The sequence below is a fragment of the Aminobacter sp. DSM 101952 genome (assembly GCF_001424795.1).
Taxonomy (GTDB): domain Bacteria; phylum Pseudomonadota; class Alphaproteobacteria; order Rhizobiales; family Rhizobiaceae; genus Aminobacter; species Aminobacter aganoensis.
Map to the genome: position 1 here is coordinate 109,803 of NZ_LMCL01000012.1, position 51,356 is coordinate 161,158.

A 51,356-nucleotide genomic window follows, 5' to 3' on the forward strand; every position below is an offset into this window, starting at 1 on the left:
GCGCCATCTCCATCCTACCTGTCCAGAACGGCGCGGATCGTCTCCATGGCGGTCACGAGCCGCCGCGAGACTTCCTTGTTGGCTTCTTCCAGCCTTTCGGCGCGGGCTTCGGAATTGTCGAGCTCCTGCGCAAGGCGGGCACGATCGGCATTCATGCGCTGGACCTCGGCTTCAGCCTCGCCGTAGTCCTGCTCGTGCTCGAGTCGAGCTGCGACCGCACTTTCGAGCGTCTCGATCGCCCTGCCAAGCCGGCCAATGACTTCCCTGAGTGTAGTATCCCCGGTCATGGCTCCCGTAGACCCTCGCCCATCACCGAATCGCGCACGTTTCAGAACGCGTTATGGGTGAAACATTAGGCACCGGTTGAAGGAGGCGTCAACAAAGCTGTTTGGCCTTTCCCCCAATAACCGCACGAGCGCGAATATCGGAAAGGCGCGCAGGCGTGACTTGGCGCCGCAATGAGGGTGCGAAAACGCACCGATTTATTGACTCAAGCCCTATGCCTGCTATGTGTCGCCCACTTTTCCGGGGCTCCCGTCGCCCCACTTTCCAAGGGTTATGGGAGGGACGATGTCCTCGCGCGAAAAACACGACCGGATGGCCAACGCGATCCGCTTTCTGTCCATCGATGCCGTAGAGAAGGCCAACTCCGGCCACCCCGGCCTGCCGATGGGTGCCGCGGACGTCGCAACCGTGCTCTACACCCGCTTCCTCAAGCATGACCCGGCCAATCCGCATTGGCACGACCGCGACCGCTTCGTGCTGTCGGCCGGCCATGGCTCGATGCTGCTCTACTCGCTGCTCTATCTCTCGGGCTACGAGGACATTACGCTCGACGAGATCAAGAATTTCCGCCAGCTCGGCTCCAAGACCGCCGGCCATCCCGAATACGGCCACGCCGCCGGCATCGAGACCACCACCGGCCCGCTCGGCCAGGGCCTCGCCAACGCCGTCGGCATGGCGCTTGCCGAACGCATCATGAATGCCCAGTTCGGCGACAAGCTGGTCGACCACTACACCTACGTGCTCGCCGGCGACGGCTGCCTCATGGAAGGCATCTCGCAGGAAGCGCTGTCCTTTGCCGGTCACCTCAAGCTCAACAAGCTGATCGTCTTCTGGGACCACAACAACATCTCGATCGACGGCCCGATTTCGCTCGCCGACTCGACCGACCAGCTGGCCCGCTTCGCCGCCTCCGGCTGGAACACGATCGCCATCGACGGCCATGACCCTGAGGCCATCGCCGGCGCCATCGAGGCCGCCAAGCGCTCGGACCGCCCGACGCTGATCGCTGCCAAGACTACCATCGGCTTCGGCTCGCCGGCCAAGGCCGGCACCAACAAGGTCCATGGCTCGCCGCTCGGCGCCGCCGAAATCGAGGCGACCCGCAAGGCGCTCGGCTGGGAATACCCGGCCTTCGAGATTCCCTCGGAAATCCTCGACGCCTGGCGCCTCGCCGGCCTCAACTCGGCCAAGAAGCGCAACGACTGGGAAAAGCGTCTCGCCGAGGCCGAAACCGAAGTGCGCGCCGAATTCGAGCGCCGCATGCGCGGCGACCTGCCCGCCAATTTCGACGCCACCATTGCCGAGTACAAGAAGAAGCTTGCCGCCGAAAAGCCGAAGGTCGCCACCCGCAAGTCGTCGGAAATGGCGCTCGAGGTCATCAACGGCGTCGTGCCCGAGACCATTGGCGGCTCGGCCGACCTGACCGGCTCCAACAACACCAAGACCAGCCAGACCAAGCCGATCTCGGCCGAGGACTACGGCCAGCGCTTCGTCCACTACGGCATCCGCGAGCACGGCATGGCGGCTGCCATGAACGGCATGGCGCTGCATGGCGGCGTCATCCCCTACTCCGGCACCTTCCTGTGCTTCTCCGACTACGCCCGCCCGGCAATGCGCCTGGCGTCGCTGATGGGCATCCGCGTCGGCTTCGTCATGACCCACGATTCGATCGGTCTCGGCGAAGACGGCCCGACGCACCAACCGGTCGAGCACTTCGCCGCCCTGCGCGCCATTCCCAACCACATCGTCTTCCGCCCGGCTGACGCGACCGAGGCCGCCGAATGCTGGCAGCTGACGCTCGAAAACCGCACCACCCCGTCGACGCTGGCGCTCACCCGCCAGAACCTGCCGGCCGTGCGCACCGAATTCGTCGAGGAAAACCTCTGCGGCTACGGCGCCTACGAACTGGCCACCGCCGAGGGCGATGCCGAAGTCACCATCTTCGCCACCGGTTCCGAAGTCGAGATCGCGCTCGGTGCCCGCAAGCTGCTGCAGGAAGCCGGCCACCCGACCCGCGTCGTTTCGGTGCCCGCCTTCGAGTTGTTCGAAAAGCAGAGCCCCGAATACCGCAAGGCGATGATCGGCAACGCCAAGGTCAAGATCGCCATCGAGGCTGGCATCCGCATGGGCTGGGACAGCTTCATCGGCACCGACGGCATCTTCATCGGCATGCACGGCTTCGGCGCCAGCGCTCCGATCGAAGACCTCTACAAGCATTTCGGCATCACCGCCGAGGCCGCCGCCCAGGCTGCCAAGGCTCGGCTTCAGGCTTAAGACGTTCCCCCAGGAGGATCAGACATGACCGTAAGAGTTGCCATCAATGGTTTCGGCCGCATCGGCCGCAACATCGTGCGTGCGATCTATGAATCGGGCCGCAAGGACATCGACGTCGTTGCCGTCAACGACCTCGGCCCGGTCGAGACCAACGCCCACCTGCTGCGCTACGACAGCGTGCATGGCCGCTTCCCGCACGAAGTGAAGGTCGAAGGCGACAGCATCAACATCGGCAGCGACAAGTTCAAGGTCACCGCGATCAAGGACCCGTCGCAGCTGCCGTGGAAGGAACTCGGCGTCGACATCGCGCTCGAATGCACCGGCATCTTCACCTCCAAGGACAAGGCCTCGGCGCATCTGGCCGCCGGCGCCAAGCGCGTCATCGTCTCGGCGCCTGCCGACGGTGCCGACCTGACCGTGGTCTACGGCGTCAACCACGACCAGATCACCAGGGACCACATCGTCATCTCGAATGCGTCCTGCACCACAAACTGCCTGGCCCCCGTCGCCATGGTCCTCAACAATGCCTTCGGCATCGAAAAGGGCTTCATGACCACGATCCACGCCTACACCGGCGACCAGCCGACGCTCGACACCATGCACAAGGACCTCTACCGCGCCCGCGCCGCGGCGATGTCGATGATCCCGACCTCGACCGGTGCAGCCAAGGCCGTCGGCCTCGTCCTGCCGGAACTCAAGGGCAAGCTCGACGGCGTTTCGATCCGCGTGCCGACCCCCAACGTCTCGTGCATCGACTTCAAGTTCGTGGCCAGGAAGAACGTCACCGTCGAAGAGGTCAACGCAGTGCTCGTCGCTGCCGCCAACGGCCCGCTCAAGGGCGTGCTCGCCTTCACCAACGAGCCGCTGGTGTCGATCGACATGAACCACAACCCGGCCTCGTCGACCTTCGCGCTCGACCAGACCAAGGTCATCGAGGGCAACCTCGTCCGCGTCATGTCCTGGTACGACAACGAGTGGGGCTTCTCCAACCGCATGGCCGACACCGCCGTCACCATGGGCAAGACCATCGCCTGACCAGGCGGCAGATCGCGATCTTCGGATCCGCTTGACGACGCCCGGCTTCGGCCGGGCGTTTTCGTTTTTGCTGCAGCGCAGAAAAATCATTGGCTCAGCCGGCAAAAATCCATTCTGGCTTGCACACGGCCTTTTCTTCGCCGCACTCTCAACCGACGCAGCTAGCAAGCGCTTCGCGGACGGGTCGGGATGGAACAGGCGGTATATCTGGTCACGCTGGTCGGCACCGCGTTGGTGGTGGCCGCGGCATTTTCGAGCCTGATCGCCTTCCGCTTCGGCGCCCCGCTGCTGCTGCTTTTCCTGGGCATCGGCCTCGGCTCCGGCGTCGACGGCCTCGGCATCGTCTTCGACAACGCCCACATCGCCTATTTCGTCGGCGCCATAGCGCTGGCCGTCATCCTGTTCGATTCCGGCTTCGGCACGCCGGTGGGCGTCCTGCGCCAGGCCGGCCTGCCGGCGCTCACGCTTGCCACCGTCGGCGTCGGCATCACGACGGTGATCTTCGGCATCGCCGCCTATTACCTCACCGGCTTCACCTGGCTCGAATCCTTCCTGCTCGGGGCGGCCGTCGCCTCCACCGACGCGGCCGCCGTGTTCTTCCTCTTGCGCGCCGGCAATATCAACCTGCGCGAGCGCGTCCGCTCGACGCTCGAAATCGAATCCGGCACCAACGACCCGATCGCCATCTTCCTGACCATCACCCTGGTCGAGATCATCGCGCTCGGCGCCAAGCCCGATGCCGATCTGCTGCTCGTCGATCTCGTCGTCGGCTTCATCGTCCAGATGATCCTGGGCGCCGCGATCGGCCTGCTCGGCGGCTTCCTGATCGTCAAGCTGGTCGAGCGGCTCAACCTCGACCGCGGCCTGCTGCCGATCTTCGTGCTCACCTTGTCGCTGCTGGTCTTCGCCGCCGCCGGCGCCGTCGGCGGCTCGGGCTTCCTCGCCGTCTATCTCGCCGGCCTCGTCGCCGGCAATTCCGACATCCGCGCCGTCTCCACCCTGAAGCGTTTCCAGGACGGCATGTCCTGGCTCGCCCAGATCATCATGTTCCTGGTGCTCGGCCTGTTCGCAACGCCGTCGCAGTTCCCGGCGATCCTGGTCTCCGCGCTGGTGCTCGGCCTGTTCCTGATGTTCGTCGCCCGCCCGGTGGCGGTCTGGCTCTGCCTCATCCCGTTCAACATCCCGCGCCAGGAGACCGCCTTCATCTCATGGGTCGGCCTGCGCGGCGCGGTCTCCATCCTGCTCGCCATCACCCCGCTGCTCGGCGGGCTGGAGAATGGCCGCGCCATCTTCAACATCGCCTTCATCATCGTGCTGACCTCGCTGGTCATCCAGGGCTGGACGGTCGGCCCGCTCGCCCGCCGCCTCGGCCTCATCGTGCCGCAGCGCTACGGCCCGCTCGACAAGGTCGAGCTCGAACTGCCCGGCTCCGCCCACCACGAGCTTCTCGCCTATCGCGTTGTGCCCGGCTCGCCCGTCGCCAGGGGCCAGCGCATCCCGCGCTGGGCCCGGCCATCGCTGGTCGTGCGCGACGGTCGCTCGATGCGCTTCCAGGACATGGGCCGCCTGCAGGCCGGCGACAACGTCTACATCTTCGTGCCCGACCGCTACCCGCGCCTGCTCGACCGGCTGTTCGCCAGCCGCGCCGAGGTCGATGCCGAGGACGAGGATTTCTTCGGCGCCTTCACCGTCGACCAGACCCATCTCGCCGGCGAGCTCGAGGCGGTCTACGGCGCCGCCATCCGCGAAGAGGAGCGCAAGCTCACCATCGCCGAGTTGATCACGCAGCGGCTGCGCGGCCATGTCGAATATGCCGACCGCGTCTCGCTCGGCCTGATCGACCTGATCGTCCGCGACGTCGACGAAAAGGGCCGCATCGTCTCGGTCGGCCTGTCGATCGAACCGGCCCCGCCGCCGCCCCCGGTTCCGGTCTTCCTCAGCGCCGGCGAAATCGGCGACCGCGTCCGGCGTTTCTTTGCCGGACGTCCGAAGAAGCCGGCGGCAAGGCAGGACGCCGCAACGACTTCTGAAGGCCTGTCCGAGGACGCCTGAGCCGAGAATCCCCCTCCCCCTTGTGGGGAGGGGCTAGGGGTGGGGGTACCCCCCGCCAAGCGGACGGACATCGCCTCTCCAACCGAACTCACCCCGTGCGGCTACTTCAGGACGACCACCGCCTCGACCTCGAACTGCATGGCGTCGACGGCAAGCTTGGGCACCGGAACCAGGGTCTGCGCCGGCAACGCCGTGCCGAACATGTCCGTCACGCTCTCCGTCAGCACGCCGAGCTTGGACATGTCGTGGTCGACCACGAAGACCGTCAGCTTGGCGACCTGGTCGGGCCTGGCGCCGATCCCTTCGAGCGCGGCGCCCAGGTTGGCATAGGCCTGCTTGACCTGGACGGCGAAGTCCGGCGACAGGCCTCCCTTGCTGTCCTGGCCGCCCTGCCCGGAGATGTAGGCCACCCGCGCTCCGGCAGGGATGATCACCGCAGTGCTGTAGCCGTTCGGCGACGGGTCGTAGAGGGTCTTCGGGTTGACGATGGCGAGCTTGAGATCGTCCTCGTTCGCCGTCGTCGCGGTGGGAACTGCCATGATGATGAGCCCTCCGATGAGCAGATGCCTGATTGTCCGTGACATGGATTTTCTCTCGAGCTCCCGGACGGCGGGCAACCTGCCCTCGCGGCCGGCCTGGTTGAACTTCACCTCTGGCGCTCCCGTCTCGTACGATATACGATTCATCTCATCGTACAGCATACGAGTCAATCGGCCAGGATCGACATTACTGACATCCCCGGCCAGGATCGACGCACGCAACAGCGAGGAAGATGGATGGCAGCCAAGCGCAGCGGTGCCCTGAAAAAGCGGTCTCCCCGCCCCGCGCAGGAACCGCGCAACGAACCGCCCCTCTCCCTGGAACGCATCGTCGCGGCCGCGGTCTACCTGCTTGACGCCGAGGGAGCCGCCGGATTGACGATGCGTCGCCTGGCCGACCGTCTCGGCGCGGGCACGATGAGCCTGTACTGGCACGTCGACAACAAGGGCGATGTCCTCGATCTGGCGCTCGACGCCGTGCTCGAATACCCCGGACCGCCGCAGCCGGTCGTGCCGGGAGACTGGCGCGCGGAAGTCGTTCATCTGCTCGAGCACTGGCGCGCCGGCATGCTGCGCCATCCCTGGTCGGCATCGCTGCTGCCGGGCCGGGCGCTCGGCCCGAACATCCTCAATCGCCTGGAGTTGCTGGGCGGGATCCTGTCGCGGGCCGGAGTGGCGGATGCGGAACTGAACGCCGCGATATGGTCGCTCTGGAACCATGTCATGGGCGCCACCGTCACCCGGGCGAGCTTCGACTTCTCCGAAGACGACAGGGCCGCCGCACAGCAGCGCCTTGCACGTCTCGGCGAACGCTACCCGACGATCGAGCGCTCCCGCCTGCTGCTGGACGACGATTGGGATGGCACCTTCAGGAAAGGCCTCGACCTCCTGCTCGATGGCCTCGCCACGAGACGGTGATGGCTTACGCCAGGGGCCGACGTCACTTCAACCGTTATGGACGACCGAGAGCTTGTTCCCGGCCGGATCGCGGACATAGGCGGAATACCAGTCCGGCCCGTAGTGGGGTCGCGCGTCCGGCTTCCCTTCATCTGTCCCGCCATGGCGCATGGCCGCCGCGTAGAAGGCATCCACTTCGGCGGCGGACTTGACCATGAAGCCGACCATCGCTCCATTGCCGGCGCTGGCTGGCTCTCCATTGAACGGCTTGCAGACCCAGAGCACGAATCCGTCCCCCTTGCCGCCCTCCGAATAGGCGTGCCATCCCGGAAACTCGGTGTGCTTGCTCCAGCCGATCGTGGCCAAAGTCGCGTCATAGAAGGCGGTCGACTTGGCGTCGTCGACCGCACCAACAGTGGCATAAGCACTCATCGAGATCGTTCTCCAGCTTTGTGGCGAACCGTATCAGCGAATATAGAACATATCAAGAACAAACAAAGTCGATCAGTGTTCGGACCCAGCAAGCGAAGCACATGGCCAGAAGACGGCGCCGCGCAATTCTCAACCGGTAACCACGGTCCCGAGCCGCGCCACCCGTCCGCCCCGCGTACCGCGCAATTCGAGAATGTGAGGCCCGCCTTCGAGCAGGCCGAGCTCGTCGTCGCGGATGATCGACTTCAACCGGGCGTCGACCTTGCTGCGCAGCCAGGGAAACTCGATCGTCGCGTCGATCTCGTCCGGGCGCGACAGCGGCAGGAAGACCACTAGCCCTAGGGTAGCGAGTGCCCTTTCGATCCTGCCGAGCAGCCTGCCGCTCGGCGTCCACTCGAACACCTCCTGCGCGCCCACCACCTCCAGATAGGCGATGAAGTCGAGCGGGCAGCGGTCGTAGACGATATCGGGCGACGACGCCGAAGCCAGGATCATCGTGCAACTCTGTTCCAGTTGCTCCTCGAGATCGGCCGACGTGGCGGCGTCCGCGAACGGCGTGCCCTGCTGTGCCAGCGCCCAATAGGGCTCCTGCTCGTGCTCATAGCCGGGATGTGCGGCGATGAAGTCGTCGATGAGGGTCGTCTTGCCGCTGCCGTGCGTGCCGGTGACCGCGATGCGCATGCTTCCCCCACGTTTCCTCGGCGATAACCGCTCGCGGCGGCAACCGGAAGAGCCAACGCATCAAAATTTCGCCCCCCGCCCCGCGCAAACCTTGCATCCGCGCTGACGCTGGGTATGGTCCGCGCGATCTCCAAAAGGGAAAGGGAAACCCCATGGCCGCCTTCAAGACCCTCGACACCATCGGCAACGTCGCCGGCAAGCGGGTTCTCGTCCGCGTCGACCTCAACGTCCCCATGGCCGACGGCAAGGTTTCCGACGCCACCCGCATCGAGCGGGTCGCTCCCACCATCACCGAGCTTTCCGGCAAGGGCGCCAGGGTCATCCTGCTCGCCCATTTCGGCCGCCCCAAGGACGGCCCCGACCCGGCCCTGTCGCTGGCGCCCATCGCCACCGCCACCGCTGAAGTCATCGGCCGCCCGGTCGGTTTCGCCGCCGACTGCATCGGCGACAAGGCAGCTAGCGCCGTTGGCGTCATGAAGGACGGCGACGTCCTGCTGCTTGAGAACACCCGCTTCTACAAGGCCGAGGAGAAGAACGATCCGGCCTTCGTCGAAAAACTCGCCGCCAATGGCGACATCTTCGTCAACGACGCCTTCTCCGCCGCCCACCGGGCGCACGCCTCGACCGAAGGCCTCGCCCACAAGCTGCCGGCCTATGCCGGCCGCACCATGCAGGCCGAGCTCGAGGCGCTGGAAAAGGGCCTCGGCAACCCGGTCAAGCCGGTCGTCGCCATCGTCGGCGGCGCCAAGGTCTCGACCAAGATCGACCTGCTGATGAACCTCGTGAAGAAGGTCGACGCGCTGGTCATCGGCGGCGGCATGGCCAACACCTTCCTGGCCGCCCGCGGCACCGATGTCGGCAAGTCGCTCGCCGAGCACGACCTCGCCACCACCGCCAAGCAGATCATGATCGAGGCGGCCCAGTCGGGCTGCGCCATCATCCTGCCGTCGGACGGCGTCATCGCGCGCGAGTTCAAGGCCGGTGCGGCCAACGAGACCGTCGCCATCGACGCCATTCCGGCCGATGCCATGATCCTGGATGTCGGCGCAAAGACAGTCGCGTCGATCAACGACTGGATCGACCGCGCCGCGACCCTGGTCTGGAACGGCCCGCTCGGCGCCTTCGAGATCGAGCCCTTCGACAAGGCGACCGTCTCGGCCGCCCGGCATGCCGCGGCGCGCACCAAGGCCGGCAAGCTCGTTTCGGTCGCCGGCGGCGGCGATACGGTCGCAGCCCTCAATCATGCCGGCGTCGCCGACGACTTCACCTATGTCTCGACCGCCGGCGGCGCCTTCCTCGAATGGATGGAAGGCAAGGACCTGCCCGGCGTCGACGTGCTCAAGGCCTGAGGCTGCAACCAGCCTTGCCGCCAAACGCCGGGGCAGGTCGAGCTTCAGGTCAGGCCGAGCCGAAAATGGTGAGGGGCGAGAACCGGAGCGGAGCGTACATTCAGGTACGTGAGCACCGGAAGCGCAGACCCTCGCCATTTGCAGGCCGGCCTCACCTGAAGCTAAACCGATTGAAATAATTTCAATCGGTTATAGGCTGGCCCCCGGCATTCCGTTCCCGGGACGCTTCTGCTATGCGCCCGGGGCATCTGTTCAGGAGGTATTTGTATGAGCGAACGTCTCGAAGACATCGCCGTCGCCATGGTGGCGGGTGGCAAGGGCATTCTGGCTGCGGACGAAAGCTCCGGCACCATCAAGAAGCGTTTCGACGTCATCGGCGTCGAGTCGACGGCCGACAGCCGCCGCGACTATCGCGAAATGATGTTCCGCACCAAGGAAGCGATGACCAGGTACATTTCGGGCGTCATCCTCTACGACGAGACCATTCGCCAGAACGCTGCCGACGGCACCCCGCTGGTCGAGCTGATCAAGGCCGCCGGCGCCATTCCCGGTATCAAGGTCGACGCCGGCGCCAAGGCGATCGTGAATTTCCCCGGCGACACCATCACCGAAGGCCTCGACGGCCTGCGCGAGCGCATGGCCGAGTACTACAAGCTTGGCGCCCGCTTCGCCAAATGGCGCGCCGTCATCGACATCGACACCGCCAGGAACGTGCCCTCGGCCTACTCGCTCTCGGCCAACACCCAGGCCCTCGCCCGCTACGCGGCGCTGTGCCAGGAAGCCGGCATCGTGCCGATCGTCGAGCCGGAAGTGCTGATGGACGGCGCCCACGACATCGACACCTGCTACGACGTCACCAAGGCAACGCTGGTCAAGCTCTATGACGAGCTCTACGCCGCCCGCGTCGTGCTCGAAGGCACCATCCTCAAGCCGAACATGGTCATCTCCGGCAAGAAGGCCGCAAGGCAGGCCGGCGCCGAGGAGATCGCCGAAAAGACCATCAAGCTGTTCCGCGAGACGGTTCCGGCAGCGGTCCCGGGCATCGCCTTCCTGTCGGGCGGCCAGTCCGACGAAGACGCCACCGCCAACCTCAACGCCATCAATGCCATCGGCCCGCATCCGTGGAAGCTGACCTTCTCCTACGGCCGCGCGCTGCAGGCAGCCCCGCAGAAGGCATGGTCGGGCAAGGCCGAGAACCTCGGCGCCGGCCAGGCCGCCTTCACCCACCGCGCCCACATGAACCACCTCGCCGCGCTCGGCCAGTGGAAGTCGGGGCTGGAGAAGGCGGCATAAGCGGGCCTTCTGGCACCAAACGAAAAGCCCCGCCTCGCGCGGGGCTTTTTTTATGCCCGGACGGCCCCGCGCCTAGTCCGTCCGCACCATGTCGCCGTCCACCGCGGCGAGCGCGACCCGGTCACGCCAGAAATAATGCAGCGCCGCTGCAAGGGCGGCCGCATATTGCGTCCCCAGGATCGCCTGCGTCGTCGTGAACGGCAGCGAAAACCTGCTCAACGTCGTCATCGTCAGCACGACCGCGAACATCCAGAAAACGGAACGCGGCCGGTAGGCGTTGAAGGTGAGGTCGCAGGCGAGCCGGGCCGCCCAGATGCCGGCGACAGCGCCGAGCACGGAACCGGCAAGCTGGATGACGTTGGGCCTGGAACCGCCGAGCAGCCAGTCGATCGCGAAGGCAAAGGTCTCGGCGGCCAGGGCGAGCACCGCGATGGCAAGGAACGAGGCAAATACGTAGACGACCAGGGCAATCACCATGGCACCTATCGTCTGTGGTCCGAACGAACCCTGTACCGCGCCACCCGTGTCCATCAACGTCCTGCCCGCCGCTTCACGGCCCCGCTTCACGGCCCCACTGCACGGCCATTGCCACACGGAAGCTCGCCTCCGTCAATCTGGCATGATCCAACGGCGGGGAAGCCGCAACAGGCAAGCGTGCACATCCCCAGTTACATGCCTCGCTTCCCCCGCCGCTTTGGCGTATGAGCAGCCATGGAAAATATCAGATTTGAAACCCCCGTCACCGTGAAGAGCGATCCGGCCGGCACCCCGCTCATCCTCCGCACCGCCAAGGAGGCGTCGGCCTTCCTGCTCAACAACTGGCCCGGCAAGCGCGGCCCCAAGCATCGCGCCGCCCTCCAGGCATGTTCGGACGCCATGTCGGGCGAAAGGCCGGTCATGGCTGCCCGGCGTGCCTTCATCGCCGCCGCGCGCGACGCAAGCGTCCTCATCACCGACAAGGACTGATCGCCCAAGTCACGGGCGAACGCCGGCACCTATCGCCGCAAATCGGAAATCTGGTCCTGGATCGCCTGGAAACAGGTATCGAGATCGCGGTGCAGCCGTTCGCTGGCCGCGGTCACCTCGTCCAGGGCCGCGTCATGGGCTTCGTCTGCCGGCTTTCCCGGGAAGGCCGCAGCAAGCAGGTTTTGCAAAAGCTCGAACATCGCGGCTTCCAGGTTTGTCTCGCCATGAGACAACACCTGAAGCGGCGGAGCGTTCCATCTGGCCCGGTCGTGTCCGGCAGGCGGTGCCTAGTTTTCCTGCACTGAAATGCCCGTTTCGTCGATGCGCAGCTCGACGCCCTTGGGCTTTGTCTCCTCGCGGAAGATGTAGACGCCAAGCGCAATCACGGCCACGGCCAGGGCACCGATGATGAGGTAGAGGGTGTTCTGCTTCATGAAGCCGTCGTACCGGCATGCCGTGGGCAAGTCCAGCACGTCACCGGCAGCGGAGACCTGGCCAGCGTCCCATTCCGGCACAGAACGCGTTGGCATGCGTCGTGCTTGGTATCCTTGGCCGGCGATGGCCGGAGCCTGGCCTTTCGAGGTCAGGTAAGGCTCGCCGGGGTTGGGATGGGGTTTTGCCCCGGCGGGCCCCCCTTGACGGTCGGTCCGTCCGGGGTTGCTCCGGGCGGCGGCGAGTACCGCCGCCGCACGCCGCCGCTGGGCTGCCAGACACCCTGGCGGGCAGTGGCTCCGAAGAAATTGTCGTTGATCCGCCTTGCGGTGGCGCGAAAGCCGTCGAGATGCGGCTTGACCGTCTCGCCCAGCCGCGCCGCGGCCTGAGCACCCAGCGCGCGTTCCAGGCTCGCCTTGTATTCCGGGATCTGCGACCAGTCGGCCACCGTCCTGTCGGTGATCTCCATGTGATACTGGAAGCCATAGGCGCGCGCTCCGACGCGCAGCGCCTGGATGGCGCAGGCGGCGTTGCCGGCCAGCACCTCGCCGCCCACGGGCAGGCCGGACACCTCCGCGCCATGCCATTGCAGCGTCTCGAGCGACGCCGCGACGCCGGCAAACAGCGGGTCGCCTTGGCCTGCCGCCGTGAGCTCCACCGATGCCAGCCCGACCTCGGGCATCTTCATCAGCCCGACCTTGCCGCCCAGCGCATCGGCCAGCAGCTGGTGCCCCAGGCAGATGCCGAGATAGGGTCGCCCAAGCTCGCGCACCCAGCGCCGGATGGCCGCCTTCTCCGGCACGAGCCAGGGGTGCTCGTCTTCCTGCCACACATCCATCGGCCCGCCCATCACGGCCAGCATGTCGAAGCCGTCGAGATCGGGGATCGTTTCACCCTCGTCCAGCTCGACGACATGCTCCTCATGTCCGGCCTCGCGCCAGAATTCGCCGAACACGCCGCTGTGCTCGACCTTCAGGTGCTGGAAAACCAGGATTTTCATGCGCTGTCCTCGACCATCTCCGATCCCGACAACAATGGCCGATCCCGCCCCCCGATCATGAGGCACAGCCGCCAAAACGTTGAGGCAGGACTAGCACGCATCAGAGTTGCCGCCGCGTGCCCCGTCTCCGATCGTCCGCTCCCCATTGTCACTGCCGCCCTGCCATTGCATCCTCGCCCGATGCCCGAGCCCTATCTTCTCCTCATCGTCATCGGTGCCATCTTCGTCCTTGCCGGGCTGGTCAAGGGCGTCGTCGGCCTCGGACTGCCGACCGTCGCCACGGGCCTGCTCGGGCTGGTGATGCTGCCGGCAGATGCGGCAGCCATCCTGCTCCTGCCCTCCTTCGTCACCAATGTCTGGCAGTTGCTCGCCGGCCCCGACGTCACCGCCCTGCTGCGTCGCCTGCGGCCGATGATGCTTGCCGTCTTCCTGGCGACGATCGCCTCCGCCGGACTGATCACCAGCAGCTACACCACCGTCGTCACGTCGGGGCTCGGCCTGATCCTGCTCGCCTATGCCGCCCTCGGCCTGCTCCGGCTGCGCATGGCCGTGCCGGCCCGGGCCGAACGCTGGGCCGGCCCGCTCGTCGGCACTGCAACCGGCATCATGACCGGCGCGACGGGCGTCTTCGTCATCCCGGCCGTGCCCTATCTCGGCGGGCTCGGCCTCGGCCGCGACGACCTCGTCCAGGCGCTCGGCCTGTCCTTCACCGTGTCCACGGTCGCCCTCGGCATCGGCCTGTGGTGGAACGGCGCCATTCCGCTCCAGTCGATGGGCCTCTCCGGCTACGCCATCGTGCCGGCGCTGGCCGGCATGTGGCTGGGCGGCTGGCTGCGCAGCCGCATCGATCCGGAAACCTTCAGGCGCTGGTTCTTTGCCGGGCTGGCTTTGCTCGGCGCGCACATTTCATGGCAGGGCCTCGCCTCGGCGCTCTAGTGCCCCAGCAGCGCGGTTATCGAGATCGCCGCCAGCGCCAGCACCGCCAGCTTCCAGAAATCGCGGCGCTGCCTCAGTCCAGGCAGGCCAAGCGGCTTGAGGATCTGGATCGCCATGATGGCCAGGATGATGAGCGACAGCGCCTTCGACATGCCGCCTTTGATCAACTTCCCGCGCCCCTGTCAAAGTGCCGCCGGCAATCTGCTATCGTGGCCCCGGCAGGCAGCAGCGCGCGCTACATCAGGCGAACACCCGGCGTGCGCAAAACCGCATCGGAATTCCGGGCCAGATCGGCTTTGCTGGCCAGCAGTTAAACCAAGGTCAAATGGACGCCGCGCGGCACAGGCGGCTACAAGACCAACCAAACGAGACGCCCTGAAGGGCCAATATCCTGGGAAGGAGACGCCATGCCATCTCGCTATCACGAGGTCTATGACGGTTGGGTCCGCAACCCCGAGGCGTTCTGGGCCGAAGCGGCGGGCGCCATCGACTGGTTCAAGCCCTGGGACAAGGTGTTCGATGCCGAAGGCGGCGTCTACGGCCAGTGGTTCTCAGGCGCCGAGTGCAACACCTGCTGGAACGCGCTCGACCGCCACGTCGAGGGCGGCCGCGCCGAGCAGGTGGCGCTGATCCACGACAGTCCCATCACCGGCACCCAGAAGAAATTCACCTATGCCGGCGTGCTCGCCGAGGTCACGGCCCTGGCCGCCGTGCTCGCCGACCAGGGCGTCGGCAAGGGCGACCGCGTCATCATCTACATGCCGATGGTCGCCGAAGCAGCCTTCGCCATGCTCGCCTGCGCCCGCCTCGGCGCCATCCATTCGGTGGTGTTCGGCGGCTTCGCCGCCAAGGAACTCGCCACCCGCATCGACGACGCCACGCCCAAGCTGATCATTTCGGCCTCCTGCGGCATCGAGCCGGGCCGCGTCATCGCCTACAAGCCGCTGCTTGACGGCGCCATCGAGCTTTCCGCCCACAAGCCGGAACGGTGCGTCGTCCTGCAGCGGCCGCAGCTGACCTGCGATCTCGTCGCCGGCCGCGACCTCGACTATGCCGAGGCCGTCAGCGCTGCCAGGGCCGCCGGCCGCAAGGTCGACTGCGTGCCGGTTCTCGCCACCGATCCGCTCTATGTGCTCTACACCTCCGGCACCACCGGCCAGCCCAAGGGCGTCGTGCGCGACAATGGCGGCCACATGGTCGCACTCAAATGGACGATGGAGAACGAATTCGGCGTCAAGCCCGGCGAGGTGTTCTGGGCCGCCTCCGACGTCGGCTGGGTCGTCGGCCATTCCTACATCGTCTATGCCCCGCTGCTGCACGGCGCCACCACCATCCTGTTCGAGGGCAAGCCGGTCGGCACGCCCGACGCCGGCACGTTCTGGCGTGTCATTTCGGAACACGGCGTCGTCGCCCTGTTCACCGCTCCCACCGCCTTCCGCGCCATCAAGAAGGAAGACCCCCAAGGCACCTTCGTGCCGCAATACGACCTGTCGAAATTCCGCACCCTGTTCCTCGCCGGCGAGCGCGCCGACCCCGAGACCATCAAATGGGCCGAGCTCAAGCTCGGCGTGCCGGTCATCGACCATTGGTGGCAGACCGAGACCGGACATCCGATCAGCCAGAACCCGGTCGGGCTCGGCCTGCTGCCGGTCAAGTACGGCTCGCCCTGCGTGCCGATGCCCGGCTACGACGTGCGCGTGCTCGACGACGCCGGCCATGAGGTGCCGCACGGCACGCTCGGCAACGTCGTGGTCAAGCTGCCGCTGCCGCCCGGCTGCCTGCCGACGCTGTGGCATGCCGACGAGCGCTTCTTCAACGCCTACCTCGCCGAGTTCCCCGGCTACTACAAGACGGCGGACGCCGGCTTCGTCGACGACGAAAACTACCTCTTCATCATGGCCCGCACCGACGACATCATCAACGTCGCCGGCCACCGCCTGTCGACAGGCGGCATGGAGGAGGTCGTGGCCGAGCATCCCGACGTCGCCGAATGCGCCGTCATCGGCATCGCCGATGCGATGAAGGGCCAGATCCCGTGCGGTTTCATCGTGCTCAACTCCGGCGTCGTCCGCGACACCGGCGCCATCGAGAAGGAGGTCGTCGGCCTGGTCCGCGACCGCATCGGCCCGGTCGTCGCCTTCAAGACGGTCGTCACCATCAAGCGCCTGCCCAAGACGCGCTCGGGCAAGATCCTGCGCGGCACCATGCAGAAGATCGCCGACCGCGAGGACTGGAAGATGCCGGCAACCATCGACGATCCCGTCATCCTCGACGAGATCACGGAGGCGCTGAAGGCCCGCGGCATCGGCGTCGACTAATACCCTCGCGATGGACCCAAAATCCCATGGTTCGACAGGCTCACCATGAGGATTTTGGGTCGGCCGCACCAAGCTCTCCGACTCTGGTGACAGCCGAAACACCACAGCCCTCATGATGAAGCGCTCCAGTAGCCTTCATGGTGAAACGCGCCAGTAACCCTCACGGTGAAGCGCGCCAGCAGCCCTCATGGTGAGGCGCGCCAGCAGCCCCTCATGGTGAGGCGCGCCAGTAACCCTCACGGTGAAGCGCGCCAGCAACCCTCACCGTGAAGCGCGCCAGCAACCCTCACCGTGAAGCGCGCCAGTAGCCCTCATGGTGAGGCGCGCCAGCAGCCCTCACGATGAGGCGCGCCAGCAGCCCTCACGGTGAGGCGCGCCAGTAGCCCTCATGGTGAGCCTGTCGAACCACGAGGGCGCTAGGCTCGACACAGCCTGTCCCGCAGATCTGGACGCTGTGCCATTGCCTGCACGCCGGGCCCGAGGCAAGTTGCCCTGACATGCATGAGGGGCACTGAAGATGCTGCGGAACTGGGTCGTCAGGTACTGGTATTCGTTTTCGACCACCGGCCTGCTGTTGGGAACGCTGTTCTTCGCGGCATCGCTGACCCCGACGCTGATCCCGCGCACCTACCTGACCCAGGGCGTGCTCTCGGGCCTTTCCGCCGCCGTCGGCTATGGCTGCGGCTTCTTCCTGCGCTGGCTGTGGCGCTACCTCGAGCTGCCTGAACTCAAGGCGCGCATCCTGGTCGGCGGCAATCTTGTTGCCGCCATCGCCTGCGGCATCGTCGGCCTGGTGTTCCTGTGGCGCGCCTCGGAATGGCAGAATTCGATTCGCGGCCTGATGCAGCTCGACCCGGTCGACACCGCCCACCCGCTGGAAGTCGGCGCCATCGCGCTCGTCACCTTCGTCGTGCTCGTGACGCTTGGCCGGCTGTTCAAGCTGACGCTGATCTTCGTCTCTGAGAAGCTGCGCCGCTTCGTGCCGACGCGCGTCTCCTATGTCATCGGCACCACCATTGCAGTGCTGCTGTTCTGGTCGGCCGCCGACGGCATCATCTTCCGCTACGGGCTGCGCGTGATGGACAGCTCGTTCCAGCGCCTCGACGCGCTGATGCCGCCGGAGACGCAGCAGCCAACCGAACCGGGCAAGACCGGCAGCACCGCTTCGCTGGTCCGCTGGCAGGATCTCGGCCGCATGGGCCGCTCCTACATCGCCACCGGCCCGACCGCAGCCGACATCGGCAAGCTCACCGGAAAACCGGCCCTGGAGCCGGTCCGCGTCTATGTCGGGCTTCAATCGGGCGACACGCCGCAGCAGCGCGCCAAGCTCGCTCTGGAGGAACTCAAGCGCGCCGGCGGCTTCGAACGCTCGACGCTGGTCATCGTCACGCCCACCGGCACCGGTTGGGTCGACGAACAGGCCCTCGACCCGATCGAGTTCCTGCACGATGGCGATGTCGCCAGCGTCGCCACCCAGTATTCCTACCTCGCCAGTTGGCTGTCGCTGCTGGTCGAGCCCGGCTACGGCGCCGAGCAGTCGCGCGCGCTGTTTTCCGAGGTCTACGGCCACTGGCGCACCCTGCCCCGCGAAACGCGCCCGAAACTCTACCTCTTCGGCCTCAGCCTCGGCGCCCTCAGCACCGAGCTGTCCAACGAACTGTTCGAGGTCCTTGGCGACCCATATCAGGGCGCCCTGCTCAGCGGCCCGCCCTTCGCCAGCCGCATCTGGCGCTCGATCACCGACGGCCGCAATCCCGGCACGCCGGCATGGCTGCCCGAGTTCCGCGACGGCTCCTATGTCCGCTTCACCGCCCAGAAGAACGCGCTCGACATTCCGGGCGCCAGCTGGGGTCCGCTGCGCCTCGTCTACCTGCAATACGCCTCGGACCCGATCGTCTTCTACGAGCCGCGTGCGCTCTACCGCGAGCCCGACTGGATGAAGACCCCGCGCGGGCCCGACGTGTCGCCCGAGCTTCGCTGGTACCCGGTCGTCACCTTCCTCCAGCTGACGCTCGACATCGCCATGGCCACCACCGCGCCCATCGGCCATGGCCACGTCTACGCTGCCGAGCACTATATCGATGCCTGGATGCAGGTTGCCGACATCGAGGGCTGGACGCCCGATGCCGTCGCCAGGCTGAAGCAGCATTTCATCGATGCCCGCAAATGACGCGAGTCAGCGGATAAGGTCGGCCGCCCTGGCGCCGAGCGCTGCGATCAGGTCGTCGGGGCGCATGCGAATCTGAAGGCCCCTCTGGCCGCCATTGAGGTAGATCTCGTCCTCCAGCGTCGCCATCTCCTCGACCGCCGTCGGCACCTGCTTGCGCTGGCCGAAGGGCGAGATGCCGCCGACCTTGTAGCCGGTCAGCCGCTCGGCATCGACCGGCTTCATCATCTGCGCCGCCTTGCCGCCGAAGGCGGCGGCGACCTTCTTCATGTTGACCTCCTGGTCGGAGGGCACCACCACGCAGGCCGGCTTGCCGTCGACCTCGACCATAAGCGTCTTGAGCACGATGCCAGGCGCAACCCCCATCGCCTCGGCCGCCTGCAGCCCGACGCGCTCGGCACCGGGATCGTAGTCATAGGTGGCGACGGTGAAGGCTATGCCCGACTTGGTCAGCGCGAGCGTGGCGGGAGTGGTCTTGGACATGCCCCGTTGTGCAACAGCGGCCCGGCCATTCGCAAGGGCTACCAAAATGGATCATGCCCTTCGGCGGTCGTCGTCTCCTTGACATACTCATACCCAACTGGCTATGTGTCGTCGCATAGCCGGATAGGTATGAGTGATGTCTGAAATTCACGACGCGATGTTCCGGGCGCTGTCCGACCCCACCCGCCGCGGGCTCTTCGAGCGCCTCTGCCGCGAAGGCGACACGACGGTCGTCGGGCTGCTCTCCGGCGCCGGCGTCTCGCAGCCGGTGGTCTCCAGGCACCTCAAGGTGCTGAAGTCCGCAGGCCTGGTGCGCGACCGGCACGAAGGCCGCTACACCTACTACAGCGCCGAGCGCGCCGCGCTCAGGACGCTGGTCGACTGGACGAGCGAGATGTCCGGTTTCTGGAACGACCGCTTCGACGATCTCGACAACCTGCTCAGGAGGATGGACCAATGACCGAAACCATGGAAACCACGCGCTCGGTCGTGGTCGAGCGCGATTTTCCCTATCCGCCCGAAAAGCTCTGGCGCGCGCTGACCCAGCCGCATCTCATCGCCGAATGGCTGATGAACAACGATTTCGCCGCCGAGGCCGGCCGCCGCTTCACGCTCTCCGCCGACTGGGGCCAGGTCGATTGCGAGGTCGAGACGGTGGAGGAGAACCGCGCGCTGGCCTATCGCTGGGACACCAAGGACCTCCGCAGCATCGTCACCTGGACGCTCGCCCCCACCGTGTCAGGCACCAGCCTGCGCATGGAACAGCGCGGCTTCACCACCGCCCAGAAATCCTACTTCCAGGGCGCCACCGTCGGCTGGCCGCGCTTCTTCGACGCGTTGGGCAACGTCGTCTCGAAGCTGGACTGACCGCGCACCCCCGCAACCACATCGAAATCCCGGAGCATTGCCATGAACTCTGTGATCCGCACCATCCACCGCTGGACGTCGCTCGTCTTCTGCCTGGCCGTCGCATCGATCTTCGCCGGCATGGCCGTCACCACCTTGCCCGAGTGGTTCTGCTACCTGCCCCTGCCGCCGCTCTTCGTGCTGATCCCGACCGGCATCTACATGTTCTTCGCGCCCTATTTCAACGGCCGGGCAAGTCCCGTGCCTGCAGCGAAGGGCAGCGCCTGATGACCGGAAAGGAATCCGCCAAGGCAAAGCTCCTGTCGGGCGGCAATCCGCAGATCGCCAAGGGTTACGGCGACGCCGTCGTCCAGTCCTACATCGATGCCATGCCCGGCTGGAAGCAGGACGTCGGCCGCCGCCTCGACGCTCTCGTCACAGACGCGGTGCCCGGCGTGGTCAAGGCGGTGAAGTGGAACTCGCCCTTCTACGGCATGGAAAAGGACATCTGGTTCCTCGGCTTCCACTGCATGACGAAATACGTCAAGGTCGCTTTCTTCAAGGGCGCGCGGCTCTCCCCGCTGCCATCAGGTACGTCGAAGCAGGCCGACGTGCGTTATCTCGACATCTACGAGGGCAAGCCGTTCGACGAGCAGCAGTTCTCCGAATGGGTCAAACAGGCAAGCGCCTTGCCCGGCGAGAAGATGTGAAGGACACCGCCCTGAACGACCGCACGGGAACTGCCATGACCGTCGCCATCCGGTCCGCTCTCGCCGCGGACAGGGATGCGCTTGGAGCACTCAAGCTGCGATCTTCGCTGGCCTGGGGCGACCATGTCGAGGAGTTGCAAGCGCTGGCGGAGGCGCGCGAGGTTCCGGCAACGCAACTGCCTCATGTCGCTGTCGCGGAAATCGCCGGGAAGATCGTCGGCTTCGTCACTGTCCTTCCGGCCGACGCTGCCACTCATGCCGAGCTTGAAGACCTCTTCGTGGCGCCCGAAGCATGGCGACAGGGCATTGGCGGCATGCTTCTCGCCGAAGCCGAACGCCGCGCCAGGGCGTTCGGCGCGCGAACGCTCGGCGTCGTTGCCGGCGAGCGCGCGCGTTCGTTCTACGAGGCGTCAGGCTTTCGATTCGTGAAGACGGTCGCGACCGATCTTGCGCCTGCCGCCAGGCTGCAAAAGGAGCTCCCCTAGCACTGGGGGCTACGGGCCGAGATCACGTCGCCACGCCCCAGGGCGACATCACCCTCTTCGCGCCGCCTCGATCTTGGCGACGTCGATCTTCTTCATGTCCATCATCACGGCAAACGCCCGCTTGGCTTCGCCGCCGCCGGCAGCCATCGCCTCGGTCAGCACGCGCGGCGTGATCTGCCAGTTGATGCCCCATTTGTCCTTGCACCAGCCGCAGGCGCTCTCCTGCCCGCCATTGCCGACGATGGCGTTCCAGTAGCGGTCCGTCTCCTCCTGGTCGTCGGTGGCGATCTGGAACGAGAAGGCCTCGTTGTGCTTGAAGGCAGGCCCGCCATTGAGGCCGATGCAGGGAATGCCGGCAACCGTGAAATCCACCGTCAGCACGTCGCCCTCCTTACCGGAGGGATAGTCGCCGGGGGCGCGATGGACCGCCCCCACCTTGCTGTCCGGAAAAACCTCGGCATAGAAGCGCGCGGCAGTCTCCGCGTCCTTGTCGTACCACAGGCAGATCGTGTTCTTGGCGATGGCCATTGCTGGTCCTCCTCGTTGAAGCCCGGTCCCGCCCGGTTGCACGCCGCCGCCGCCGCTCGCTGTCGCCGCCGGCATGCCTACCAACACAGAATGCGCCAGCGCGCCTGGCGTTCCGCCGCCGGCCCGACAGGCTACCCCAACGGCAGCCTGAACACTATGCCGGCTGCACTTCTATGGTGACATGCGACAGGTCGTGGATGTGGGCGAGCTTCGATTTGTAGCTCTCGGGCGTTGCCGGCGCACTCGACTTGAGCGCCACGATGGCCGCGTGATGGCCCGGCCCGACCTGCCAGACATGCAGGTCGGTGATCACGTCCTTGTCGGTCTGCACCGCCTGGCGGATCTCGTCGGGCAGGTCCTCGCCCGAAGGCACGTAGTCGACCAGCACGCGCCCCGCGTCGCGGATCAGCGTCCACGACCAGCGCGCGATGACCACGGCGCCGACGATGCCCATCAACGGATCGATCCACCGGAGCCCATAGATCGCGCCCATCACCAGCGCGAAGATCGCCAGCACCGATGTCAGCGCATCGGCCAGCACATGCACGTAGGCGGCACGCAGGTTGTTGTCGTGCCCATGCGCATGATCATGTCCATGCGCATGATCGTGGCCGCCATCATGCAGCAGCCAGGCGCTGGCAAGGTTCACCGCCAGCCCGACCACGGCGATGATCGCCGCCTCGCGAAAATTGATCGCCACCGGGTTCATCAGCCGGACGACGCTTTCCCAGCCGATATAGATCGCCACCATCGCCAGGATCACCGCACTGGCAAACGCCGCGAGATCGCCGACCTTGCCGGTGCCGAAGGTGAAGCGCGGATTGTGCGCCTGCCGGCGCGCGAAGACGTAGGCGAGTGCCGCGATCGCCATGGCCGCTGCATGGGTCGACATGTGCCAGCCGTCGGCCACCAGCGCCATCGAGCCGTAGATCGTGCCGGCGACGATCTCGACCACCATCATCGCAGCCGTCAGCGCGATCACGAACATCGTCCGCCGCGCATTGCGGTCGTGGCGCTCGCCCAGGAAGACGTGGCTGTGCGCCGGCTCGAACGCGTCGTGGCGATGCCCGTGCTCCTGCCCGTCATGGTCATGGCTATGGTGCCGGTCATGGGAATGGCCGTGCGGATACGGATGGTCGTGGCTCATTTCAGATAGGTCCTGATGACGTCGATCAACTCGTCGCCGCCGCGCTGGCGCTCGGCCGCGTCGGTGGGCGCGAGAACATGGTCGCGGATGTGGTCTTCCATCAGCTCGGCGGTCAGCCCGCCGACGGCGCCGCGCACCGATGCGACCAGTTGCAGCACGTCGCTGCAGCCGAGCTCGGCCTCGAGCGCGCGCTCCACCGCCTCGACCTGGCCCTTGATGCGCCGCACCCGCGCCAGAAGCTTCGATTTTTCACGGATCACATGGGACATCACCACCTCACATAATATAGGGGGGTATCCTATATTATGAAGCGGCGTTTGCAATGGCGCAAGCGTTGCCTTCCTCCCTCCCCCTTGTGGGAGGGATCGAGGGTGGGGGAAGGAGAGGCAACACCCCGCCCCGTTGACCCCGCCCGCCCTTCCCGCCACTGTCCGCCACTGGATTCGCCCTCGCGGCAACGGTGACAGGAGCGGACATGAAACTCGACGGCAAGACGGCAATCGTCACGGGCGGCGCCAAGGGCATCGGCTATGCCATTGCCGAGCGTCTCCTCGGCGAAGGCGCCCGCGTCGTCATCGCCGACATCGACCAGGAACAGGGCGACGCCGCCGAGCGCGACCTCGCCCGGCTCGGCAAGGCGCGCTTCGTTCGCGCCGATGTCGGCAAGCGCCTCGATGTTCACAACCTCGTCGCCTCTACGATCGACGCCTTCGGCGACGTGGACGTGCTGGTCAACAATGCCGGCATCGACCACCAGGCCGATTTCCTCGACGTCACCGAGGACGATTTCGATCGTGTGCTCAGGGTCAACCTCAAGGGCGCCTTCCTTGCCGGCCAGGCGGTGGCGCGCTTCATGGTCGAGAAGGTCAAGACCGGCGGCGCGCCCGGCGCCATCGTCAACATGTCCTCGGTCAATTCGGTCGTCGCCATCCCCGACCAGGTGCCCTACGCCGTGTCCAAGGGTGGCGTCGCCCAGCTCACCACCGTCATGGCGCTGGCGCTGGCGCCCTGGGGCATCCGCGTCAACGCCATCGGCCCCGGCTCGATCTCGACCGACATGCTGGCGCGCGTCAACGCCGACCCCGCGGCCAAGGCCCGCATCCTGTCGCGCACGCCGCTCGGCCGCATCGGCGAGCCCGAGGAAATCGCCGCGATCGCCGCCTTCCTCGCTTCCGACGACGCCAGCTACATCACCGGCCAGACCATCTTCGCCGACGGCGGACGGCTCGCCCTCAACTACACGGTGCCGGCCAAGGGCTGAGCCCGGTAATGCGCCCGGTGCGTCGAAATTTCGACTCAGGAAGCGCACCAGGCCGATAGCTGCAAGCCTGCCTCGCCGGCATCTCGATACACCTGCCGGCTCCTGACAGACTGCTGTCAGGAGGGCTGTGCGATACTCCTCTCGTACAAGAATTGGAGGATCAGTCATGAGCAAGTTCACCCCCGACATCTTCCGCGCGGTCAGGCATTATGCCGGCAAGATCAGGACCATTCACAACGAGATCCGCACCGAGCGATTCCTGAGCTCGCTCCCCGCCGAACTGCGCAAGGACATCGGCTGGCCCGATCGCTTCGGCTCGCGCCGCACCGACAACAGCTGACACATCCAGCGAGAAAGGACGCGACAATGACCGCCTCGAAAACCATCGGTGTTCTCTTCATCGAAGGCTACGCAGACTGGGAATACGGCATGCTTGCCGCCTCGGCGGTCGAGTGGTTCGGCGCGCGCGCCATGGCGATTTCGCCGCACGCCTCGCCGCTGACCTCGATCGCCGGCTTCCGCCTCGATGCGGTGCGCGGCGCCAAACCGGCGGAAAATGGCGATCTCGACGCGGTTGCGGTCATCGGCTCCGACGGATGGGCCGCAGCAGGCGCACCCGACGTCGCGCCGCTGCTGAAGGCGGTGGCGGCCCGCGGCGGCGTGGTCGGCGGCATCTGCGCCGGCACGCTCGCCCTCGCCCGCGCCGGCCTGTTCAAGGGCGTTGCCCACACCAGCAATGGCCGCGACTGGATCCTCGGCCATGAGCCGGCCTATGCCGGCGCTGCGAACTATCGGGATGTGCCGCATGCCGTTGCCGACGGCAACATCGTCTCGGCTCCGGGGTCGGCGCCGGGAACCTTCGCCGCGGCCTTCCTCGAGACGTTGTATCCCGAGCAGGCCGGCCAGATCGGCGAGATGCGCGCCATGTTTGCCCGCGAGCATGCCATGGTCGCGCGCGGACATGGTGACGCCTCCTGACACTATGCTGTCAGGAGGCCTGTGCGATGATAGAATGAACAGGTCCGCATACGCAGGCTTTCGGCACCATGCAGCGCCAGCGCGAAGGGTATGCCGGAACGGCTTTTGACTTTGCGCATTGTCACCGAGGCCAGGCGCCCCCACTTGGCCAAGGACAGCGCGAGACTTTGAGGGGTATTCGATGAGACGCGCCGACAGGCTGTTCCAGATCGTACAGCATCTCCGAGGTGGCCGCCTGGTCACCGCGCACAAGCTGGGCGCGTGGCTCGAGGTTTCCGAGCGCACGATCTATCGCGACATCGCCGACCTGCAATCGACGGGTGTGCCGATCGATGGCGAGGCAGGCGTAGGCTACCTCATGAGGGAAGGCTTCGACCTTCCGCCGCTGATGTTCACACGAGATGAAATCGTAGCCCTTGTTGCCGGCGCCCGCATGGTCCGCGCCTTCGGCGGCGCTGCCATGGCCCGTGCCGCCGACGAGGCCCTGGTCAAGATCGGCGCGGTCCTGCCGGACTCGGAAAAGGACCGCATCGCCCGCACCGAAATCCACACGCCGATGTGGGTCGTCTCCGACGCCGACCGCGAGGCGATCGACCTGATCGAACGCGCCGTCGAAAAGCGCCAGGTGCTCAAGCTCGATTACAATGACGAGGCCGGCCGCGGCTCGGCGCGCGATGTGCGCCCGCTCGGCCTGTGGTTCTGGGGCAAGGTCTGGACGCTGATCGCCTGGTGCGAGATGCGCAACGACTTCCGTGCCTTCCGCATTGACCGCATCGCCTCCGTTGCTTCCGCCGGCCGTAACTTCAAGCCCGAGCGCGGCAAGCTGCTGGTCGATTATTACCGCAGCGTCGAACGCAGCGAATCCTTCGGCGATCGCAATTCCCACGGCTGACGCATCCTCCCAACGTCAGCCCCTTCGAAAAGCCCGGCCGCCAGCCGGGCTTTTTTGCCATTGGGTCAACCAGCACTCAGTCGTGAAAAAGATCGGAATGGGAGCCCGTCCGCACCAAATGCAATTCGTCGCCGACAATCCGGTAGAGCAAGAGCCAATCTGGTTCGATATGAGCGGCTGAAGGGGCAAGACGAAATCAGGCCGGGCCACTTGCACGCCGCAGCGACTCCGCTCATGTGACCAGCCGGAACACCCCTGACGGCGGGAATTGCAGAATGAACATGGACATTCACGAGATCGACGGCGCCTGCCATTGCGGCACGGTCCGCCTGCGCGTCAGGCTGTCGGACGGCCTGCGCAGCGCGCGGCGCTGCACCTGTTCCTACTGCCGGATGAAGGGCGCGGTCGCCTTGTCGGCCGACCTTGGCGGCGTCGATGTCGTGGCCGGCGCGGACAGCCTCACCACCTACCAGTTCAACACCATGGCCGCGAAGCACTATTTCTGCTCGAAATGCGGCATCTACACCCATCACCAGCGTCGCTCGGACCCCAACCAGTATGGCGTCAATGCCTCGGTTCTGGAGGGTATCAGCCCGTTCGACTTCACCGAAATCCCGGTCATGGACGGCATCAACCATCCGTCCGACCGCAAGGACGGCTCGTCGGGCTCGGGCATCGCCGGCACGCTGAAATTCATCGCCGCGGAATAGACGCCGAGGCCGACGCAATCAGCGCCGGCATCCAGGCGCATCCTGAGCCTCAGTGTTGTTTGCTTGCCTTGGCCATCCAGGCACGTGCAAGAAGGCTGATGGGGCCTGCTTCGCCCAGGCGTTCGGCGAGGCGCGTCTTCAGCCTCGCCCTGTGATCCTCGGCCAGGCTCATGCAGTAACCTGGCGCCGGCCCTGCCCCCAGCGTGAACGGCTGCCAGAACGCCTCGAAATCCTCGAACCGGGTTTCGATCTCGACCGGGGCGATGACGACATCGCGCAGGCCGGCCTCATGGCACAGCGCCAGCAGCCCTTCCCGCGTGCAGAACGGAAACCGCCTGTCTTCGCCCAGTTCCGCTGCGGCCGGATCGATTTCGATGGCAGCCAGCCAGAACTGGCGGATGAAGCCGATGCCTCCGCCGGGATAGTCCCAGACATAGAACGACAGCAGGCCATCCGGCTTCATCACCCGTTGCATCTCGGCCAGCGCCGCCGGCCTGTCGGGTACGAAGTTGAGCACCAGCCCCGACGTGACGACGTCGAAGCTTGCCGGTTCCGCCGGCAGGTTCAGCGCATCCGCCACCTCGAACCGGGCGCGCTTGTCGCCGGTCGCTGCGCGGGCGTGCGCGACGAAATCGGCCGACGGGTCGATCGACAATAGCGAGCGTGGCACGGCACCCGCCAGTATGGCGGCCGTCAGCGCCCCGGTGCCACAGCCGATCTCCAGCCATGCCGCCTGATCGGGCGGCGACAGCCAGGCGACGAATTTCGCCGCCACCAGCCGGCTCCACCGGCCCATATAGTGTTCGTAGCTGTCGCCGGCGCTCCAGGCGTCGAATGCAGCGGAACCGATCATCTCGCACCTCGACGTTTCAGGCGAAGTTGCCCGCGGGCAACCATGCGCCCGGGTGGCTTGCGCGGCAAATCAAAACACCTGCCAGTTCAGCCGTCCTGGGCAAGATCCGGGCATGAAAAAAGCCCGCTTAAAGCGGGCTTTTTTAACGTTATCCCACGCCGATGGCGCAGCAGGCGAAGGAGCCTATTCCTCGTCTTCGTCGGGGGTCTTCGACTTGAGCGCTGACAGCTTGGCGAACACCGCGTTGGCGTCGAGTTCCTTGTCCTCGTCCTGGGGCGAGGCCTGCTCCGGCGTCAGGCGCTCGGTCAGCGAGGCCGGCAGCAGCGTATCGCCGGTCGGCGCCGGGGCTTCGCGGCCGCGCGAGGCGCGCTGCACTTCGATATCGAGGTCGATCTGCGAGCACAGGCCGAGCGCCACCGGATCGAGCGGCGTAAGGGTCGCCATGTTCCAGTGCTTGCGCTCGCGGATCTGCTCGATCGTCGCCTTGGTCGTGCCGACCAGGCGCGAGATCTGCGCGTCCTTCAGCTCGGGATGGTTCTTGACCAGCCAGTAGATGGCGTTCGGGCGATCCTGGCGCTTCGACAGCGGCGTGTAGCGCGGGCCCTTGCGCTTGCTCTCGGGCACGCGGACCTTGGGGTCCGACAGCTTGAGGCGGTGGTTGATGTCGGCCTCGCCCTTGGCGATCTCGGCGCGCGTCAGCTGGCCGGTCATGATCGGGTCCATGCCCTTGATGCCCTGGGCCGATTCGCCGTCGGCGATCGCCTTCACCTCGAGCGGGTGCAGCGAGCAGAACTGCGCGATCTGGTCGAACGAAAGTGCCGTGTTGTCGACCAGCCAGACGGCGGTCGCCTTGGGCATAAGCAGCGTATTGGCCATGCGATATATCCTCTTCGCTCGCCCGCGTCCCTCACGCGGGCGGTGGTTCAGACCACCAGAAAATGGGAAATTCGGCCCGTATATAGACGTATTCGCGCCCCACCGCAACGATTTTGGAACCGCCCGCCATCACGCCTTCCCGCCCGCGCAGGCATGGGAAAAAGCCCCGCCTCCTGTCTCGGGAAGCGGGGCTTCGTCATGCCGGCACTGGTGCCGGATAAGCTTACTTCAGCTGGTCGGCGACGGATTCGATCGCCTTGACGGCGCAGGCCTCGTCGAAATTGCCGCCCGGCGCGCCGCCGACGCCGATGGCGCCGATCACCGCATCGCCGGCCTTGATCGGCATGCCGCCGGCCAGCACCAGGAAGCCCTTGATGTCGACCAGCCCGGCAGCGCCCGGGTTCTTGGCGACGTTCTCGGCCATCTTGCCGGTCGGGGTGCGCGACGAGGCCGAGGTGAAGGCCTTGTCTTCGGCGGCGGCAACGGTGTGCGTGCCGGCATTGTCGGCGCGGACCAGGGCGCGCAGCACGCCGGCGCGGTCGACCACGGCGGCGGTGACGTTGTATTTTTCAGCGGCGCAGGCGGCGACGGCGGCCTGGGCGATCTCGACGGCGAGGCCCGACGAGATGTTCTTCTCGGTCAGCACCTGGGCGGAAGCCGCACCGGTGACGACGAAGAGGGCGGAAGCTGCGAGGAGGATGCTCTTGATCATGACTGGGTTCCTGTCCTGATGATGTCTCGGGAAAAAGCGTTTCGCTTGTCCGGGACCAGAACTACCCGCATCGCCGCCGCGGCAGAATCCGCGATGCCACCACCCGCCCTAGGTAGGATTACCTATCCAGCAAACGGGAAGGCCCCAGGAGGCAGCCGCCTTTTCAGCCAGCTCATGTCTCAGGAAATCAGCGCCAGCCGCACCTGCTCGGCCACCGAGCTGGTGCCCAGCTTCTCCGCGATCTTGGCCCGGTGCGCGTCGATGGTCCGGACCGACACCTCCAGCGCCGCCGCCACCTCCTTGCTCGCCCAGCCCCGCGCCACCATGTCGAGCACCTCGCGCTCGCGCTCGGTCAGCCTGGCCAGCAGCGCCCGCGCCTCGCGCTTTTCAAGCCGCGCGTCGAGGCTGGCAAAACCCTGCTGCAGCGCCTCGACCAGCACCTCGCCATCCACCGGCTTGGTCAGGAAATCCTGGATGCCGGACTTGAAGGCGCGCCGGCAGGCGGCGACGTCGCCATGCCCGGTGATCATGATCGTCGGCCAGTCGATGCCGCGCTCGGCGAGCTTCTGGTGGAGCTGCTGCCCCGACACCTCGGGCATGCGCAAGTCGACCACCAGCACGCCCGGCCGGTCCTCCTGCACATGCGCCAAGAACGTCTGCGGGTCGCCAAAGGTCTCCGCCGCGATGCCATAGGTCGAGAGCAGGAAGGCCAGCGCCTCGCGCACCGCCTCGTCGTCGTCGACAAGATAGACCTTGTGCATGCTACCTCTCCCCGGCCTGCGGCCCGCTGGCCAGCGGGCCCCCCGCCAGCGGCAAAGTCACGACGAACCGCGCCCCGCCGCCGCCGGCGTTCCCGGCCTCGATGCGCCCGTCGACCCGCTCCACCAGCGTCTGGCACAAGGACAGCCCCAGCCCCATGCCGTCGGCCTTGGTGGTGAAGAACGGCGTGAACAGCTTCGGCAGCACCTCCGCCGAAATGCCCGGGCCGTTGTCCGCGACCACGATCTTCGCCTCCGACCCCGCCGCCTTCGTCGCGATCGAAATCCGTGCGCCCGCAACCCTCGCCGCCTCCAGTGCATCGGCCGCGTTGCGGATCAGATTGTGCAGCACCTGCTCCATCTCGATGGCGTCGACCACCGCCTCCGGCGCCGGCTCGGCCAGGTCGAGCACCAGCGCGATGCCGCGCCGTTCGAGATCGGTGCGGGTCAGCGCCACCACCTCGGCGACGATGGCGTTCAGCTCCTGCCGCGCCCGTTCGGGCGCCTTGTTGGAGGCATAGTCGCGCATCCGCTTCAGCATCTCGCCGGCGCGCTTGGCCTCGCGCACATTGACATCGAGCGCCTGCGAAATCAGCGCGAGATCCGGTCTGTCGGCGCCGGCCAGACGAAGTGCCGCCTGGCTGCGGCTGAGCAGCGCCGTCAGCGGCTGCGTCAACTCATGGGCGATGCCCGACGCCAGCTCCCCCATGGCGTTGACGCGCGAGGCATGCGCCAAAAGCGTCTCCCGCTCCTGCAAAAGCGCCCGCGCCTCCGCGGCCCGCGTGGCAATCAGCGAGCGCTTCACCGCAGCTCGCTGCGACAGCCCGAAGCTCAGCGCCGCAGCCAGCAATCCCGCCACCACGGCAAAGCCCAGCAGCCGCCCCGGCGGCACCAGGACCGCCAAGGGCAACGACCGGTCCAGCGAAAGCAGCAGGCGCTGGCCCTCGCCGTCGATCACCTTCTCGAAATGCGGCGGCGTGAGCCACGAAACCCCCGACGCAAACGCCGCATCCGCGGGCAGGTGCACCAGGTCGGCGCCGTCGAGGCTGAGCCTGAGATGCGCAAAACCCGGCCGCTCCTCCGGCTCCACCAGCCTCGCCGCATCGATCATCAGCACCACGCCGAGGTCGGAAGGCTCGGGCGCCCGCTTGGCCAGCAGATAGCGCCCCTCGCCCGCGGCATAGACGCTCGGCCTGCCGCGCACCTGCGCCGCCATCTCCGGCGCCAGCGGCAACAGATCGACCCCGCCGCCCGAAGGCACCGCCACCACCTCGCGCACCCCGCCGCCCGTCTGTCCCGTGACCGCGCCGGCTCCACCGGCATCGAGCGAAACCAGCGCCAGCCAGGCGATGCGTGGATAAAAGCGCGCGATGCTCTCCATCACCTGCCGCACGGCGCCGTCCGACGCCGGCTCGGCCCCGCTCGACAGCGCGATCAGCGTGGTGAGATGCGCATCGTGCTGCGCCACGCGCTGCGAGATCAGCCGGTGCAACGTCCGCCCGGTCACCTCCAGCTCGTCCGCCATCCGCGTCCGCGACGTCTCCACCGACACGGCCACGAACGCCACGAGCGCGGCGAGCCAGAGTGCGAGGCCGATGAGGCGGGGTTTGGCGAGAGGTGAGGTCACGTGGGGTCAGTTATGTCGCAGAACTCGGCGCCACCATAGTCGAGGACCCGTTGGAAGGAAACGGAGCGCCTGAGCCGCCCGGCTCAAAGCTGCCAGGCCGACGAACTCGACAAGCAGGTTTGCCACTGTGCCACTAGAGATGAAAATCACCGGACGATTCCGGTTGGTAGACCACCCTTTCGATCAGGATGCGTCGCGTACGGTCCGTGACCCTCCAGTCGATGGCATCGCCTTCCTGATAGCCCAGGATCGCGGCGCCGACGTCGGAGAGGACCGACAGTTTTCCGGAGCGTTCGTCGGCGTCCTGCGGATAGACAAGAGCCACTTCCTTCTGTTCATCGTCGAGTTGCAGCACGACCCTGGAGTTCATCGTCACGACGTCGCGCGCGACATGCTGGGGATCGACGACGATGGCTCTCTCGATCTCGTGTTCAAGCTCGACGATTGCCGCCCCTTGCTCGAATTCGATCAGGCCCTGGAGCCGTGCCTTGTCGATCTCCGTGACGTAGATGTCGGCAGATTTTGCCATGGCGCCTTCGCGCAGCAGCTGGAGATACCGGCCAGAGGTCATGGACAGGGAATTGAGCGTTGGCGTTTCGAGCTTGAGAAGAAAGCCGCAGCGTTCAAAACCCTTCAGCGAGCGCGTATTGTCCGGGTGAATCTTGGCGACGACGCTCCCGGCGCGCATCTCGAGGAAGGCGAGCTTCAAGCCTTCGCGGATGGTGCTGGCGCCAAGTCCGCGCCCCCAATTGTCATGGTCTCCGACGACCAGGACGATTTCACACTCGGCGCCTGTCTTGACCAGGCGGACGAAGCCGACCGGGACATCGTTTCGGTCGTAGGCCATGAAGAAGCGGCCGCCCTGATTGAACAGATGTGTCAGGATCGGCATCTGAGTTCGGTCGACGGCCTGTGCGATGAAACGGGACACGCTGCGGGAATCGCTCAGGTAGCGCGTGACGCGTTCGTCTTCCAACCAGTCCATCAGGATAAGTGCGTGTGTCCGGGTGATTTCCGGACGCAACGAAACAAAAGGCTTGTTCATCTTCGCCACCTTGGCCGCAAGAATGAAAGCCTGTCACGGTCGCTGCCGTGCTGGTTCTTTCGGATCAACGTTGAAAACTACGATCTAGCAAAGATCCAGCGGTAAAGGCCAGCGGGTACATCGGTTTCTCCAAGCCGCCGGATTCAAGGTACTGGGTGCTAACTATCCGCGACGAGAAACCGCTGTCGAAACGATACATTTGATATCGTTAGGCGAGCCGATAATTTTACCTATTGCCTTGACTAGCAGCTCGAACTCCGCCTCCGTCAGACTCTTGATTTCAGGCTCTAGCTGAGTTTCTAGCCAAAGCCGTATCTGCGGCTTGAGGTCGACGTTTCCATCGCGAGTTGCCCTTACGTGCATGATCTTAGCGACAATCTTACCTGTTATTGCTCGCACTCGTCGTGACACATCATCGGGATAATTCTGCAGCTGGACGCATTCTCCTACAGCTTCTTCGACGTCATTCGAGAACCCCCCAGCGTCACTCTTCGCGAGCTGTACGAAACGCTCATTGGCCTCAGCTTGGTACGATACCGATGTCACAGTGTGCACCCAGCCCCCCGCTATTGCTGCCAGAATCCCAACACTAATCAATATGTGCTTCATCGACCACTCAATATCATCTCCGTGGACTACATAGTGGATAGACAATTATAAAAGATCGTAAACCTATTTTCCTAAAGACGATCTATTCTCAAGACTGCACTCTACGATTGCAATTCCATTGCTCATCATTATTATCAGCACCTAACCTGACTTGAAACGGAACTGGGGCTTGCACGAGTAAGCACGCGCACCCGAAGGAGATCAGCCGCCGCCTTTCCAGCGGAAAAGGTGGTTTCTAGAACGCTTCTTCGTGCAGATCTGGCCAAGTCAGGACCAAATCGTAGTCGCCGCCTCGAAACATCGTTATGATGTCCCTTCGAGCGTATGGAGTCGGCGACGATGCCGCAACTGCGAAGCCCGCCTAACTGCCCAGTTTGTGACTGAATTGCGACGGTGTGAGCAGACTGGCAGCCTTTGAAGTATTGCAATGTCGGACTGAACGAGCGCATGGGGGCGCGAAGCGGCCATTCACGGTCCTCAACTGTCACGTCTGCTTTTGCGCGAAGGCAAAGCTTGCCTGAACGTCCTGTTTGGAGGCGCCTACCGGCCGTTCAATGCCTTAGGTATGTATCGAACCAGTGCTTTCGTTCGTGAAGTGAACCCTCCCCCTGGCATGTCGCAGCTCGAACGCTTTCCGCCAGGCAATGCATGATCCCGGGGATAGCTTTTCCCCGTACCGTCACCCATTCGGGGCGCCCCAAGCCGATAACCCCTTGAAATCCCTACTCTCAGCCCGCCCACGGCATCCCTGGGTACGTGGATAGAAAAATTTTCTTTTCCACCCCCCTTCCGACCTCGCGGATAATCCCCCCATCGCCCTCAGGGAACCCGGGTCATGAACCGGATGCCTGGGGAGGGCGACGGCGTCCGGGCTGGCAGGGGAGACGGTGCCCCTGCTGGGTGATGAGCCCCCAAGCCCGGGCCTCTGCGGCGGCTGACGGTGAAAGCCGAGGCGTCTGAGCGGGGCAAGAGCGCTGGCGGACGCATGGCTGCGCGTCACGCAGTCCTATCGCAGAAGACGCAAGGCCATGCGTCCGGTTCCCAACCTCGCTTCATTGCGCGGGATATGTCCGCACGCCCGCATTCCCCCAACCACCCTGCCCGCGCCGAAAAAAGCCCGCGCGGCCAACCGGAGACATCGCCATGTCGAGGAAACGCAAGCAAGAGATCGAACTCATCGACCCGCCGCTGCCGGGCTACGGCCACTTTCCCTTCCTGATGCACAACACACTGGTGCTCGCCGTCAGCATCGCCGCCACCATGGAGGGCGCGCACCACAAATGCACGCGCCGCGAATGCCGCAATTTCGGCCGCTGCCGCGCCTCGCCGACCGACCTGCGCCGCGCCGCCTTCTGCCCGGTCCCGCTCAGCCGCGAGGCCGACCGCCGCATCGAAGGCATGTTCCTGTTCCTCCTGCGCCTCGCCCATGGCTGGCGGTGAGGAAGCCGAGAGACGCATGGCGAACGCGCCTCAGTAGCCCTCATGGTGAGCCTGTCGAACCACGAGGGCGCCTGGCAGCTTGTCCTGTCCCAAAACCCCATGGTTCGACAGGCTCACCATGAGGTTTTGGGAGCCCCCGTCACCCCACGTCCAGCACGATCTTGCCGATGTGCTCACCCTCTTCCATGCGCTCATGCGCGCGCCAGGCTTCCCTGAGCGGGAAGATCATGTCCATCACCGGCGCCACCCGGCGGGTGGCGAGCAGCGGCCACACCTGGGCTTCGAGTGCTGCGGCGATCCCCGCCTTGAACTCGGTGGTGCGCGGCCTGAGCGTCGAGCCGGTATGGGTCAGGCGCTTGACCATCAGCTTCGAGAAATCGGCGCTCGCCACAGCACCCCCTTGCGTCGCGATCTGCACGATGCGGCCGTCGACCGCCGCAGCCTGGTAGTTGCGGCCGACATAGTCGCCGCCGACCATGTCGAGGATGACGTTGGCGCCCTTGCCGTCGGTGGCGTCCTTCACCGCCGCAACGAAGTCTTCGTCCTTGTAGTTGATAGCCAGGTCGGCCCCGAGCTTGAGGCAGGCGGCGCACTTGTCCTCGGAACCTGCGGTGGCGATGACATAGGCGCCGAAGGCCGAGGCGAGTTGGATCGCGGTGGTGCCGATGCCCGACGAGCCGCCATGGACCAGCAGCGTCTCGCCGGCCTTGAGCGCGCCGCGCTCGAACACGTTGTGCCAGACGGTGAAGAAGGTTTCGGGCACCGCCGCAGCCTCGGTGAAGGTGAAGCCCGCGGGCACGGGCAGTGCATTGGATTCATGCACCCTGACATACTCGGCATAGCCGCCGCCCGGCGTCAGCGCGCAGACCGCGTCGCCGATGCGGAAGCGCGCAGCACCCTCGCCGCGTGCCGCCACCTCGCCCGACACCTCGAGCCCGGGCAGGTCGGATGCCCCGGGCGGCGCGGGGTAGGCGCCCTTGCGCTGCTGGACGTCGGGCCGGTTGACGCCCGCCGCATGCACCCGGATCAGGATCTCGCCGGCGCCCGGCTCGGGCAGATCGCGCTTTTCCGCCTTGAGCACGCGCGGTCCTCCCGGCTGGCTGATCGCCACCGCGAGCATCTTGGCAGGAAGCTTGGCAACATGGGCCATGTCTTTCGGTCTCCGCTGGTCCGGTGCGCCCGGACTTTACATGTCGTTGACCGCACTATGTATTCTGATTGGCAAATCAGGCAAACGCCTGTCTACGATGGAGGAGAGCGAGATGGCGCTGTTCGACGACGAGCCGAAGAAGAAAAAAGCCGTCCACGAGATCGGCCAGGACCTGTCGCTGCTGTCGGTCGGCGAGCTCGACGAGCGCATCCTGGCCCTGCGCGCCGAGATAAGCCGGCTCGAGGCCGAGCTGACGGTCAAGGGTTCGACGAAATCGGCCGCCGAGGCGCTGTTCAGGCGCGGCTGACATCTGGCCGTCGCCGAAAAGCCCCAAAGGGGCGGTCATCACGACTTGGCGCTCTCTTTGATTCTGGTGGGACAGTTCGATGCTCGCAACCTACAGGCCGATCCTCTCGCTGCTTCGCGGCACCGCCTTCCTGCTCGCCGCGTCGGGCCTGCACGGCCTCTTGCTTCCGCTGCGCGGCCAGGAAGAAGGCTTTTCCACCACAGCACTTGGCCTGATGGGCACCGCCTGGGCCGGCGGCTTCGTCGCCGGCTGCTATTTTGCCCCGCGCGTCGTCCGCCGCGCCGGCCATGTCCGCGCCTTCGGCACCTTTGCCGCCTCCGCCGCCATCATCGCCCTGCTCACCGGGCTGATCGTCGACGAATATGTCTGGATCCTGCTGCGCGCCTTCACCGGCTTCGCCATGGCCGGCGCCTTTATGGTCATCGAGAGCTGGCTCAACGAGCGCGCCACCAACGAGAACCGCGGCACCGTCTTCGGCCTCTACATGATGGTCACCTACGCCTCGATCATGGCCGGCCAGATGATGGTCGCCGGCGGCGACGTCACCAGCGCCTCGCTGTTCATGGTCACCGGCATCCTGTTTTGCCTGTCGCTGATCCCGACCGCGGTCTCGAGCGCCGCGCATCCCAAGCCGCTGCAGGACGTGTCGCTCGACATCAAGGGGCTCTACGCCAATTCGCCGGTCGCCTCGGTCGCCTGCTTCCTGATCGGCGTCGCCAATGGCGACTGGGGCACGCTGGGCGCGGTCTACGGCGCGCGCGTCGGCATCTCGACGCCCGAAATCGCGCTGATGATGAGCCTGGTGGTGATCGCCGGCGCGGCGCTTCAGATCCCGATCGGCAAGATCTCCGACCGCACCGACCGCCGCTACGTGCTGATCGGCGCCTCGCTCGCCTCGGCAGTGGCGGCGCTGCTGATCTTCCTGGTGGCGCCGCGTTCCGGGCCGTTCGTCATCGCCATGACCGCCTGCTACGGCGCATTCGCCTACACGCTCTATTCGCTGGCGGTAGCCCACGCCAACGACCACGCCAAGCCCGAGGATTTCGTCAAGGTTTCCGGCGGCCTGCTGCTGCTCTACGGCTTCGGCACCATGGTCGGGCCGATGCTCGGCGCCGGCCTGATGGATGTGATGCGGCCCGAGGCGCTGTTCCTCGCCACCGCTGCGGCGCATTTCGCCCTGGCCGGCTACACCGCACTGCGCATCAAGCGCCGCGCGCCGGTTCCGATCGAGGATCGCGAAGCCTTCAAGACCCAGCCGGCCGACCGCTCCGCGACACCCGAATCGCTGCGGCTCGACCCGCGCCAGAAGGCCGAACCGGAAACCCAGGACGTGCCCTGACGGCCCGGCCTGGAACGCCGCGGGCAACACGCCCGCATCCGCGACCAACAGTTGAGATTCCTGCAATGTTGCGGCACAAAGAAGCCATGACAGCTGACGACTCCTTCCTGGCGATATCGGACGCCAACCGGCGCCATCTGCTGGAGGAATTGCGTCGCGGCCCCAAGACGGTGGGCGAACTCGCCGCCGGCCTGCCGGTCTCGCGGCCGGCCGTGTCGCAGCACCTCAAGGTGCTGCTTGATGCCGGGCTGGTCAGCGCCCGCGCCGAAGGCACGCGCCGTGTCTACGCGGTCAGTGCTGCCGGTTTCAGGAAGCTCAATATCTGGCTTGACCAGTTCTGGGACGCTTGAAGCGGAACGCCAAGCCTGGCACCGGTTCACGTTCCGGGGCGGACCTGATCGCTGCCGACGCTGAATCGACGCAGGATGCGACCGATCAATCGCCCTGTCCCGGCGGCGATGTTGATTCGCCGCCGGCTGTCTGGCCCGTGCCGAAAAAGTGGGCCATGCGTTGAGATCGCGATCGTGGGCTAGTGCTGGGTCGGGTCCACTCTCAGCTTTTCAATCTCGTCCTTGAGAGCCAGCTTGCGACGCTTCAGCGCTACGATTTGCAGGTCGTCCATGGATGGATGGTTCATTGCTTCGTCGAGCTGACGCTCGACGTCGCCATGTTTGCGCTGAAGTTCTTCAAGATGGGAAGCAAGAGACATGATTGGTTCTCCCTTTCATGGTTTTCCTCGATGCACCGCACAAGCGTGCCCACCGCAGACGGCGCTCTGTGACGGAACCATGACACTCTGCCACCCCCGATCTGCGATGTCGAATAAAGTGTGGTAGCATTTCCCGGCCGCGTGAAATGTGATAAGGGCATCGCGCCGGTGACAAGGAGTCGCCGACCCCGCCTTAGGAGCGCCCCGGGTGCGCCAGTGAGTTTGCAGACGGTAGACATGTCGGAACAGGAACAAGCCGAGGTTCGTCTCGAGTTTGCACGCTTGAAGCAGGACCATGCCGATTTTGACGCGGCAATCAACGCGATGATCGCGATGGGCTGCGATCCGTTGCAGATCCAGCGTATGAAGAAGAAGAAGCTGGTCCTCAAGGACAAGATCGCCCAGATAGAAGACCGGATCATCCCGGATATCATTGCCTGAAACTCCGGGCTGTGGCTGCCGGCGTTTGGTTGCGATTGCTCCGCATTTCCGCTAAGCGCTGCCTATCAAGCAAGGGGTGCCGCGCGTGAGCAAGGACAGGGTCGACGTCGCCATCATCATGGGCAGCCAGTCTGACTGGGCGACCATGCGCCATGCCGCCGAGTTGCTCGACGTGCTGGCCGTTCCCTACGAGGCGCGGATCGTGTCGGCTCATCGCACTCCCGATCGCCTCTACGAATTCGCCAAGGGCGCCAAGGCAGCCGGTTTCCGCGTCATCATCGCCGGCGCCGGCGGTGCTGCCCATCTCCCCGGAATGACGGCAGCCATGACCTCGTTGCCGGTGTTCGGCGTACCGGTCGAATCGAAGGCGCTGTCGGGGCAGGATTCGCTGCTCTCCATCGTCCAGATGCCGGCCGGCATTCCGGTCGGCACGCTTGCCATCGGCAAGGCCGGAGCCGCCAACGCGGCGCTTCTGGCGGCAGCCGTCCTTGCCCTTTCCGACGACGCCCTGGCGACGCGACTCGAAGAGTGGCGCGCCGCACAGACCGCCAGGGTCGCCGAACAGCCGACGGACGACGCGTGACCGCCCCCCTCCCCCTCGGTTCCACCATCGGCATCATCGGCGGCGGCCAGCTCGGCCGCATGCTGGCCATGTCCGCCGCCCGTCTGGGCTATCGGACCGTGGTGCTCGAGCCGCAGGCCGATTGCCCGGCGGCGCAGGTTGCCAACCGCCAGATCGTCGCCGCCTATGACGATCCCGCCGCCCTCGACGAACTCGCCCGCGAAAGCGCGGTCGTCACCTACGAGTTCGAGAACGTGCCCGTCGTGGCCGCCGAGCACCTGGCAAAGACGGTCTCAGTCTTTCCGCCGGCAAGGGCGCTCGAAGCGGCGCAGGACCGGCTGGTCGAAAAGACCTTCCTGAACGGCATCGGAATATCCACAGCCCGCTTCATGCCTGTGGAAAACGACCAGGATCTTGCCGCTGCGCTGCAGGCATTCGACGGCAGCGGAATCCTGAAGACGCGCCGCATGGGCTATGACGGCAAAGGCCAGATGGTCTTCCGCAACATGACCACGGGCGGCTTCGACGGCGCCTGCGCCTCGCTCGGCAACGTGCCGCTGATCCTCGAATCCTTCGTGCCGTTCGAGCGCGAAATCTCGGTCATCGCGGCGCGCGGCACCGACGGTAGCATCGCCGCCTTCGACCCCGCCGAAAACGTGCACGGCAACGGCATCCTGGCCAGTTCGACGGTGCCAGCCGCCATCCACGACGCAACGGCGGAAGCCGCGCGCGAAGCGGCACGGAAAATCCTCGCCGCACTGGATTACGTCGGCGTCATCGGCGTCGAGTTCTTCGTGCTGGCCGACGGCTCGCTGCTGGCCAACGAAATGGCCCCGCGCGTGCACAATTCCGGCCACTGGACCGAGGCCGCCTGCGTCGTCTCCCAGTTCGAGCAGCATATCCGCGCCGTTGCCGGCCTGCCGCTCGGCGATGCCAACCGCCATTCCGACTGCGTCATGGAAAACCTGATCGGCGACGACATCGCCAGGGTCCCGGCCCTGCTGGCCGAGCCGAACGTCGCCGTCCACCTCTACGGCAAGGCAGAGGCCCGCCCCGGCCGCAAGATGGGCCATTTCACGCGGCTCTTGCCAAGCCGCTGACCCGGCAACCTTGCCTTACCGGCCTGGCACCGGGCAACTCAGGTCGCCCTCCTCGCATTTGAGATAGGCGCCAAGCTGGGCGACGCGCGCGTCGGTCAGGCCCTGCAGGCAGCCGGCATGTATCATCGGATAGATCGACCCGCCCTCGACGCCGGAGGATGCAAACTTGCATTCGGCGTCGCGGAAGGCGATCCAGCCGCGCTGCGAATCCAACAGCAGCTTGCGAGCGTCGGCATTGTCGGACAGGCGCTTCATGACGTCGCCATAGGCAGCGTTGAGCTTGGCGTCGGAGGCCGCATAGTCCGAGGCGGCACAGACGTTCATCCCGGCCTGGGTCTGGTCGTTGCGGTCGCATTCCGCGGCAAATGCCGCAGAGGCGACCATCGAGCTTGCCATTGATAAGAAGAGAATCGAGTACCGCATCCACCCCTCCGCTGCCTGGACGAGCGAGAGGATTCCAGCGCCGCCGGCCGCTGGCAAGCCCCGGGCGAAGACGCCATGCGAACGAAGCCGACAAAAAGCCGATCAAACCGCCGCGCGACGCCCGCCTGCGGTTGACTGGCAAAGACTCCTCGTCTAAGAGCCTCTCACACGAATTGGGCGCGCTCTTTTGGCGCGCTTTTAGTTTCGGCCCGTTGATGGGCCCATCCGACGGGTTAGTGACATGAAGATCAAGAATTCGCTCAAGGCGCTCAAGGCTCGCCATCGTGACTGCCAGCTGGTTCGTCGCAAGGGCCGCATCTACGTCATCAACAAGACCGCCCCGCGCTACAAGGCTCGCCAGGGCTGATTGTTGACCGGCCGCTCGCGGCCCGGAGCATCACGGCAATTTCAGTTTGACGTTCCCATGCGGGGGTCTAGAATCTCCGCATGCGGAACGTTTTTGCCTTTTTTGCCCTAGCCTTACTGGCGACAACCCAGCCGCAGCAGGCATTTGCCGAGAACACCGGCAATACAATTGTCGCCAAGGCCGACAACCAGCTCGACACGCTGTTTTCCGATCTCAAGCGCGAGCGCAACGAAAAGGCTGCCGAGCGCCTTGCCAGCCGCATCTGGGAAGCCTGGTACAAGTCGGGCAGCGCCTCGGTCGACCTGATGATGCAATGGGCGCAGCAGGCGGTCGAGGCCAAGAAGTTCGACGTCGCGCTCGATTTCCTCGACCAGGTGGTGACGCTGCAGCCCACCTACGCCGAAGGCTGGAACCGGCGCGCCACCGTGCACTTCCTGATGCAGAATTACCGCAAGTCGATGGCCGACATCGAACGCACGCTGGAGCTCGAGCCGCGCCATTTCGGCGCGCTGTCCGGCATGGCCCAGATCATGGCGACCACCGGCCGCAACGAACTGGCGCTGCAAGCCTGGCAACGCGTCCTCGACATCTACCCGATGCTACGCAACGCCCAGAACGAGGTGTCGCGGCTTTCGGAAGAACTTGCCGGCGAAGGCATTTGAGAAAGGGAGTAGTGAGTAGTGAGTAGTGAGTAGTGAGTAGTGAGGGCGTGCAGCCGGAGCGGCATGCGCTAGTATTCACTATTCACTATTCACTATTCACTATTCACTACTCGCTACTCGCTACTCGCTACTCGCTGTTCGCTACTCGCCTGCCGTCCCCCTCACCCGCCCGGCCACATGAACATCCTCACCATTATCCTGGCACTGCTGCTGGCGCTGGTTGTCGCGCTTGCCGGCGCGACCCGCGTCGCGTCGTGGCTGATCGAGCGGCGAAATCCGCCTGTCGGAAGCTTCGTCGATGTCAATGGCGCCGCCATCCATTACGTGCATGTGCCGGCACCTGCCGGCGGCGACCTGCCGCCGCTGGTCTTCATCCATGGCGCCAGCGCCAACCTGAAGGACCAGATGCTGCCGCTGGCACCCCAGTTCGAAGGTCGCGCCGAGATGCTGTTCCTCGACCGTCCCGGCCATGGCTGGTCTGGCCGCGGCCCCGGCAACAACGAAACGCAGGAAGGCCAGGCGGCGACCGTCGCAGGCTTGATGGACCGCCTCGGCATCAAGGACGCCATCATCGTCGGCCACTCCTTTGGCGGCTCGATAGCAGCGACCTTTGCCCTGGAGCACGCGGAAAAGACTCGCGGCTTGCTGTTCCTGTCGGCGGCAACTCACCCCTGGCCGGGCGGCGGCACCTCCTGGTACTACAGCCTGAGCGCCTTGCCGGTGGTCGGACGCGCCTTCGCGGAAACCGTTGCGGCGCCTGCCGGGCTCATGCGTATCGCCGCCGCGACCACCTGTGTCTTCTCGCCCAACAAGGTGCCGGACCTCTATGTCGACGACGCCGCGATCAAGCTGGTGCTGCGGCCGTCGGCATTCCGGGCCAATGCCATCGACGTCGAGGGGCTGTACCGCCACGTGCTGGCGGCCGCGCCGCGCTATGCCACGATCGACGCGCCGACCGTGGTGATCTCCGGCGACCACGACACGGTCGTCTATGAGGAGATCCATTCGGTCGGGCTGGCGCGCGACATTGCCGGTGCCGAGCTGGTGTGGGTGAAGAACCTCGGCCACAAGCCGGACTGGGTGGCCCCTGAACTGGTGGTGTCGGCCGTCGAAAAACTGGCCGGCCAGCCGCGCGACCTGCAGGCATTGGCACGCACGGTCGAAGCCCGCATCGCCGGCAACGATTTCGGGACGGGTGTCTGCGTGGATGAGAAGGCGCCCGTGAGTAGTGAGTAGTGAGTAGTGAGTAGTGAGTAGTGAGTAGTGAGTAGTGAGTAGTGAGAGCAGGGCCTTGCTCGCGCAACGCGCGCAACACCCTATTCACTACTCACTATTCGCTATTTTCTCAGCGGCTGCCTTTGCCCTCGGGGCCGACATAGGCAATGCGCAGCATGTTGGTCGAGCCCGGCGTCCTGAGCGGCACGCCGGCGGTGATGATGACGCGGTCGCCGCCGGCGGCGAAACCCTCGTTGAAGGCGACCTTGCAGGCGCGGTCGACCATGTCGTCGAGATCGACGGCATCCGGCGAGACGACGCAATGCGTGCCCCACAGCATCGACAGGCGGCGTGCCGTGGCCAGGATCGGCGACAGCGCGATGATCGGCACCTGTGGCCGCTCGCGCGCGGCGCGCAGGCCGGTGGTGCCCGAAGCGGTGTAGGTGACGATCGCCGACAGCTTCAGCGTCTCGGCGATTTCACGCGCTGCAAGCGAGATCGCGTCGGCACCAGTCGCCTCCGGCTGCGAACGCTGGGCGTTTATGATGCCGGGATAGGTCGGGTCCTTCTCGACCTGCTGGGCGATGCGGTTCATCGTCGCCACCGACTCGACCGGATATTGCCCGGCAGCCGATTCGGCCGACAGCATGATCGCGTCGGCACCTTCGAAGACGGCGGTGGCCACGTCGGAGACCTCGGCGCGCGTCGGCACCGGCGCGGTGATCATCGATTCCAGCATCTGGGTGGCGACCACCACCGGCTTGCCGGCGCGGCGCGCGGCACGGGTGATCTGCTTCTGGATGCCGGGAACCGATTCGATCGGCATCTCGACGCCGAGATCGCCGCGGGCGACCATCAGCGCGTCGGACAGCTCGATGATCTCGGCGAGGCGGGCCACGGCCTGCGGCTTTTCGATCTTGGACAGCAGCAGCGCGCGGCCTTGCGCGATCTTGCGCGCTTCGGCGAGATCTTCGGGACGCTGGATGAACGACAGCGCGACCCAGTCGACGCCCGTCTCGAGCACGGCGTCGAGGTCCTTGCGGTCCTTCTCGGTCAGCGCGCCGACCGGCAGGTCGGTGTCGGGCAGGCTGACGCCCTTCTTGTCGGAAATCTTGTTACCGGCAACGACCGTGCAGACGATCGACTTGCCGTCGGTCTTGACCGCCCTGAGCTCGAGCTTGCCGTCGTCGATCAGCAGGCGATGGCCTTCCTGCACCGACTTGAGGATCTCGGGATGCGGCAGGTGGACGCGGGCCGAGGTGCCGAGGTCGGGATTGTCGTCGAGGGTGAAGGCCTGGCCGACGGTCAGCTCTTCCTTGCCGTTGGCGAACTTGCCGACACGCAGCTTCGGCCCCTGGAGGTCGGCGAGAATACCGATCGGGCGGCCGACCGCCTCTTCGACCGAACGGATGCGGCCGACGAGCGTGCGCATCGAATCGTGGTCGGTATGGCTCATGTTGATGCGGAAGACGTCCGCGCCCGCTTCGAAGAGTTTCCGGATCATCGCCTCGTCGGACGAGGCGGGACCGAGTGTTGCGAGTATCTTGACCTTGCGGCTGCGTCTCATTGACCGTTCGTTCCCGAGGCGGCCGTGGGGCCGCCCGTTGCGGGCTCGTCGGTGAGCTGGACCATCCAGTTCGCCTGTTCGCCCGTGTCGTATTCCTGGAAGCCGGCGCGCTGGAAGCCACGCGCTACGCAGTCGGTGACGCCGGCGACCTTGAACTCTTTTTCAGCCACGCACATGCTGATCGGGCCATCCCAGCGTCCGCCGCGCTCGGCATCTTCTGCATAGAGATAATAAAACCGCGATGACAGCGGCCCCTCGATCAGCGTCTTGCAGGTCGAGCCTTCGATGTGCCACCAGCCTTCGGTGATCCAGCCCGCCTTGGCGCGGTAGCCGATGCCGACGCCGACAAGGCTCTGGGTCGCGTTGCAGACCCTGAAGTCGGCGTGGGCCGGCGTGGCCGCGACGGCCGTAAACAGTGGAACCGAGAGAAAAAGGAAGAGCGATGCCAGGGCTGAGCGTGCGCGCGGCCTCCCGGCAAGTTCCATCCCCAAGCCCCTCTTCGACGATTTCTGCATTTCTGGAGCCCTTTTCGGCAATGTGCAGGCGCATGTCAACGCGTGGCTGCGCGCTTATCCAATCGATTTAGGTGCGCTCAGCCGCGGTGATTTGCTGCCTCATCTGGCATATTCGAAAAAAGGTTGGCAAAACAACGGCGTTAGCACATATCCCCACATCAGGGACGGGCGTGAAACTACACCCAAGCCGTGCCGAAGGACAAATTGCCGCCGATGACGCGAAACACTCTCTTTGCCCCGTTCGAAATCATCGAAGGCGATCGGCGGCAAGGCATCGTGCTCCTGTGCGACCATGCCCGGCGCGACCTGCCGCAGGAATATGGCGATCTCGGCCTGCCCAGGGAGGAATTCGACCGCCACATCGCCTACGACATCGGCGCCGAACAGGTGACCCGCAAGCTGGCCGCGATGATGGGCGCGCCGGCGGTGCTGGCCAATTTTTCGCGCCTCTTGATCGACCCCAACCGCGGCGAGGACGACCCGACGCTGATCCGCCAGCTCTATGACGGCTCGGTCATTGTGGGCAATTATCCGATTTCGGACGCGGAGCGCGCGCGCCGGCTCGACAATTTCTACCGCCCCTACCACGACGCCGTCGGCGCCATGATCGCCTCGGTGCACACGGAAACGGCGAGCGCGCCGTTCATCCTGTCCGTGCACTCCTTCACGCCGGTCATGCAGGGCCGCGCCCGGCCCTGGCACGCCGGCGTGCTGTGGGACATGGACCACCGCGCCGCCTGGCCGCTGATCGAGATGCTGGCCGAGGACAAGGCGCTGGTCGTCGGCGACAACGAGCCCTATGACGGCGCGCTGCGCGGCGACACCATGTACAAGCACTGCATCGTCAACGGCTTTGCCCATGCGCTGATCGAGATCAGGCAGGACCTGATCGGCGACGACGCCGGAACCACCGCCTGGGCCGAACGGCTGGCGCCGATCATTGACGCCATCAACCGGCGCCCCGATATACATGAAGTGAAGCAATTCGGCTCGCGCACCGGGCCGCTGTGATGGAGGACCAGATGGCCGAACTCAGCGACGACCAGAAGCGCGACTTCGAGGCCGCGGCCTTCCGCCGGCTGCTCCGGCACCTGAGCGAGCGTTCCGACGTGCAGAACATCGACATGATGAACCTCGCCGGCTTCTGCCGCAATTGCCTGTCCAACTGGTACCGCGACGCAGCCGCCGAGGCCGGCGTCGAGCTGTCCAAGGACGCCTCGCGCGAGATCGTCTACGGCATGCCTTATGCCGAATGGCAGGCCAAGCACCAGCGCGAAGCCACCGACGCGCAGAAGGCCGCCTTCGAGGCCAGTCGTCCCCGGGATCACTGACCGAGGATTCCGCAGGGTCGCGTCAGCTGCGCTCCCGCGCACCCTTGACCCTCCCCGCATCATCAGGCATCGAAACCGCCGAAATTCCCTTGGCGCGCCGAGTCGCGCTCGTCCCAGTCACAATTTGCGGAGTGCCAGATGGCAGACGACATCACCGAGACCAGCCAGACCGTTGCCGCCGGCCAGTTGCGCGCCTTCATCGAGCGCATCGAGCGGCTTGAAGAAGAAAAGAAGACGATCTCCGACGACATCAAGGACGTCTATGCCGAAGCCAAGGGCACCGGCTTCGACACCAAGGCGGTTCGCACGCTGATCCGCCTGCGCAAGCAGGACCAGGCCGAGCGTGACGAGGCCGAGGCGATCCTCGACCTGTACAAAGCCGCCCTCGGCATGGTGTGATAGCGCGCTGCCCGGCTCCAAGGCTTCGGGTGGCACCGGTCGCCGGTCAAGGGCGATGCGAGGTCATGAGCGATGACGGGTGCAGGGCAGTTCCATCCTTCCGACAATAGCGGTCCGGCGCAGGCCGGGCCGAATGGCCTGGCGGCGTTCTTTTCGCGCCGCTGGCATGGCGAGGTGCCGCTCGGCCAGCTGTTCTGGCGCGACATGGTCACCGTCGGCAGCCTGATCAACGTCGCCACGACGATCGTCGCGCTCGCCATCCTGGCAGCCAAGGCATCGGCCTTGCTGGCCGTGGCCGTCCACCTTCTGCCCCTGCCCTACAATCTTTTCCTCTATGGCAGCGTGCTGCGCACCGCCGACGTCAGCGGCGGCCACAACACCAACACCGTCAAGCTCGGCGCCACAGCGTGGATCATCCTCGCCAGCCTGCTCTAGTGCCCTGCGCGTCCCTCTGGACGCGCAGCTGCCATTTTCGGGCCGATGCGAGAGCGATCAGGCCGACGGCTCGAAGTTCAGCGCCACGCCATTGATGCAGTAGCGCAAGCCGGTCGGCGGCGGACCGTCGGGAAAGACGTGGCCGAGATGGCTGCCGCAATTGGCGCAATGCACCTCGGTGCGCGTCATGCCGTAGCTGCGGTCGACGGTGTTTTCGACCGAACCCTCGACCGGATCGTTGAAGCTCGGCCAGCCGGTGCCGCTTTCGAACTTGAGCTTGGATTCGAACAAGGGCTGATCGCAGCCGGCGCAGGTGAATGTACCGGCGCGTTTCTCATGCAGAAGGGCGCAGCTGCCCGGCCGCTCGGTGCCGTGGTGGCGCATCACCTGGTATTGCTCGGGTGTCAACATCGCGCGCCACTCGGCGTCGGTGCGGGTGACGGGGTAGGTCTTGGCGTCCATTCAGGGGTCTCCCGGACTTGTTCTTGTTGTTCGTGGTCTTCGCATAGATAGTTACGGAAGGTGCTGCCTGACAGGGCATCACTTCGCGGTGAACGGTACTCAATGCTTTCGCGACAGCTGCCTGGTCGCCGCCTCGAGCCCGGCCAGCGTCAGCGGGTACATGCGGCTGGCAAAGATCTCCGAGATCATCTTGATCGAACTGGTGTAGCCCCAGTGCTTTTCCTGCGTCGGGTTGATCCAGACGGCGTTGGGCCACTGGTCGAGCACGCGGCGCAACCACACCGCGCCCGGCTCGGGGTTCCAGTGCTCGACCGAACCGCCGGCATAGGCGATCTCGTAGGGACTCATCGAGGCGTCGCCGACGAAGATGACCTTGTAGTCGTGGCCGTATTTGTGAAGCACGTCGAGCGTCGGCATGACCTCGGCATGGCGGCGACGGTTGTCCTTCCACACGCCTTCGTAGAGGCAGTTGTGGAAGTAGAAATATTCGAGCTGGCGGAATTCGACCCTGGCTGCCGAAAACAGCTCCTCGACCACCTTGATGTGGTCGTCCATCGATCCGCCGACGTCGAAGAACATCAGCAGCTTGACGGCGTTGCGCCGCTCGGGCCGGGTCTTGACGTCGAGATAGCCGTGGTCGGCGGTGGCGTGAATGGTGCCCGGCAGGTCGAGCTCTTCCTCGGCGCCCTTGCGCACCCAGCGGCGCAGGCGCTTGAGCGCCACCTTAATGTTGCGCGTGCCGAGCTCGACGGAATCGTCGAAATTCCTGAATTCGCGCTTGTCCCACACCTTCACCGCGCGGCGATGGCGGCTCGTTTCCTGGCCGATGCGCACGCCTTCGGGATTGTAGCCATAGGCGCCAAAGGGCGAGGTGCCGGCTGTGCCGATCCACTTGGACCCGCCCTGGTGACGGCCCTTCTGCTCTTCCAGCCGCTGCTTCAGCGTCTCCATCAGCTTCTCGAAGCCGCCGAGCGCCTCGACCAGCCTCTTCTCCTCGTCGCTCAGCGTCTTTTCGGCCAGCCGGCGCAGCCATTCCTCGGGAATGTCGGCGACATCGACGCCGCCCTCGCCCGAGATCGCCTCGACGCCCTTGAAGTAGTGCGAAAAAACCCGGTCGAAGCGGTCGATGTGGCGCTCGTCCTTCACCAAAGCCGCGCGAGCCAGGTAATAAAAACCCTCGACGTCATAACTGACGAGGTCGGCGCCGAGCGCCTCGAGCAGCGCCAAGTACTCCCGCAGCGACACCGGAACCTTGGCCGCCTTGAGTTCGAGGAAGAAGGGTATGAGCATGGCGGGCACTTTGCTTCCGCGCGAGCCGGCAGGCAAGCCCATCAAGGCCGCGTCCAAGTGGCGCGAGCCAAGGTTCGAGTTTCGGCAAGGTTGCAACACCCAGAATCTAATTAAAGTAAAAATCTGATTCAGTCTTTTTTGGTAATTTCCCGTTAGCAATTGAAACCAGTGGGGAAGCGGGGGCGAGTCTGCCTCCGATCCGAGTTGTTCTTGCGTACGGGTACCTATGCGTTTCTCAGCGGCGTCAGCGATCGTTCTCGCCAGCCTGGCCTTGGCCGGCTGCACCTCGAGCATGGGGCTCAGCGACATCATGTCGTCTGCCCCGTCGAAGGAGACGACCGCTTCGGTCGCTCGCCCGGCGAGCCCGGTACCACAGGCGGACATCGCCGCGGCCGCGCCTTCCGTGCCGGTCCAGCAGGCCATGTCGGCCCCGATCCCGCAGGCCGGTATCCTGGTGGCGCCGCCCATGCCGGCGCAGATGGTGACCGAAGAGCCGGTGCAGGTGGCGATGGCAGCACCGCGGATCGAACTCGACAGCGTCCCGACACCCGACACCAAGCCGATCGCGCTGATCGCCCCGTCCAACCCGATGAAGGCCACGCCCTTCGCGCCCGGCCAGATCTATGGCCGCCGCTTCCGCGACGCCAAGCCGATCAATTTCGGCAAGGCGGCCTCGCCCAGGAATTTTGCCGTCCACGGCGTCGACGTCTCGCGCTGGCAGGGCGAGATCGACTGGCCGAAGCTGCGCACGCAGGGCGCCAACTTCGCCTACATCAAGGCAACCGACGGCGGCGACCATCTCGATCCGATGTTCAGGAAGAACTGGCGCGCCGCCGAGGCCGCCGGCCTGAGGCGCGGCGCCTACCATTTCTTCTACTGGTGCCGCACCGCCGGCGAGCAGGCCGACTGGTTCATCCGCAACGTACCCAAGGTCGCCGGGGCGCTGCCGCCGGTCATCGACGTCGAGTACAATGGCGAATCGAGCTGCAAGCGCCGGCTGTCGCGTGCAAAGACGATCGAGAAGATGCAGGTCTTCATGGACAAGCTGGAGCGTCACTACGGCCAGCGTCCGATCATCTACACCGCGCCCGATTTCTACCGCGACAATCTCAGGGGCGAGTTCCTGGACTACCCGTTCTGGCTGCGCGCCGTGGCCGAGCCGCCGTCCAAGGTCTATCCCGGCCGCAAGTGGGTGTTCTGGCAGTATTCGGGCTCGGGCCTGTCGCACGGCGTCGACGGCAAGATCGACCTCAACGTGTTCCGTGGCACCGAGGCCCAGTGGCATCAATGGGTGGCAAGGTCGGCGGGCTGACCGGCCCGCCGACCCGGCGCCCGACCGCTTAGAGCAGGTCGTATTCGATGAAGCCCGTCCGGCGGGCGACGCGGTCGTAGAGCTTGCGCGCCGTGGCATTGGTCTCGTGGGTCATCCAGTAGACATTGGTGACGCCGAGCTTGCCGGCTTCCTGCTTCACCGCTTCGATCAGGGCCGCACCCACGCCCTTGCCGCGCGCTGCCGGGTCGGCGAACAAATCCTGCAGGTAGCAATTGTTGGCCTCGGACCAGCCGGAGCGGTGGTAGAGGTAATGCGTCAGCCCGACCGCCTTGCCGTCGACGACGGCAATCAGCCCCTTGGGCTCGAACTCGCCGTCGGTGAACAGGCGTTTCCAGGCCAGCTCGTAGATGCTCTCGGGCAGCACGGTGTTGTAGAAATCGAGATAGGCCGTCCACAGCCGGCGCCATTCGGCATGATCGGCAAGCTGAAGCGGGCGGATGGTGATGTCGGTCATGGCTTTGCCTTCCGTGGATGAACTGGATGCGCGGCAAACTGCCTGAGTGGAACTGCGGGGCCAACGGTCCACAGGGTGGGAATGGATTGGCCGGGGGGTGGCGCGAGCCGGCAAGGTTGTGCTCCGGCGAGTACCCCCACCCCTAGCCCCTCCCCACAAGGGGGAGGGGAATCGCGAGGCGCGTCTCGCCCAAACCTCACTCCACCACCCGGTGCCGACCCGACGACCCTGTGTCGGAGGGCGCCAATCTGGTCTCCCTCCCCCTTGTGGGGAGGGGTCAGGGGTGGGGGTGCCTGCAACGCAAGACTTTCAGATCACCCCTGCCGTCTGGCCATGAACGCCAGCCGCTCGAACAGGTGCACGTCCTGCTCGTTCTTGAGCAGGGCGCCATGCAGCTTGGGCAGCGCGTTCCTGGGGTCGGCGCGCAAATCTTCCGGCGCGACGTCGTCGGCGACCAGCAGGCGGATCCAGTCGAGCGCTTCCGAGGTCGACGGCTTCTTCTTCAGCCCTGCGACGTCGCGGATCTCGTAGAACTGGGTCAGGGCCGCGCGCACCAGGTTCTGCTTGATGCCGGGATAGTGGACCTCGACGATCTTGTGCAGCGTGTCGACGTCGGGGAAGCGGATGTAGTGGAAGAAGCAGCGCCGCAGGAAGGCGTCGGGCAGTTCCTTCTCGTTGT

At 65.6% G+C, this 51,356-nt stretch carries 65 protein-coding genes and 1 pseudogene (2 of these 66 cut by a window edge); 35 read left to right on the forward strand and 31 right to left on the reverse strand.

Going from position 1 to position 51,356, the window contains the following annotated elements:
* Together ASC75_RS10585 and ASC75_RS10590 are read right to left on the reverse strand one after the other, a co-directional pair.
* Positions 1 to 7: the 5' portion of a cell division protein ZapA gene (locus tag ASC75_RS10585; protein WP_055975387.1), read on the reverse strand. Its footprint begins 356 nt before the window's first position; 7 of the gene's 363 nt are visible here — the first part of the coding sequence; it begins with the start codon at positions 5 to 7; its stop codon lies beyond the left edge, outside the window.
* Positions 8 to 14: 7 nt separating this feature from the next.
* Complete coding sequence (locus tag ASC75_RS10590) at positions 15 to 287, reverse strand: DUF4164 domain-containing protein (protein ID WP_055974268.1); 273 nt, start codon at positions 285 to 287, stop codon at positions 15 to 17.
* 283 nt (positions 288 to 570) lie between these two features.
* Here ASC75_RS10590 and tkt point away from each other — a divergent pair, with 283 nt between their 5' ends.
* From tkt to ASC75_RS10605, 3 genes are all read left to right on the forward strand, one after another.
* Positions 571 to 2,559: a transketolase gene (gene tkt, locus ASC75_RS10595; RefSeq protein ID WP_055974271.1), complete on the forward strand. Its 1,989-nt coding sequence runs from the start codon at positions 571 to 573 to the stop codon at positions 2,557 to 2,559.
* Between the two features lie 24 nt (positions 2,560 to 2,583).
* Entirely contained in the window at positions 2,584 to 3,594 is a 1,011-nt protein-coding gene (gene gap / locus ASC75_RS10600) for a type I glyceraldehyde-3-phosphate dehydrogenase (protein WP_055974274.1), read from the forward strand.
* Positions 3,595 to 3,783: 189 nt separating this feature from the next.
* Positions 3,784 to 5,646 carry a potassium/proton antiporter gene (locus tag ASC75_RS10605; RefSeq protein WP_055974277.1) on the forward strand — a complete coding sequence of 621 codons (1,863 nt, stop codon included), beginning with the start codon at positions 3,784 to 3,786 and terminating at the stop codon, positions 5,644 to 5,646.
* Positions 5,647 to 5,747: 101 nt separating this feature from the next.
* On the opposite strand, the gene ASC75_RS10610 is transcribed toward ASC75_RS10605, so the two are convergent.
* Positions 5,748 to 6,230, reverse strand: a complete 483-nt coding sequence (locus ASC75_RS10610; RefSeq protein WP_055975390.1) for a RidA family protein — start codon at positions 6,228 to 6,230, stop codon at positions 5,748 to 5,750.
* Positions 6,231 to 6,422: 192 nt separating this feature from the next.
* On the opposite strand from ASC75_RS10610, the gene ASC75_RS10615 reads away from it, so the two are divergent.
* The gene (locus ASC75_RS10615) at positions 6,423 to 7,103 is read left to right on the forward strand and encodes a TetR/AcrR family transcriptional regulator C-terminal domain-containing protein (RefSeq protein WP_055974280.1); all 681 of its coding nucleotides are present in this window, start codon (positions 6,423 to 6,425) and stop codon (positions 7,101 to 7,103) included.
* 27 nt (positions 7,104 to 7,130) lie between these two features.
* On the opposite strand, the gene ASC75_RS10620 is transcribed toward ASC75_RS10615, so the two are convergent.
* Positions 7,131 to 7,514, reverse strand: a complete 384-nt coding sequence (locus tag ASC75_RS10620; RefSeq protein ID WP_055974285.1) for a VOC family protein — start codon at positions 7,512 to 7,514, stop codon at positions 7,131 to 7,133.
* A 129-nt stretch (positions 7,515 to 7,643) separates the two neighbouring features.
* The gene (locus ASC75_RS10625; RefSeq protein WP_055974288.1) at positions 7,644 to 8,195 is read right to left on the reverse strand and encodes an AAA family ATPase; all 552 of its coding nucleotides are present in this window, start codon (positions 8,193 to 8,195) and stop codon (positions 7,644 to 7,646) included.
* A gap of 152 nt (positions 8,196 to 8,347) precedes the next feature.
* Here ASC75_RS10625 and ASC75_RS10630 point away from each other — a divergent pair, with 152 nt between their 5' ends.
* On the forward strand, positions 8,348 to 9,544 hold the full coding sequence (locus ASC75_RS10630) for a phosphoglycerate kinase (RefSeq protein ID WP_055974291.1): 1,197 nt from the start codon (positions 8,348 to 8,350) through the stop codon (positions 9,542 to 9,544).
* A 267-nt stretch (positions 9,545 to 9,811) separates the two neighbouring features.
* On the forward strand, positions 9,812 to 10,837 hold the full coding sequence (locus ASC75_RS10635; protein WP_055974294.1) for a class I fructose-bisphosphate aldolase: 1,026 nt from the start codon (positions 9,812 to 9,814) through the stop codon (positions 10,835 to 10,837).
* Positions 10,838 to 10,909: 72 nt separating this feature from the next.
* On the opposite strand, the gene ASC75_RS10640 is transcribed toward ASC75_RS10635, so the two are convergent.
* The gene (locus tag ASC75_RS10640) at positions 10,910 to 11,404 is read right to left on the reverse strand and encodes a hypothetical protein (RefSeq protein ID WP_156381197.1); all 495 of its coding nucleotides are present in this window, start codon (positions 11,402 to 11,404) and stop codon (positions 10,910 to 10,912) included.
* A gap of 144 nt (positions 11,405 to 11,548) precedes the next feature.
* Here ASC75_RS10640 and ASC75_RS10645 point away from each other — a divergent pair, with 144 nt between their 5' ends.
* Positions 11,549 to 11,803 (forward strand): DUF982 domain-containing protein, encoded by a 255-nt coding sequence (locus ASC75_RS10645; RefSeq protein ID WP_055974299.1) that lies wholly within the window; start codon positions 11,549 to 11,551, stop codon positions 11,801 to 11,803.
* A gap of 29 nt (positions 11,804 to 11,832) precedes the next feature.
* On the opposite strand, the gene ASC75_RS25955 is transcribed toward ASC75_RS10645, so the two are convergent.
* From ASC75_RS25955 to ASC75_RS10655, 3 genes are all read right to left on the reverse strand, one after another.
* Positions 11,833 to 12,003, reverse strand: a complete 171-nt coding sequence (locus ASC75_RS25955) for a hypothetical protein (RefSeq protein ID WP_156381198.1) — start codon at positions 12,001 to 12,003, stop codon at positions 11,833 to 11,835.
* Between the two features lie 87 nt (positions 12,004 to 12,090).
* The gene (locus ASC75_RS26270) at positions 12,091 to 12,333 is read right to left on the reverse strand and encodes a hypothetical protein (RefSeq protein ID WP_055974303.1); all 243 of its coding nucleotides are present in this window, start codon (positions 12,331 to 12,333) and stop codon (positions 12,091 to 12,093) included.
* Between the two features lie 53 nt (positions 12,334 to 12,386).
* Positions 12,387 to 13,235 carry a type 1 glutamine amidotransferase gene (locus tag ASC75_RS10655; RefSeq protein WP_082496514.1) on the reverse strand — a complete coding sequence of 283 codons (849 nt, stop codon included), beginning with the start codon at positions 13,233 to 13,235 and terminating at the stop codon, positions 12,387 to 12,389.
* 180 nt (positions 13,236 to 13,415) lie between these two features.
* Here ASC75_RS10655 and ASC75_RS10660 point away from each other — a divergent pair, with 180 nt between their 5' ends.
* Positions 13,416 to 14,171 (forward strand): sulfite exporter TauE/SafE family protein, encoded by a 756-nt coding sequence (locus ASC75_RS10660; RefSeq protein WP_055974305.1) that lies wholly within the window; start codon positions 13,416 to 13,418, stop codon positions 14,169 to 14,171.
* Here ASC75_RS10660 and ASC75_RS25965 read toward each other — a convergent pair.
* Positions 14,168 to 14,338 carry a hypothetical protein gene (locus ASC75_RS25965; RefSeq protein WP_156381199.1) on the reverse strand — a complete coding sequence of 57 codons (171 nt, stop codon included), beginning with the start codon at positions 14,336 to 14,338 and terminating at the stop codon, positions 14,168 to 14,170. The genes ASC75_RS10660 and ASC75_RS25965 overlap by 4 nt on opposite strands.
* 240 nt (positions 14,339 to 14,578) lie before the next feature.
* Between ASC75_RS25965 and ASC75_RS10665 the strand changes: the two genes are divergently transcribed.
* Together ASC75_RS10665 and ASC75_RS10670 are read left to right on the forward strand one after the other, a co-directional pair.
* Positions 14,579 to 16,489, forward strand: a complete 1,911-nt coding sequence (locus tag ASC75_RS10665; RefSeq protein WP_055974309.1) for a propionyl-CoA synthetase — start codon at positions 14,579 to 14,581, stop codon at positions 16,487 to 16,489.
* 517 nt (positions 16,490 to 17,006) lie between these two features.
* Complete coding sequence (locus ASC75_RS10670; RefSeq protein WP_055974312.1) at positions 17,007 to 18,659, forward strand: alpha/beta-hydrolase family protein; 1,653 nt, start codon at positions 17,007 to 17,009, stop codon at positions 18,657 to 18,659.
* A 6-nt stretch (positions 18,660 to 18,665) separates the two neighbouring features.
* Here the strand turns inward: ASC75_RS10670 and ybaK are convergent, their stop codons facing one another.
* Positions 18,666 to 19,139 (reverse strand): Cys-tRNA(Pro) deacylase, encoded by a 474-nt coding sequence (ybaK, locus tag ASC75_RS10675; protein WP_055974315.1) that lies wholly within the window; start codon positions 19,137 to 19,139, stop codon positions 18,666 to 18,668.
* A gap of 136 nt (positions 19,140 to 19,275) precedes the next feature.
* Here ybaK and ASC75_RS10680 point away from each other — a divergent pair, with 136 nt between their 5' ends.
* The 5 genes from ASC75_RS10680 to ASC75_RS10700 are packed head-to-tail and all read left to right on the forward strand — an operon-like array spanning position 19,276 to position 21,180.
* A complete protein-coding gene (locus tag ASC75_RS10680; RefSeq protein WP_055974317.1) occupies positions 19,276 to 19,599 on the forward strand; it encodes a metalloregulator ArsR/SmtB family transcription factor in 324 nt (107 codons plus the stop codon).
* The gene (locus ASC75_RS10685) at positions 19,596 to 20,006 is read left to right on the forward strand and encodes an SRPBCC domain-containing protein (protein WP_055974320.1); all 411 of its coding nucleotides are present in this window, start codon (positions 19,596 to 19,598) and stop codon (positions 20,004 to 20,006) included. The genes ASC75_RS10680 and ASC75_RS10685 overlap by 4 nt, the downstream gene beginning before the upstream one ends.
* 36 nt (positions 20,007 to 20,042) lie before the next feature.
* Positions 20,043 to 20,273: a hypothetical protein gene (locus tag ASC75_RS10690; protein ID WP_184117383.1), complete on the forward strand. Its 231-nt coding sequence runs from the start codon at positions 20,043 to 20,045 to the stop codon at positions 20,271 to 20,273.
* A complete protein-coding gene (locus ASC75_RS10695) occupies positions 20,273 to 20,695 on the forward strand; it encodes a DUF1801 domain-containing protein (protein ID WP_055974328.1) in 423 nt (140 codons plus the stop codon). Before ASC75_RS10690 ends, ASC75_RS10695 begins: the two co-directional genes overlap by 1 nt.
* Positions 20,692 to 21,180 carry a GNAT family N-acetyltransferase gene (locus tag ASC75_RS10700; RefSeq protein WP_055974331.1) on the forward strand — a complete coding sequence of 163 codons (489 nt, stop codon included), beginning with the start codon at positions 20,692 to 20,694 and terminating at the stop codon, positions 21,178 to 21,180. Before ASC75_RS10695 ends, ASC75_RS10700 begins: the two co-directional genes overlap by 4 nt.
* 48 nt (positions 21,181 to 21,228) lie before the next feature.
* Here the strand turns inward: ASC75_RS10700 and ASC75_RS10705 are convergent, their stop codons facing one another.
* From ASC75_RS10705 to ASC75_RS10715, 3 genes are all read right to left on the reverse strand, one after another.
* Positions 21,229 to 21,702, reverse strand: coding sequence for a VOC family protein (locus tag ASC75_RS10705; protein ID WP_184117384.1), 474 nt, complete (start codon positions 21,700 to 21,702; stop codon positions 21,229 to 21,231).
* A 160-nt stretch (positions 21,703 to 21,862) separates the two neighbouring features.
* Positions 21,863 to 22,855, reverse strand: a complete 993-nt coding sequence (dmeF, locus tag ASC75_RS10710) for a CDF family Co(II)/Ni(II) efflux transporter DmeF (protein WP_156381200.1) — start codon at positions 22,853 to 22,855, stop codon at positions 21,863 to 21,865.
* A complete protein-coding gene (locus tag ASC75_RS10715; protein ID WP_055974338.1) occupies positions 22,852 to 23,124 on the reverse strand; it encodes a metal/formaldehyde-sensitive transcriptional repressor in 273 nt (90 codons plus the stop codon). Before ASC75_RS10715 ends, dmeF begins: the two co-directional genes overlap by 4 nt.
* 206 nt (positions 23,125 to 23,330) lie before the next feature.
* On the opposite strand from ASC75_RS10715, the gene ASC75_RS10720 reads away from it, so the two are divergent.
* The 4 genes from ASC75_RS10720 (at position 23,331) to ASC75_RS10730 (ending at position 25,986) form a co-directional block, all read left to right on the forward strand.
* Positions 23,331 to 24,116 carry an SDR family oxidoreductase gene (locus tag ASC75_RS10720; RefSeq protein WP_055974341.1) on the forward strand — a complete coding sequence of 262 codons (786 nt, stop codon included), beginning with the start codon at positions 23,331 to 23,333 and terminating at the stop codon, positions 24,114 to 24,116.
* A 166-nt stretch (positions 24,117 to 24,282) separates the two neighbouring features.
* On the forward strand, positions 24,283 to 24,456 hold the full coding sequence (locus ASC75_RS26430; protein ID WP_184117373.1) for a hypothetical protein: 174 nt from the start codon (positions 24,283 to 24,285) through the stop codon (positions 24,454 to 24,456).
* A gap of 26 nt (positions 24,457 to 24,482) precedes the next feature.
* Positions 24,483 to 25,094 (forward strand): DJ-1/PfpI family protein, encoded by a 612-nt coding sequence (locus ASC75_RS10725; protein WP_055974344.1) that lies wholly within the window; start codon positions 24,483 to 24,485, stop codon positions 25,092 to 25,094.
* Between the two features lie 181 nt (positions 25,095 to 25,275).
* Positions 25,276 to 25,986, forward strand: a complete 711-nt coding sequence (locus ASC75_RS10730; RefSeq protein WP_055974345.1) for a YafY family protein — start codon at positions 25,276 to 25,278, stop codon at positions 25,984 to 25,986.
* Positions 25,987 to 26,062: 76 nt separating this feature from the next.
* On the opposite strand, the pseudogene ASC75_RS25410 reads toward ASC75_RS10730, so the two are convergent.
* Positions 26,063 to 26,158: pseudogene (locus ASC75_RS25410) on the reverse strand (type II toxin-antitoxin system mRNA interferase toxin, RelE/StbE family); the annotation flags it as partial.
* A gap of 103 nt (positions 26,159 to 26,261) precedes the next feature.
* Here ASC75_RS25410 and ASC75_RS10735 point away from each other — a divergent pair.
* Positions 26,262 to 26,696 carry a GFA family protein gene (locus ASC75_RS10735; RefSeq protein WP_055974348.1) on the forward strand — a complete coding sequence of 145 codons (435 nt, stop codon included), beginning with the start codon at positions 26,262 to 26,264 and terminating at the stop codon, positions 26,694 to 26,696.
* 49 nt (positions 26,697 to 26,745) lie between these two features.
* Here ASC75_RS10735 and ASC75_RS10740 read toward each other — a convergent pair whose 3' ends face one another.
* The 7 genes from ASC75_RS10740 to ASC75_RS10770 form a co-directional block, all read right to left on the reverse strand.
* Positions 26,746 to 27,549, reverse strand: a complete 804-nt coding sequence (locus ASC75_RS10740; RefSeq protein ID WP_055974351.1) for a class I SAM-dependent methyltransferase — start codon at positions 27,547 to 27,549, stop codon at positions 26,746 to 26,748.
* 183 nt (positions 27,550 to 27,732) lie between these two features.
* Positions 27,733 to 28,425 (reverse strand): DUF1013 domain-containing protein, encoded by a 693-nt coding sequence (locus ASC75_RS10745; RefSeq protein ID WP_055974354.1) that lies wholly within the window; start codon positions 28,423 to 28,425, stop codon positions 27,733 to 27,735.
* A gap of 223 nt (positions 28,426 to 28,648) precedes the next feature.
* Complete coding sequence (locus ASC75_RS10750; RefSeq protein ID WP_055974357.1) at positions 28,649 to 29,137, reverse strand: heme-binding protein; 489 nt, start codon at positions 29,135 to 29,137, stop codon at positions 28,649 to 28,651.
* A gap of 179 nt (positions 29,138 to 29,316) precedes the next feature.
* Positions 29,317 to 29,898, reverse strand: a complete 582-nt coding sequence (locus ASC75_RS10755) for a response regulator (protein ID WP_055974361.1) — start codon at positions 29,896 to 29,898, stop codon at positions 29,317 to 29,319.
* Position 29,899: 1 nt separating this feature from the next.
* Entirely contained in the window at positions 29,900 to 31,522 is a 1,623-nt protein-coding gene (locus tag ASC75_RS10760; RefSeq protein ID WP_055974364.1) for an ATP-binding protein, read from the reverse strand.
* Between the two features lie 133 nt (positions 31,523 to 31,655).
* A complete protein-coding gene (locus tag ASC75_RS10765) occupies positions 31,656 to 32,567 on the reverse strand; it encodes a bifunctional GNAT family N-acetyltransferase/nucleoside diphosphate kinase regulator (RefSeq protein WP_055974366.1) in 912 nt (303 codons plus the stop codon).
* 162 nt (positions 32,568 to 32,729) lie between these two features.
* Positions 32,730 to 33,176 (reverse strand): hypothetical protein, encoded by a 447-nt coding sequence (locus tag ASC75_RS10770; protein ID WP_055974370.1) that lies wholly within the window; start codon positions 33,174 to 33,176, stop codon positions 32,730 to 32,732.
* Positions 33,177 to 34,319: 1,143 nt separating this feature from the next.
* On the opposite strand from ASC75_RS10770, the gene ASC75_RS10775 reads away from it, so the two are divergent.
* The gene (locus ASC75_RS10775; RefSeq protein ID WP_055974374.1) at positions 34,320 to 34,616 is read left to right on the forward strand and encodes a hypothetical protein; all 297 of its coding nucleotides are present in this window, start codon (positions 34,320 to 34,322) and stop codon (positions 34,614 to 34,616) included.
* Positions 34,617 to 34,755: 139 nt separating this feature from the next.
* Here the strand turns inward: ASC75_RS10775 and ASC75_RS10780 are convergent, their stop codons facing one another.
* Positions 34,756 to 35,766 carry an NAD(P)H-quinone oxidoreductase gene (locus tag ASC75_RS10780; protein ID WP_055974377.1) on the reverse strand — a complete coding sequence of 337 codons (1,011 nt, stop codon included), beginning with the start codon at positions 35,764 to 35,766 and terminating at the stop codon, positions 34,756 to 34,758.
* 112 nt (positions 35,767 to 35,878) lie between these two features.
* Here ASC75_RS10780 and ASC75_RS10785 point away from each other — a divergent pair, with 112 nt between their 5' ends.
* From ASC75_RS10785 to ASC75_RS10795, 3 genes are all read left to right on the forward strand, one after another.
* Positions 35,879 to 36,073 (forward strand): DUF1192 domain-containing protein, encoded by a 195-nt coding sequence (locus ASC75_RS10785; RefSeq protein WP_055975394.1) that lies wholly within the window; start codon positions 35,879 to 35,881, stop codon positions 36,071 to 36,073.
* Positions 36,074 to 36,152: 79 nt separating this feature from the next.
* Entirely contained in the window at positions 36,153 to 37,412 is a 1,260-nt protein-coding gene (locus tag ASC75_RS10790; protein ID WP_055974381.1) for an MFS transporter, read from the forward strand.
* Positions 37,413 to 37,498: 86 nt separating this feature from the next.
* The gene (locus ASC75_RS10795) at positions 37,499 to 37,762 is read left to right on the forward strand and encodes a metalloregulator ArsR/SmtB family transcription factor (RefSeq protein ID WP_055975399.1); all 264 of its coding nucleotides are present in this window, start codon (positions 37,499 to 37,501) and stop codon (positions 37,760 to 37,762) included.
* A 179-nt stretch (positions 37,763 to 37,941) separates the two neighbouring features.
* Here the strand turns inward: ASC75_RS10795 and ASC75_RS10800 are convergent, their stop codons facing one another.
* Entirely contained in the window at positions 37,942 to 38,121 is a 180-nt protein-coding gene (locus ASC75_RS10800) for a YdcH family protein (protein WP_055974385.1), read from the reverse strand.
* A gap of 237 nt (positions 38,122 to 38,358) precedes the next feature.
* Here ASC75_RS10800 and ASC75_RS10805 point away from each other — a divergent pair, with 237 nt between their 5' ends.
* The 3 genes from ASC75_RS10805 to ASC75_RS10815 all read left to right on the forward strand — a co-directional run bounded on the left by ASC75_RS10805 (position 38,359) and on the right by ASC75_RS10815 (position 40,224).
* Complete coding sequence (locus ASC75_RS10805; RefSeq protein ID WP_055974388.1) at positions 38,359 to 38,562, forward strand: DUF465 domain-containing protein; 204 nt, start codon at positions 38,359 to 38,361, stop codon at positions 38,560 to 38,562.
* 85 nt (positions 38,563 to 38,647) lie between these two features.
* Positions 38,648 to 39,145, forward strand: coding sequence for a 5-(carboxyamino)imidazole ribonucleotide mutase (purE, locus tag ASC75_RS10810; RefSeq protein WP_055975402.1), 498 nt, complete (start codon positions 38,648 to 38,650; stop codon positions 39,143 to 39,145).
* Positions 39,142 to 40,224, forward strand: a complete 1,083-nt coding sequence (locus tag ASC75_RS10815) for a 5-(carboxyamino)imidazole ribonucleotide synthase (RefSeq protein ID WP_082496516.1) — start codon at positions 39,142 to 39,144, stop codon at positions 40,222 to 40,224. The genes purE and ASC75_RS10815 overlap by 4 nt, the downstream gene beginning before the upstream one ends.
* Positions 40,225 to 40,239: 15 nt before the next feature.
* Here ASC75_RS10815 and ASC75_RS10820 read toward each other — a convergent pair whose 3' ends face one another.
* On the reverse strand, positions 40,240 to 40,647 hold the full coding sequence (locus ASC75_RS10820; RefSeq protein ID WP_055974391.1) for a lysozyme inhibitor LprI family protein: 408 nt from the start codon (positions 40,645 to 40,647) through the stop codon (positions 40,240 to 40,242).
* A 241-nt stretch (positions 40,648 to 40,888) separates the two neighbouring features.
* On the opposite strand from ASC75_RS10820, the gene ykgO reads away from it, so the two are divergent.
* The 3 genes from ykgO to ASC75_RS10835 all read left to right on the forward strand — a co-directional run bounded on the left by ykgO (position 40,889) and on the right by ASC75_RS10835 (position 42,912).
* Positions 40,889 to 41,014, forward strand: coding sequence for a type B 50S ribosomal protein L36 (gene ykgO, locus ASC75_RS10825; protein WP_055974394.1), 126 nt, complete (start codon positions 40,889 to 40,891; stop codon positions 41,012 to 41,014).
* Between the two features lie 80 nt (positions 41,015 to 41,094).
* On the forward strand, positions 41,095 to 41,676 hold the full coding sequence (locus tag ASC75_RS10830; protein ID WP_055974397.1) for a hypothetical protein: 582 nt from the start codon (positions 41,095 to 41,097) through the stop codon (positions 41,674 to 41,676).
* Positions 41,677 to 41,853: 177 nt separating this feature from the next.
* A complete protein-coding gene (locus ASC75_RS10835) occupies positions 41,854 to 42,912 on the forward strand; it encodes an alpha/beta hydrolase (protein WP_055974401.1) in 1,059 nt (352 codons plus the stop codon).
* 109 nt (positions 42,913 to 43,021) lie between these two features.
* On the opposite strand, the gene pyk is transcribed toward ASC75_RS10835, so the two are convergent.
* Both pyk and ASC75_RS10845 read right to left on the reverse strand, forming a co-directional pair.
* Positions 43,022 to 44,458, reverse strand: a complete 1,437-nt coding sequence (gene pyk / locus ASC75_RS10840) for a pyruvate kinase (RefSeq protein ID WP_055974405.1) — start codon at positions 44,456 to 44,458, stop codon at positions 43,022 to 43,024.
* Positions 44,455 to 44,943, reverse strand: a complete 489-nt coding sequence (locus tag ASC75_RS10845; protein WP_055974407.1) for a DUF1036 domain-containing protein — start codon at positions 44,941 to 44,943, stop codon at positions 44,455 to 44,457. Before ASC75_RS10845 ends, pyk begins: the two co-directional genes overlap by 4 nt.
* A 243-nt stretch (positions 44,944 to 45,186) precedes the next feature.
* Here ASC75_RS10845 and ASC75_RS10850 point away from each other — a divergent pair, with 243 nt between their 5' ends.
* The 4 genes from ASC75_RS10850 to ASC75_RS10865 all read left to right on the forward strand — a co-directional run bounded on the left by ASC75_RS10850 (position 45,187) and on the right by ASC75_RS10865 (position 47,138).
* Positions 45,187 to 45,984, forward strand: a complete 798-nt coding sequence (locus ASC75_RS10850) for an N-formylglutamate amidohydrolase (RefSeq protein ID WP_055975408.1) — start codon at positions 45,187 to 45,189, stop codon at positions 45,982 to 45,984.
* 11 nt (positions 45,985 to 45,995) lie between these two features.
* Positions 45,996 to 46,304 (forward strand): DUF1244 domain-containing protein, encoded by a 309-nt coding sequence (locus tag ASC75_RS10855; protein WP_055975411.1) that lies wholly within the window; start codon positions 45,996 to 45,998, stop codon positions 46,302 to 46,304.
* 138 nt (positions 46,305 to 46,442) lie between these two features.
* The gene (locus ASC75_RS10860) at positions 46,443 to 46,703 is read left to right on the forward strand and encodes a DUF2312 domain-containing protein (RefSeq protein WP_055974410.1); all 261 of its coding nucleotides are present in this window, start codon (positions 46,443 to 46,445) and stop codon (positions 46,701 to 46,703) included.
* A gap of 72 nt (positions 46,704 to 46,775) precedes the next feature.
* On the forward strand, positions 46,776 to 47,138 hold the full coding sequence (locus tag ASC75_RS10865; RefSeq protein ID WP_055974412.1) for a hypothetical protein: 363 nt from the start codon (positions 46,776 to 46,778) through the stop codon (positions 47,136 to 47,138).
* A 57-nt stretch (positions 47,139 to 47,195) separates the two neighbouring features.
* Here the strand turns inward: ASC75_RS10865 and msrB are convergent, their stop codons facing one another.
* Both msrB and ASC75_RS10875 read right to left on the reverse strand, forming a co-directional pair.
* The gene (gene msrB, locus ASC75_RS10870; protein WP_055974415.1) at positions 47,196 to 47,600 is read right to left on the reverse strand and encodes a peptide-methionine (R)-S-oxide reductase MsrB; all 405 of its coding nucleotides are present in this window, start codon (positions 47,598 to 47,600) and stop codon (positions 47,196 to 47,198) included.
* 99 nt (positions 47,601 to 47,699) lie between these two features.
* Entirely contained in the window at positions 47,700 to 48,890 is a 1,191-nt protein-coding gene (locus ASC75_RS10875; RefSeq protein WP_055975414.1) for a VWA domain-containing protein, read from the reverse strand.
* Between the two features lie 226 nt (positions 48,891 to 49,116).
* Here ASC75_RS10875 and ASC75_RS10880 point away from each other — a divergent pair, with 226 nt between their 5' ends.
* On the forward strand, positions 49,117 to 50,202 hold the full coding sequence (locus ASC75_RS10880; protein ID WP_055974418.1) for a GH25 family lysozyme: 1,086 nt from the start codon (positions 49,117 to 49,119) through the stop codon (positions 50,200 to 50,202).
* A 28-nt stretch (positions 50,203 to 50,230) separates the two neighbouring features.
* On the opposite strand, the gene ASC75_RS10885 is transcribed toward ASC75_RS10880, so the two are convergent.
* Positions 50,231 to 50,677 (reverse strand): GNAT family N-acetyltransferase, encoded by a 447-nt coding sequence (locus ASC75_RS10885; protein WP_055974421.1) that lies wholly within the window; start codon positions 50,675 to 50,677, stop codon positions 50,231 to 50,233.
* A gap of 314 nt (positions 50,678 to 50,991) precedes the next feature.
* Positions 50,992 to 51,356, reverse strand: partial view of a MoxR family ATPase gene (locus ASC75_RS10890; RefSeq protein ID WP_055974424.1) — the 3' portion only. Its footprint extends 475 nt past the window's final position; 365 of the gene's 840 nt are visible here — the last part of the coding sequence; its start codon lies beyond the right edge, outside the window — the gene reads right to left on this strand; its stop codon occupies positions 50,992 to 50,994.

Bases quoted from the DNA above. Each gene is read 5' to 3' on its own strand.
- ASC75_RS10875 (WP_055975414.1), bottom strand. From the start codon at position 48,890: ATGCTCATACCCTTCTTCCTCGAACTCAAGGCGGCCAAGGTTCCGGTG.
- ASC75_RS10670 (WP_055974312.1), top strand. From the start codon at position 17,007: ATGCTGCGGAACTGGGTCGTCAGGTACTGGTATTCGTTTTCGACCACC.
- ASC75_RS10720 (WP_055974341.1), top strand. From the start codon at position 23,331: ATGAAACTCGACGGCAAGACGGCAATCGTCACGGGCGGCGCCAAGGGC.
- ASC75_RS10790 (WP_055974381.1), top strand. From the start codon at position 36,153: ATGCTCGCAACCTACAGGCCGATCCTCTCGCTGCTTCGCGGCACCGCC.
- ASC75_RS10820 (WP_055974391.1), bottom strand. From the start codon at position 40,647: ATGCGGTACTCGATTCTCTTCTTATCAATGGCAAGCTCGATGGTCGCC.
- ASC75_RS10645 (WP_055974299.1), top strand. From the start codon at position 11,549: ATGGAAAATATCAGATTTGAAACCCCCGTCACCGTGAAGAGCGATCCG.
- ASC75_RS10630 (WP_055974291.1), top strand. From the start codon at position 8,348: ATGGCCGCCTTCAAGACCCTCGACACCATCGGCAACGTCGCCGGCAAG.
- ASC75_RS10620 (WP_055974285.1), bottom strand. From the start codon at position 7,514: ATGAGTGCTTATGCCACTGTTGGTGCGGTCGACGACGCCAAGTCGACC.
- ASC75_RS10680 (WP_055974317.1), top strand. From the start codon at position 19,276: ATGTCTGAAATTCACGACGCGATGTTCCGGGCGCTGTCCGACCCCACC.
- ASC75_RS10625 (WP_055974288.1), bottom strand. From the start codon at position 8,195: ATGCGCATCGCGGTCACCGGCACGCACGGCAGCGGCAAGACGACCCTC.
- pyk (WP_055974405.1), bottom strand. From the start codon at position 44,458: ATGAGACGCAGCCGCAAGGTCAAGATACTCGCAACACTCGGTCCCGCC.
- ybaK (WP_055974315.1), bottom strand. From the start codon at position 19,139: ATGTCCAAGACCACTCCCGCCACGCTCGCGCTGACCAAGTCGGGCATA.
- ASC75_RS10635 (WP_055974294.1), top strand. From the start codon at position 9,812: ATGAGCGAACGTCTCGAAGACATCGCCGTCGCCATGGTGGCGGGTGGC.
- ASC75_RS10885 (WP_055974421.1), bottom strand. From the start codon at position 50,677: ATGACCGACATCACCATCCGCCCGCTTCAGCTTGCCGATCATGCCGAA.
- dmeF (WP_156381200.1), bottom strand. From the start codon at position 22,855: ATGAGCCACGACCATCCGTATCCGCACGGCCATTCCCATGACCGGCAC.
- ASC75_RS10845 (WP_055974407.1), bottom strand. From the start codon at position 44,943: ATGGAACTTGCCGGGAGGCCGCGCGCACGCTCAGCCCTGGCATCGCTC.
- ASC75_RS10665 (WP_055974309.1), top strand. From the start codon at position 14,579: ATGCCATCTCGCTATCACGAGGTCTATGACGGTTGGGTCCGCAACCCC.
- ASC75_RS10655 (WP_082496514.1), bottom strand. From the start codon at position 13,235: ATGAAAATCCTGGTTTTCCAGCACCTGAAGGTCGAGCACAGCGGCGTG.
- ASC75_RS10745 (WP_055974354.1), bottom strand. From the start codon at position 28,425: ATGGCCAATACGCTGCTTATGCCCAAGGCGACCGCCGTCTGGCTGGTC.
- ASC75_RS26270 (WP_055974303.1), bottom strand. From the start codon at position 12,333: ATGCCAACGCGTTCTGTGCCGGAATGGGACGCTGGCCAGGTCTCCGCT.
- ykgO (WP_055974394.1), top strand. From the start codon at position 40,889: ATGAAGATCAAGAATTCGCTCAAGGCGCTCAAGGCTCGCCATCGTGAC.
- ASC75_RS10750 (WP_055974357.1), bottom strand. From the start codon at position 29,137: ATGATCAAGAGCATCCTCCTCGCAGCTTCCGCCCTCTTCGTCGTCACC.
- ASC75_RS10835 (WP_055974401.1), top strand. From the start codon at position 41,854: ATGAACATCCTCACCATTATCCTGGCACTGCTGCTGGCGCTGGTTGTC.
- ASC75_RS10660 (WP_055974305.1), top strand. From the start codon at position 13,416: ATGCCCGAGCCCTATCTTCTCCTCATCGTCATCGGTGCCATCTTCGTC.
- ASC75_RS10715 (WP_055974338.1), bottom strand. From the start codon at position 23,124: ATGTCCCATGTGATCCGTGAAAAATCGAAGCTTCTGGCGCGGGTGCGG.
- msrB (WP_055974415.1), bottom strand. From the start codon at position 47,600: ATGGACGCCAAGACCTACCCCGTCACCCGCACCGACGCCGAGTGGCGC.
- ASC75_RS10725 (WP_055974344.1), top strand. From the start codon at position 24,483: ATGACCGCCTCGAAAACCATCGGTGTTCTCTTCATCGAAGGCTACGCA.
- ASC75_RS10770 (WP_055974370.1), bottom strand. From the start codon at position 33,176: ATGAAGCACATATTGATTAGTGTTGGGATTCTGGCAGCAATAGCGGGG.
- ASC75_RS10795 (WP_055975399.1), top strand. From the start codon at position 37,499: ATGACAGCTGACGACTCCTTCCTGGCGATATCGGACGCCAACCGGCGC.
- ASC75_RS10610 (WP_055975390.1), bottom strand. From the start codon at position 6,230: ATGTCACGGACAATCAGGCATCTGCTCATCGGAGGGCTCATCATCATG.
- ASC75_RS10850 (WP_055975408.1), top strand. From the start codon at position 45,187: ATGACGCGAAACACTCTCTTTGCCCCGTTCGAAATCATCGAAGGCGAT.
- ASC75_RS10615 (WP_055974280.1), top strand. From the start codon at position 6,423: ATGGCAGCCAAGCGCAGCGGTGCCCTGAAAAAGCGGTCTCCCCGCCCC.
- ASC75_RS10800 (WP_055974385.1), bottom strand. From the start codon at position 38,121: ATGTCTCTTGCTTCCCATCTTGAAGAACTTCAGCGCAAACATGGCGAC.
- ASC75_RS10785 (WP_055975394.1), top strand. From the start codon at position 35,879: ATGGCGCTGTTCGACGACGAGCCGAAGAAGAAAAAAGCCGTCCACGAG.
- ASC75_RS10765 (WP_055974366.1), bottom strand. From the start codon at position 32,567: ATGAACAAGCCTTTTGTTTCGTTGCGTCCGGAAATCACCCGGACACAC.
- ASC75_RS25955 (WP_156381198.1), bottom strand. From the start codon at position 12,003: ATGTTCGAGCTTTTGCAAAACCTGCTTGCTGCGGCCTTCCCGGGAAAG.
- ASC75_RS10830 (WP_055974397.1), top strand. From the start codon at position 41,095: ATGCGGAACGTTTTTGCCTTTTTTGCCCTAGCCTTACTGGCGACAACC.
- ASC75_RS10730 (WP_055974345.1), top strand. From the start codon at position 25,276: ATGAGACGCGCCGACAGGCTGTTCCAGATCGTACAGCATCTCCGAGGT.
- ASC75_RS26430 (WP_184117373.1), top strand. From the start codon at position 24,283: ATGAGCAAGTTCACCCCCGACATCTTCCGCGCGGTCAGGCATTATGCC.
- ASC75_RS10805 (WP_055974388.1), top strand. From the start codon at position 38,359: ATGTCGGAACAGGAACAAGCCGAGGTTCGTCTCGAGTTTGCACGCTTG.
- ASC75_RS10860 (WP_055974410.1), top strand. From the start codon at position 46,443: ATGGCAGACGACATCACCGAGACCAGCCAGACCGTTGCCGCCGGCCAG.
- ASC75_RS10880 (WP_055974418.1), top strand. From the start codon at position 49,117: ATGCGTTTCTCAGCGGCGTCAGCGATCGTTCTCGCCAGCCTGGCCTTG.
- ASC75_RS10605 (WP_055974277.1), top strand. From the start codon at position 3,784: ATGGAACAGGCGGTATATCTGGTCACGCTGGTCGGCACCGCGTTGGTG.
- ASC75_RS10735 (WP_055974348.1), top strand. From the start codon at position 26,262: ATGAACATGGACATTCACGAGATCGACGGCGCCTGCCATTGCGGCACG.
- ASC75_RS10775 (WP_055974374.1), top strand. From the start codon at position 34,320: ATGTCGAGGAAACGCAAGCAAGAGATCGAACTCATCGACCCGCCGCTG.
- ASC75_RS10695 (WP_055974328.1), top strand. From the start codon at position 20,273: ATGACCGGAAAGGAATCCGCCAAGGCAAAGCTCCTGTCGGGCGGCAAT.
- ASC75_RS10780 (WP_055974377.1), bottom strand. From the start codon at position 35,766: ATGGCCCATGTTGCCAAGCTTCCTGCCAAGATGCTCGCGGTGGCGATC.
- tkt (WP_055974271.1), top strand. From the start codon at position 571: ATGTCCTCGCGCGAAAAACACGACCGGATGGCCAACGCGATCCGCTTT.
- gap (WP_055974274.1), top strand. From the start codon at position 2,584: ATGACCGTAAGAGTTGCCATCAATGGTTTCGGCCGCATCGGCCGCAAC.
- ASC75_RS10685 (WP_055974320.1), top strand. From the start codon at position 19,596: ATGACCGAAACCATGGAAACCACGCGCTCGGTCGTGGTCGAGCGCGAT.
- ASC75_RS10590 (WP_055974268.1), bottom strand. From the start codon at position 287: ATGACCGGGGATACTACACTCAGGGAAGTCATTGGCCGGCTTGGCAGG.
- ASC75_RS10855 (WP_055975411.1), top strand. From the start codon at position 45,996: ATGGCCGAACTCAGCGACGACCAGAAGCGCGACTTCGAGGCCGCGGCC.
- ASC75_RS10740 (WP_055974351.1), bottom strand. From the start codon at position 27,549: ATGATCGGTTCCGCTGCATTCGACGCCTGGAGCGCCGGCGACAGCTAC.
- ASC75_RS10865 (WP_055974412.1), top strand. From the start codon at position 46,776: ATGACGGGTGCAGGGCAGTTCCATCCTTCCGACAATAGCGGTCCGGCG.
- ASC75_RS10755 (WP_055974361.1), bottom strand. From the start codon at position 29,898: ATGCACAAGGTCTATCTTGTCGACGACGACGAGGCGGTGCGCGAGGCG.